Below are 52,138 nucleotides of genomic sequence, written 5' to 3'. Positions count from 1 at the left end.
ATTAGCCAGGGGTTTAAACCTCTGGCTGGCGGACTGGCTGGCTGGCGGACTCCCAGCACGAGCCTTTACACAAATGCTCCAAGTCCTAAAAGACCTGGTGAGGGTTTAAATCCCTGGCGGACTCCCAGCACGAGCCTTTAGCTATGAGGTGATTCCCATGCAAACTACAGAGCGCGACTTGCGTTTAGATATGTTAAATAGTCTGCTCACCACGCCTCACCGGGAGCTAGAGAAGGTGAGTGAAGTTCACAAGAAGATGGTGGAAAACGACCCCATCTTCTATGGACATTTAGCGGTATGGTATCAGCGCAATGGGGATGTCCGCGACCACAAAGAGGTATTTGTGGGGAATTTGCTTACTAGCAGCTTATGGGAACACCGCGATGCTGGTTTTGTCATGCTACAAGAGTTTCCGCCTTATCAAGTAGCGCGGATTGTAGACTTCTTGAAGCAACACCGGGGTAAGTTGCCGCGTTCTACCCGAACTGCGGTGCGGCGCTATCTTTATGAACGGGAGAAAAATCCTGTATTCTTCGATCGAGCAGCGCTGCGGGCACGCAGTGCGATGAAGCACCTGTATGCTAGCTTGCATATTAAACCGAGCGATCGCGCAGATGCAGTGTTATTCAAGGACAACCCGCCAGAAGATAGTTTAGCGTTTGCGCTAAAGCTGATGGCGATCGCATCTTCACCCTTAGAGCAAGCGCAACTGATTGTAGAACACAAAATTCCCTACACAGTGGCAGTGGGAGCCATCAAACAGATGACCCCCACCGTGCTAGTCGCGCTAATTAACTCCATGACACCCCAAGAGGTGATTAACAACCTCAAGTCACTGCAATCTCGCGGTGCAATGGCAAACCCCCAGGTAAAAGCCCTCATCGACGAGAAATTGGAGAAAGCGCAAACTGATGTGCGGGTAGCAGCTCTCAAGGCGCGTGTAGCGGCAGATGCGGCGGAACTAGATGCCGAAACAGCCGCCAAGTTAGAGCGCGTCATGGACGAGCAGGTGAAAAAGCGCGGCAAAATTAATCAGCCAACCGCCCTGCTAGTCGATAAGTCTAGCTCAATGGAAAGCGCCATCGAAGTCGGGAAGCGCATCGCCGCTCTAATTTCCGGCATGGCGGCGGCAGATTTATTCGTCTACGCCTTTGACACCATGCCTTATCCGATTAAGGCGTCTGGGAACCAGTTGAGCGACTGGGAACGGGCATTCCAGCACATCAAAGCCAACGGTGCCACTAGCATCGGTTGCGGCTTGGAAGCGATGCGCCTGAGAAAGCAACTGGTTGAGCAAATCATCCTAGTAACGGACGGAGGAGAAAATAAAGCGCCCTACTTTGTGGAAACTTTCGACGCCTACAAGCGCGATCTCAAAGTAGAGCCAAGCGTCCTCATTGTCAAAGTAGGTTATTCCTACGATTGGCTAGAGCGCAAGTTACAAGAAAAACAGGCGCAAGTAGATACTTTCACCTTTGCGGGTGACTACTATTCGTTGCCGAACTTGATGCCACTTTTGTCTCGTCCTTCGCGTCTAGAGTTGCTGATGGAAATTCTGGAGACACCTTTGCCAGTCCGGGATGACAAGTAGGGGTAGGTTTTAAAAAACCTGCTCTGACAAAACAAAGTAAGGTGGGCAGTGCCCGCCTTACTCTGGACTGCATAGGTTTCGTTATCGGTGAAATATATCAACGATCGATGTAGATTTGCCGCTAGTGCAAATCTTTGCCAAAAATATATTCATCCCAAAAGATGCCATGAGCGAAATACAGACAGCGTACAAAGTGGTAGCCCTTGCCGTATGGCAAATTGTTGGCGAACAGCATCCCGATGATTTAGCAATATTAAAACGAATTTTTCGCGTTAAAGCAAAGGGAAAAAGAATTCGGAGTTGTTTCAAATTTTAATAAGTTTGTCATGAGCATCTTTAAGGTAGAAATCGTCAAAATCAACAACGTCACTCCTCATCCCAATGCTGACAGATTAGACATTTGCACGTTTGAAGGGATGGCGTATCAAGTTATTACTGCTAAGGGTAATTTTAAAACTGAAGATTTGGCGTTCTACTTCCCGATTGAAAGTGTGATTCCCGAACAGTATCTCGATGAATTTGGGATTCGCCCTTACTACTCCAAGAAACTGCGTGCAGCAAAACTACGCGGTATCTTCTCTGAAGGTTTACTGATTCCTGTTAGTGAAAAATTTACGGTAAATGTGGGCGATGACTACACCGAATACTTTGGGGTGACAAAGTACGAATATCCTCTGCCGCCAAAAAGTATGAATGGGGATATGGAAGCCCCGATTGGACACTACAAATTCCCCAGCCCAGAAAATCTCAAGCGGTATCGAGATATCCTTCAGGATGGGGAAGAAGTGGTCGTGACGGAGAAGCTTCACGGCACGAATTTCACTGTCTTGGTAGATGCTGATGAAACCATTCACGTAGGTAGCCACAACTACTTCTGGAAAAATAACGAAACTAACAATAATTTAGTCTACATTCGGGCTTACAACGAAAATCCATTTCTGCATAAACTGCCACCAAACACTCAAGTTTTTGGGGAGATTTATGGTGTACAAGATATTAAGTATGGCTTGCAGAATGGTAAGATTGGAATGGCTCTGTTTGCTGTGCGTAGCGGCAACAGATTCCTCAATTACACTGAATTTGTAGGGTTTTGTGAAGAATTTTCCTTACCCAGAGTGCCTGTTCTCTATATCGGTGCTTACAGTTGGGAAGCGGTATATCAGTTTAACAATGCTGATAGCGTATTGGTTTCAGATTGCATGATGGAAGGCGTTGTCGTACAGCCGTTAGTTGAGAGAACGCATCCAGAAATTGGGCGAGTGGTGTTGAAGTTGATAAGCGATCGCTATCTCCTCCGCAAAGACGGTACTGAGTTGCATTAGCTAGAAATAGAATAGGAGCGCACAAGCCGTGCGCCCTTACAATTGGCAAAGCAAGATTTATCGGGAATCGGTCAATCCCAGGCTGTAGTACCTTATAATACAAATACTGTCATTGTGCGATTTCCCAGCCTGTCGCCTTTGTCAGCATTGCTAAAATGCCGATTTTTGTAAAAAGTCGCCGCACATCCCTGGATACTTTGCGTAAACGCTATGACGAAGCAACGATTCTCGACTTAACTTCTCGTGGTTCAGAACCCTGGTTTCGCTTTAGTCCATTTTATCCTCATGGTGGAATTCCCGTTCCATTTTCGCCGGGACACTTTAGCTACACCGTTGAAGGTATTTGGCAGGGATTAAAAGTTTTTGAGTCTGCGGATGTAGATCCGGGCAAACTAGCGATCGCTAATATGAAGGGGATCAAGCGCACGACACGAACTTCCGGCAAGGTTCTAGGGCATCGTGCAGGCTTAACCGGAGACAAATTATTGTCCTATGCAGAAGCACGTCATGCCATCTACCTACCATCGTATAAATGGGTACTAGAGAACTATCTTCAGAACCTACTCGCGGAACTAAAACAGCTAAGTGCAGACCAAACTGTGTTGTTATTAGATTATGAAACAAACTGCGATTTAAACGATTTATCGAGTCCTTTATCCCACGCAGGTTTGGTCAAGCGATATTTAGAGGATGACTGGTATTGTTAAATTAAAAAGAGCGATTCAATGAATAATTCTCGCTTAGTTAAAATTAGCAAATATCTCAGCAAGCATCTTCGGCATACTCCTGAAGCAATTGGTCTTCAACTTGCACCTGGTGGCTGGGTTGCTGTCGATAAACTTCTAAAAGCGTGTGCAGATCGCTCTTTTATTCTTACTCGTGCTGAACTCGATGAAGTTGTCGCTAAAAATGACAAAAAACGCTTTTCCTTTGACTCAACAGGCACCTTAATTCGTGCGAATCAAGGACATAGTACAGAAGTTGATTTGCAGCTAGAAGCCGTTGTTCCTCCAGATGTGTTATACCACGGTACAGGACACGGTACAGTCGAATCAATTTTGAGTACAGGACTGTGTAAAATGTCGCGTCACCACGTCCATCTATCGAAGGATATTTCCATCGCAAAAACTGTCGGCGCACGGCATGGTCGTCCGGTCGTTTTTGCTGTAGATGCGGCGGCAATGCACAAAGCAGGATATGAATTTTACTGTTCTGAAAATGGGGTTTGGCTAGTGGATTGCGTTCCATCCGAATACTTGCAAAAAATTTAAATGGCAGTTTGGAAAAATAACTGAGCGCATTACTTCCTCATCATTCCATCACAAAGCAAGAAGAACTGAAACTATGGGATCGGGATACTTCGGAAACGACGAAAGCAATCCAGGCAACAAAAACCCGCAAGCTAAAGGCTTATTGGGTGCAGGTTGGCGACCCTTAACCCGGCAGATTGACTGGGGATTTCTTGTGCATTTAGTATTTAACGACCCCAAAGAGCTAAGCCAGAAAGCTTTGGATTTAGCTAGCGATGTTGCTGATGCAATGGGTCGCAATGAATATACTTGGTGGGCAAATATTTTAAATGTATTTTCTGAAAGTACGCGATATGAAGTCGATGAATTTTGGAATTACATTACCCCAGACCCTCCAAGTCCAGATTATCGCTTCCAAGACGTTTTAAGTGTTGATTCGCCTGTCATTCAATTTGTCAGCCGTAACAGCATTCCCATTGAACACGTTCTCAATCGGCTACAGGAAATTACTATTTTCAAAGTTCTGGAATTATTGGGACGTCCGGACATGATTACCCAGTATTATCTAGATCGATATTTTTATTATCCTGTAGATCGATTTGTTAACTGGGAACGTCTCGATATCATTAACACGGTTTATGCCTATTGGCCTCAACAGCAAGCTTGGCTAGAAATTGAAAATTTAGATCGGGGACGGCGACGCTATACCCTGATGGCTAAGGAACTAGCGCCACTGGTCAATAAAGCAACTTTTAATCTTGCAGTGATGCTGAGTGGCTACCAGAGTCGTGTGGGAAAAATTCACGGCGAATTTCCAATTCGGTCGTTTCCCGCTGACATTCAAAGCTTTACCGATAGCGTACAGCAGGCAATTCTCGACCAAAGTCAGTTAGCGGTTCTCGTCCACGGAGATCCGGGTACGGGAAAAACTGCTTGGACGCAAGCTGTAGCAAAAGAAATTCTCGCGCCTCTCGGATATGTAATTTTTATTCTGGATCACGATGCGGTTGAGAATTTTGTACCGCCAAGTTACTTAGAGCGAATTTGTCTGATTATTAACGAAGCGGATAATTTAGCAAAAAATCGCGCTTCTGAAGCCGCTCAAAATAACAACAAAACAGAGCATATTTTGAGCTTACTAGATGGAACCCTCTATCAAAGTGTCATTGATGATTCGGGGATTCATACTAAGCAAAAGTTAGTGGTTTTGATGACTTGCAATACAACTGAAAGATTAGATCCAGCCGTTTTACGCAAGGGAAGAGTTGATTTCACCTATGAATTTGCTCACCGATTTGTCTAAGGTTAGGATAAATGAGGATGCAAGGTTGTTATTTAACCACAAAGACACAAAGAACACAAAGGAAGAGTAAGAAGAGAGATATAGCAATCTTAAATGATTCGTGAAGGCGAGATATCCGACAACTCTTACGAAGTCGGGTATCTGAAGGGATAGTTCACAACTAAAATAGGATTGCTATAGATGGAATAAAATGCGCTTCAGGCAATTCAGAAATACACAATGGCTCTTTTACTACAACAGTGCTAATTTAAACCCCAATTTTGTAGGCTGGGTTGAGGTAACGAAACCCAGCATCATCCTGGGAATGTTAGGTAACGCGATCGCTCAACCCAACCTACTAGCTTCATTCAACTTAGAAATACACAATGGCTCTTTTATTACAACAATGCTAATTTAAACCCCAATTTTGTAGGCTGGGTTGAGGTAACGAAACCCAGCATCATCCTGGGAATATTGGGTAACGCGATCGCTCAACCCAACCTAACAGTTGCCTGAAGTCAGTGCCATTGCTATTAACAAAAAAATTTAGCTAAGCCAAACATCGTAATCAAGGCAATATCATGGCAGATATTCGCAATCTCCTTAACCAAATTGCTGCACAAGAAGTGCAATTACGCGATACTCAATTTCTCGCACCGTGCGTGGGTGGGGGGAAAGTCCGCGCTTCTGTAGCTGGGATGGTTTACACATTTAAACCGCAGCCACAAGAATTTGAAGGATGGGGCATTTTTCAGCCGATGAACGAAAAAAAGGCTGAGATGCTGGAGGAAGCAAACTTGCCGCAGGTGGCGGAATATCTGCGACTGTTGAAGCCGTTGCGCCTGCGTCTGGCTTATGTGTTGCAAGGGCAAACGTGGCTGGCGTACCCTGTGAATGAATCTGATATGCAGCAGCGCTTGGGTGTTGCTAAGCCGGTGCCGGTGTATTTAGTTACTGAGGGGGCAGTATTTGAGCCAGCGATCGCGCGTTGGGATGGCGCTGCTTGGTGGTTTGATGAACTCGATCGACGTGCCGATCCGCTGGTGGCGGAACAACTCAAAGAACAACTCAGAAATGGGACGGAAGCGGAAAATCTTCGCTTTGCGGGGATGACGCCAGAGATGCGGACTGTCTATGACTTGGCGTTGCAGCAGACGGAAGAATATCAACTTAGAAGACAGCAACAACTTGAGGAAGAACGCTTACGCCAGATGCGGCGGGGTACAAGACGCCAGCAGCAGGTACGGCAAGATCCGGAGCGGCAGGCGTTTTCAGGCGATGAAAGCCGCGTGCGCGATGCCTTGCGGATGGGTGGTGGCGAACTCGAAGATGTGCGCGATCGCGGTGACTTTTGGCAAGTCGAGTGGACAACCCGCAGCGGTGAACGTCAGATATCTGCAATTGCCAAGCGCGATTTGACAGTTATCAGTTCTGGGATTTGTTTGAGTGGACGCGATCGCGATTTTGACTTGCAATCTCTCGTTGGCGTGATCGAAGCGCGAGATAACTGGGACTTTTGAATAGGTAATAGGTAATGGGTAATGGGTAATAGTTCATCGTTTATTGAATTTGCCATGAACGATGAACTATTAGCAACAGAACTTACGCAAAGCTTATACATATAGCGTTCTTGTCGGTTCAATCCCCCTGTGGTTGCCCTCAGATGTAGTGATGTTGCGTAAGTCCTGAACTATTAGCAATTAGCAATTAGCAATTAACAAAAATGTCGATATTCTTTCACGAACAACTGCACAGAACACCCGCACTAATGGCACAGATTAAGGAATTTTCGCTAACTGTGTGCGGTGCGGGGGCGCTGGGAGCGAATATTACCGAAAATCTGGCGCGTTCTGGCTTTGGTAAGCTGGTGGTTATCGATCGCGATCGCATTGAGGAACGCAACCTCTCCACCCAGCCTTATTACCGCTCAGACGTTGGCGCGTACAAAGCTAAAATTCTTACTAATACCATTTACCGCGCTTTGGGTGTCGCCGTTGATGGGCGTCCGAAAGAATTAACATCAGCAAACGCTGCCCAATTGCTCAGCGGTAGCCATGTTGTCATCGATACTTTTGATAACAGCACCAGCCGTCAAATTGTCAAAGATTATTGCGCCAATGCAAATATTCCTTGCCTGCACGTCGGCTTAGCTTCCGATTACGCTGAAATTATCTGGAATGAAATTTACCGAGTTCCTTCACCAGTAAACGATGACGTTTGCGACTACCCCCTGGCACGGAATTTAGTAATGTTGGCTGTTGCCGTTGCTTGTGAAGTTATGGTGAATTTTGTTGCTACTAGAAATCGGCAAAGTTTCACTGTGACACTGGGAGATTTTGCCGTTAAGCCAATAGTTGTTTAACGCTCTCGTTACGCAGAGTTTAAACTTACCTTTGCGTTAAAAATTTACTATCTAATTACAATTCGCCGGTACCGAGCTTCTACGAAATTATAAATACCATAAGCGACCAAACCAAGCGCCACAATTCCTAACAACCAAGGACCAAAAGGTTGTTGTGCTAGTGCTGCTAGCGCCCCACCTAGTCCCTGAACTTGGTTGGCGTCAGACAGACGCCCCGCTTGGAGCAAAAATAAGCCAATAATGGAAAAGACAACGCCACGGGCAGCAATCCCAAATCTGCCAGCAAAGATTGCCCATTTCTCCTCTTTTTCGCTCATCTCGCTGACTTTCCACTTTTTGCGGAATTTTGCTTTGTAGGCTCTGTAAAATTGATAGAAGCCCATGCCAACGATCCCGGCTCCCACAAGCCCAACTAGGAATTGACCGAAGGGCTGCGCTAACAAGCGTGCTGTCCAGTCTTGTGAGGAATTACTATCGCCGCCGCCTCCCGAACCCAGGATCAGCTTAATCGCACTCCAAGCTAAACCAGCATAGATTAAGCCGCTGCCAACGGCTCCCAGGCGCGATGCAAGACCTTTGGCATCGGTGCCTTTGTTGTCAGGATCGGCGATCGCTTCCACGAAACGCCACAGCACAAAGCCAAGCAAACCCAAAGCAACAATTGCCAGCAAGAATTTCCCAAAAGGCTGTGTCACAATCGTCACCAGCGCACCCTGCGTATCGGTGGTTCTGCCGCCTGCACCAAACGCCGCCTGCGCCGCCAGCACTCCCACCGTAGCGTAAACTACCCCTCTCGCCCCAAAGCCCAAACGTGCCAGTCTTTCCACCCATGTAGAGGCATCTTCTGGTGTCATCGGTTGGTCTGGTCTGGTCTGCATCTTTATGTCTTCTGCGTGGGAGCAGGTAAATTGTGGTTTGCTACCAATTTTTTAGCAATATTTACTCTTATCTACATCTACCCAAATGCTTAACTATTGCTAATGTTGTTCTCAAACTTGTAAGCTCATATTTCATTTTGATTTCATCAAGCTCTGTCAATCTAGTTAATTAGGAAGTGATTGATTGTTAAGGAGTATTTTGATGAAAAAACTGATTTATGCCGCTGCACTCACTTTACTGCTCACATCTACTATCCCAGCTGCTCAAGCCACTGGTGTACCGGGGGATGTCAAAGCCTCGCATATAGATCATACTGGAGCGCATCCATTCAACGCTCGCTCCCCCAATGCCACTCATCACTTTGAGCTACACGTCGAGGGGCCTTCTCTTTCTCAACTTTCAATTGATGTGCCAGAGGGCATTCGCATTGGTAGGAAAATTGAGATTACCGATCGAGCGCAAAAAAAAGTTGAGGCTACCGTTTCTATTCAAGACAGAAAAGCTAAGATTGTTTTTGCTAAACCTGTACCTTCAGGAACAACACTGTCAATTTCAATGAAAGGCATCAGGACTTCAAGCTACCTTGGTCGTACCTGGCTTTATCGAGTCTCAAGTCAAATGGTTGGTTTAATAGGTGATATCCCACTGGGTACAGCCCAGATTAGAACTTATGACTAAGGAACGTGGAGTCCATGAGGGTGTTGCTAGTTGAAGATGAGCCAGATTTAGGGGCGGCAATTAAGCGAACTCTAAGTCAGGAAGCGTATGTGGTTGACTGGGTTCTGAATGGCACGCAGGCATGGGAGTTTTTAGAAACCCAGTGGACGCAATATACGCTGGCTATTTTTGACTGGTTACTGCCAGGATTATCAGGAATCGAGTTATGTCAGCGACTGCGGGGGAAAAATAATCCTCTGCCAGTTTTGATGTTAACTGCTAAAGATCGCATGGAAGATAAGGTGGCTGGATTGGATGCTGGTGCAGATGACTATTTGGTGAAGCCATTTGGCATGGCGGAACTGCTGGCACGATTGCGGGCATTGCAAAGGCGATCGCCTCAGCTTCATTCCCAACAACTACAAGTGGGAAATCTCACTTTAGATTACGGCACTCATACGGTTTGGTATCAGAATACATTGGATGACAAACAAATCATTCCTTTGACTAGCAAGGAATTTCAGTTGCTGGAATATTTGATGAAGCATCCTAACCAAATTATCACTCGCGATCAGTTGCTAAATCAGCTTTGGGAATTTAGTGCAGAACCAATGAGTAATGTGGTAGCAGCGCAGATGCGATTGCTGCGGCGTAAGTTAGCGGCTTTTGGATGCGATCGCTTTATCGAAACTGTCTATGGTATAGGCTATCGTCTGAATAGTTATTAGTCATTATTTCGATTAAAAATGATTGTAGGGAATGGTTGAGGAACGAAACCCAACACCTACTTATGTTTAGTTGGGTTTCGTTCCTCAACCCAACCTACGCTAAATAATCAAATTTCCCAATTACCAATTAACGTGAATGAAAATAAACTTTTTCAGCTAACTCGTTGGCGACTGGCAGGTTGGTATGCAGGCGTCATGGGAGTGATTTTAAGCTTGTGTGGAGTTGCGGTTTCTGAAGCGATCGCTCGTGCGAATTGGGTTGCCCTCGACCGAGAATTGGAATCTGTCGCCGGTACGCTTCACGACAGTATGGAGCCGATTTTGCAGCAACCGGGACGCTTGGAACCCGATGTCCAGCAACTATTGCCGGATATTTGTTTGGTTGGGGAAAAATGCGTTAACCAGATAGAAAATCCCACTCGTCACACTTTGGGGGCAATTCACCAAGGTAACTACTACGTGCGGCTGCTAGATAGTTCGGGACACCCAGTTGCTTTGGCAGGACTTCAGCCAGTGGGATTGCCAGCGACAGATAAAGGCGATCGCGTTTCTACAGCACAATTGTGGCAAATCCTCCAGAATCGCCAAGGCACCCGTTTTCATCAAATTTCTCTATCGCTGCATACCGAAGACAATCGCCCTTGGGGATATCTTCAGGTGGGGCGAAGTCTCAAAGAATTGGACGATCATCTGACTGCCCTGAAATTTATTCTCTTGCTGGGGTTGCCGGTAGCAATGATCGTCGTTGCCGGTTCCAGTTGGTGGTTGGCGGGGCTAGCAATGCAACCAATTTACCAATCTTATGGGCAAATCCAACAATTCACAGCCGATGCCGCCCATGAGTTGCGGACACCCTTAGCGGCAATCCAAGCAACGGTTGAATCGACGTTGAGAATGAATCAACTGAGCGAACTAGAGGCGCGAGATACTCTAAAAACCATTGAACGGCAAAATTACCGGCTATCTGAATTGGTTCGGGATTTATTGCTACTCTCCCGCATGGATCGGCAGGTGTTGTCCATCAAATATCGTCCCGCCTGTCTCAACGATCTCGTTAGCGATGTTACAGAAGAATTGTCAGCACTAGCGATCGCTGCCGATTTGACGCTTTCCACAGATATTCGCACGCCGGAACCTTTGCATGTCAACGGCGACGAAGAACAGCTGTATCGCCTGATTTTTAACTTAGTAGTGAATGCAATTCAATACACGTCCGCCGGGGGTCAGGTGACGATTATTTTAGATAGTAATAATTCTCACGCACTAATTTATATAAAAGATACTGGCGTTGGGATTGCACTCCCAGAGCAGACGCGAATTTTTGACCGCTTTTATCGGGTAAATAGCGATCGCTCTCGACACACTGGCGGTTCTGGATTGGGTTTGTCAATCGCCAAAGCGATCGCAATTGCCCACAACGGCAGCATCGACATTCAGAGCGAATTGGGCAAAGGCAGCACCTTTACGATTCGACTGCCTTTGCATAATTAAATGAAAATGTCAAGCAGTTGCCATTGACATCTGGCGGCATGAATCGGCACAACGGCGACACATCTGAGCGCACTCTTTCATCTGAGGATCGTCACCCATCCGATCGCAATCTTGGGAGCAGCGATCGCAAATCTCAGCACAAACACCACAGGTACGGGCATGGAGATCGGAACCACGCAGCATAAAATTAGCACTTGTCTGGCAAATCTCCACACAGTCGAGCATCAGGCGAATGTGAGCTGCGTCTGCGTGCATTCCGCCTTTCTGTAAGCAGTACGATACAGTATTCAAGCAGGTGCTATGGCAATCCAAACAGTTTTGAATGCACTGCTGCATTTCTGGGCTAATTTGATGCAGATGATGTGACATTAGTTTTACCTCTTTTGCTTGAGTTAACTGTCATTGGAGGTACTTGTACCTCTTGGGGTTAACTTTAGAAAGTTGGATGCTTGACTGCGTCTATCTAATTAAATACGTTGGATTTCTTCCTAATGACATATTAGAATTTCATCCTAATTTCATTTTTTTATAAGACACTGAGAAATGCCTACTGCTTTCTTGACGTAACGTAGAGAGCAGAAGCGAGAATAGTCAAACAAATTGATGCCCATAAAGTCTATGCAACCTAATTTTTTAAAAAATGGTTTTTTTGCTGTCACCCTGGTAGCGATCGCCTCCATGACTGGCGGATTTCTGACAGCTTGTTCTAGTGGCTCCCAAAACCAAGCCCAAGCCCCAAACGCCTCTCCATCAGATGCTGGCGGCATGGAAAATATGGGACACGGAAGCGGCATGAATCATAGCATGGCAATGGATTTAGGAGCAGCCGATGCTAACTACGATCTGCGGTTTATCGACGCAATGACCGTGCATCATCAAGGTGCAGTGATGATGGCAAAAGAAGCCCAGCAAAAATCGAAGCGTCCTGAAATTAAACAGCTAGCAGACAATATTATCAAAGATCAAAACAAAGAAATTAATCAAATGACACAGTGGCGACGGGCATGGTATCCCCAAGCCAGCAAACAGCCTGTTGCTTACGGAGGTGCAGACAAATCTGTAGTCCCCATGTCAGAACAACAACGCCAAAGCATGATGATGTCTGGAGATATGGGCGCTGCTGATGCTGAATTCGATCTGCGTTTTATCAATGGGATGATTGCTCACCATGAAGGCGCTTTAACAATGGCTCAAGATGCACTCAGTAAGTCTAAGCGCTCCGAAATTAAACAATTGTCCCAACAAATTATCACTTCCCAAAAAGCAGAAATTGAGAAAATGAACCAGTGGCGACAAGCCTGGTACAAAAAGTAATTCAGAAAGTTAATTGAAAGCAGGAAGCGGCGATAAAACAGCACCGATAGGTGAGGCAAAAACTCACCTATAGCAGAATGGCACTGACTTAAGCCCTAAACTAAAGTTTGGGCTAAAAGCTCGCAACCCGTTTCAACGGGTTAAAAGCTTACCCAGTAAGCTTTAGCTTGACATAGCTGTGAGCCGGAAATTTATTTCCAGGCTCCTTGCGTCAGTGCCATTCACCTATAGCAGGATTTCTGCCTCCCCGTGAACCTACCGTGTACACACAAGTCGGCAGACCTCTCCCCAAACCCCTCTCCACCTCTCCCTAACCCTCCCCTACAAGGGGAGGGAAAAGGAATAAATTTTTTTGGCTGGAGAGGGGCTTTGAATATGGCGCCCCTTCCCTATGAGGGAAGGGGCGGGGGGTTGGGTCTGGGAGCGCTTTGAGCAACAAATAAGTCACTTGTGCGAACACCGTAGCCCCGCGAACGGGGAGGGGTGAGGTTCCGGATTTCATCCTAATTTCATTCTTTTGTGCAAACTTAAATCTTTAGATGGTGGTTTAACGCTGTTGCGGTCAGCATCGCTGATTATTTCGGCAGTAGGCAAGTGCCCTTGCTAGAGGGCTGAATTAACACCTCGGTATCCCATCCAAACGCAAGAAACCCCTAGTTATGCTTTTTTTTGCAAGCTTCAAGCCATCTAAGGCACGCGATCGCTTATTTGGGACACTTCTGAGCCTACTGCTACTGGCTGCACCAACCTCAGTTCTCGCCCATGCTGGACATGGGGACGAATTTCATGGGGAAACCGAAGCCAGTCAAGGAACTCCACAAGGAATTCAAGTGGATGCCCAAACAGCAAAACGGATGGGAATTGAGGTAAAACCAGTCGCTCAACAACGGCTGGATTTTGGCATTAAAACCACGGGTCAAATTGAAACTTTGCCTAGCCAAAAAGCAGAAGTGACATCACCGACTGCGGGGAAAATCGTTGAGCTTCTCGTGGAACCCGGTGCAGTAGTGCAAGCAGGCAAAGTCGTCGCCGTCATCGCCGCACCCGACTTAGTAGAACTGCGCGTAGGTTCCCTAGAAAAACGAGCCGAAGCCGAAGCGGATCTGCAACAGGCGCAAGCAGATTTAAAGCTAGCCCAAGAAAATTATCAGCGATACTCGCAGATAGCCGCCGCAGATATTCAGCAAGCTCGCACTGAACTAGCAGTCGCTCAAGAACAGTATGAACGCGATCGCGAGTTGGCGCGTGCCGGAGCGATGCCACGTCGCCAAATGCTGGAGTCTCTTGCTCACCTGGCAGAAGCCAAAACCCAATTGACCAAAGCAACCAGCCGTCGGGAAGTTCTGGAAGCCGAAGCGCAACTCAAACGCGCCCAATCGGCTGTAAAAGTCGCAAATTCCCGGATTCGCCTGAGTAACGCCGCTTATCAGACGCGGCTGCAACAACTGGGAACCCGCGCCAATGAGCAAGGACTGGTGACGGTAACGGCTCCCATTTCTGGCACCGTTGCCGACCGGGAAATTACCCTCGGTCAATCGGTGGAGGAGGCGGGGGCAAAGCTAATGACCATCCTGAATAATAATCGGGTGTGGGCTACGGCGAATATCTACGAAAAAGATTTAAATAAGGTGAAAATTGGGCAACGGGTGAGCGTGAAGGTCACTAGCTTGCCGAATCGCACCTTCAAGGGCAAGATTGCGGTGATTGGCTCGGTTGTAGAAGGGGAAACGCGGGTCGTGCCAGTCAAAGCCGAACTGGATAACCCTGGCGGACAGTTAAAGCCGGGGATGTTTGCAGAATTGGAAGTATTAACCGACCAAACTCCCGCGCCTATCTTAGTTATTCCCACTTCAGCAGTGGTAGAAACTAATGGCAGGCAGCTAGTTTACGTGCAAAATGGTACCGCTTTTGAGCCAGTTGAAGCCACCTTGGGGCGAACGATGGGAGACTTAGTTGAAGTCAAGGGAAGTTTGTTTGAGGGCGATCGCATTGTCACCCAAGGAGCCATTCAACTTTACGCCCAGTCCTTACGCGGAAGCAAGGGAGCAGGAGAGCAGAAAACTACTCCTCAGCCCTCAGTCCTTAGTCCTCAGCCCTCACTTCCTTGGTGGGTTTTGCCAGCCGGGGGAGCGATCGCATTCGTTGCCTTTTGGTTAGGACGCCGCACCAGTAGCAATCAGCCATCAGCGATTAGCTTAGTTGACTTCTCAACTTCCCAAACAAACAAAACTCAAGACTCTAATTCCCACCAACCAATACCAAAGTAACGTAAAAAGGGGCAATATTTGATTGCGCCTTTTTGCAGCATCAAAGCCCGCTCAAGCTAAGATCCAGTCATAAAGCTGCTCTTTGAGCCATTATGGTAAACTACAATCCGCTGCAAAATCTGCCCTCTAGTGACGAACTACCAGATTCTGACGACACTCCAGTGGATCATGAATTGCAAATCCTCATCCCCACCTTGCTGAGGATAATTTTAAATTGGCTGTGGGCTAGTCGTAACGACTGGTTTTTCGGCGTTAATATGGGCATTTACCATACAAGTGGGAGAAATCCTAGAATTGCCATAGTTCCCGATAGTTTCCTGAGTTTGGGAGTACCGCGCCTCAAAAATGGCAAGTTACGACCAAGTTACATCGTTTGGGAAGAAAATAACATTGTCCCAACTTGGGTCTTAGAAATCGTTTCCAAAACCTACGGGGGAGAATACGACGAGAAAATTACCGATTATGCCCGATTAGGGGTGTTGTACTATTGCGTTTACAACCCCGATTATTGGCGGCGCGACAAACATGACCCCTTAGAGGTTTATCGCTTGGTGGACGGGAAATATGTACGTCAACCGGGGGAACCTATCTGGATGCCGGAGATTGGCTTAGGAATTGGGCGCGAGATTGGCACACACGATCGCTGTCAGCGGGAATGGCTTTACTGGTATGACGAGGAGGGTAATCGATTCCCAACGCCAGATGAACGGGCACAGAAAGAGCAGCAACGAGGGGATCGGTTGCTAGAGTTACTACGGAAAAGGGGTATTGACCCGGAAACTCTGAGTTAGCGGATTTAATTTGTGTAAGTGACGAGCGAGAGAATTTTACAATCTACCTGTCTTTGTCAGAGAGAAGAAACACGTATGCTTGTCTCTTTTCCCACCAAAACCCAGTCACACCCCAACTCAACCCACCCAACCTGATAGCAACAGCAGGCAGATGTCCATCGAGAGCTGAGGAATTGAAGGTAAGGTCATCGACTTGTAGGCAGTTTTTATTCACGCGCCATCCTACGCGATCGCTAAAAGGTTCGTAAATTTGATCGCTAGCGTTGAGATTTCCTCCTACGCTTTTCCAAATTTGCTTTTGTACACTATATCCAAAGCGTCCATCAGAGGATTTTAACCAAAGTTGGTCGATAGCGCGAAGGTCTTCATAGGGGAATTTTTCGATGGATGCTACATCCAGCCAACCTTCTTTTTCTCGACCTGCCACTTGAAGCCGAATCCTGAGCGTTTCTTCGTCAGCTTCTTTCCATCTTCTAGATGCTAGAAGATCGGCTAGTTTTGAAGCTAACGTTGGCTTACTTTGTGGAGTTGCAGGCTTTGCGAAAAACTCATTGATAGATGGTTTCAAGTCGCGCATACCATCTTCAGTCTCACCAATCAAACTTCTCAGTGGCGGTGACTGGATGGTTGTTTCTTGATTCTTCGGCTGCGGCTGATTTAAGTTTTCCAGCTTTCTTGCTTCTTCTCGCTGAGCTAATCGCTGCTGATTTAAGTTTTCCAGCTTTCTTGCTTCTTCTCGCTGAGCTAATCGTTGATGTTTGTCTTGTTCGCGTCGTTGCTCCTCTTGTCGCTGGTGTTGCTTCCATGCAGCCCAGGCTAACACTCCCGCCGCTACTACTGCGACGATTACGAGCATCACCCCAATAATTGCTATCCTACGCACAACTCCTCTACTTCTTAGCTTGAATTTCATCCTGATTTCATTTTGCTGTGTCAACTATTAAAAAGGGATTCTCACGACAACAACTGACAAATGCTCAGTACCATCATTAAGTGGTCTATTAAACAACGCTGGCTAGTTGTCCTCGCCGCCATGCTGGTGACAGTTTGGATATTTCGCGTGGCGTCGCAAATGCCGGTGGATGTATTTCCCAGCTTTGCTCCACCCCAAGTCGAAATTCAAACTGAAGCCCCCGGATTAGCACCAGAAGAAGTAGAATCTCTGGTTACTTTACCGATTGAAAGTGCTATTAATGGGACTCCCGGCGTCACAACAGTACGCTCCGCTTCAGCGGTGGGACTTTCAGTTGTGAAAGTTATCTTCAACTGGGAAACTGATATTTATCAAGCCCGACAATTGGTGACAGAACGATTGCAGCAAGCGCAAGAAAAGCTGCCAGGAAGTGTTGATTCACCGCAAATTTCTCCGATTAGTTCTCCAATCGGCACTGTATTGCAATATGCTTTCACTGTTGATGAAGGCAACAGGCAACAAGCAAATTCACTCAGCACTGACTTGATGGAGGTCAGACGTATCGTAGATTGGCAGGTGACAAACCGCCTTTTAGCGGTTCCTGGCGTCTCGCAGGTAATCGCTTATGGGGGTGATATTCGCCAGTATCAAATATTAGTCGATTCCGCAAAGTTGAAAGCTTTTGATGTATCTTTGCAGGACGTGACTGAAGCCGCAGAGAAAGCCAATGTTAACGCTCCGGGTGGATTTTTGATCAACCCAGATCAAGAGTTATTAATTCGCGGTGTTGGACGGATTGAGTCGATTGAAGACTTGCGACAATCAGTGATTACCTCTCGGAATGGAACACCGATTAGATTAGGCGAGGTCGCTGAAGTCAAAATTGGTGCCGCACTCAAGCGTGGCGATGGCAGTTTTAATGGCAAAAAGGCAATTGTGGTCATGGTTAACAAACAGCCACAAGCCGATACTCCCACTGTCACTCGTGCCATTGAGGCGGCAATGAAAGAGGTGAAATCGAGTTTACCTCCGGATGTAAAAATGACGGTTACTTTCCGTCAAGAAGACTTTATTGACGCCTCGATTGAAAATGTCCGGGAAGCGCTATTTGAAGGCAGTATTATTGTTGCCTTTATTCTTATCCCGTTTTTGATGAATTGGCGCACTCTTGTTGTGAGTCTTACCGCACTTCCCTTGTCTTTGCTGTTAGGATTGTTGGCGTTAAATTGGCTGGGATACGGTCTGAATACGATGACTCTGGGAGGCTTAGCAGTTGCGATTGGCTCAGCCGTTGATGATGCCATTGTAGATGCCGAAAATGTCTACCGTAGCTTGCGAGAAAATAAGCTGGCAGAGAAACCAAAGTCACCATTAGAAGTTGTCTTTGAAGGTTGTCAGGAGGTGCGTGATTCTCTATTTGGTGCCACTTTAATTACCGTAGTCGTCTTCTCGCCAATTTTCGCCCTCGCGGGTGTGGAAGGTCGCATTTTTACACCGATGGGAGTGGCTTATTTAGTAGCAGTTCTGGCTTCTAGCGTTACCGCACTCACTATTACTCCAGCTTTATGTGCCATCTTACTGCCTCACGGTCGCTTACCAGAAAAAGAACCTTGGGTGGCGAGATTTTTTAAAGGACTTTATCGTCCGTTTTTAATGTTTTCTTTGCGGAATTCTCAGCTGATTTTGGGAGTTGCTGTGGCGAGTTTAGTGGCTGCAATTTTAATTGTCCCCTCGTTGGGACGGGTGTTTTTACCGGAGTTCCAAGAGCGATCGCTCGTCAACACCCTGACTCTCTATCCCGGTGTCTCCCTAGAAGCAACTAATCGCGCCGGTTTTGCCCTTCAGGATGCGCTCAAGGATGACCCCCGGTTTGATTTTATCCAGTTACGCTCAGGAAGGGCACCCGGAGATGCGGATGCGGCGGGTGTCAATTTAGCACACTTAGATGTAGAACTGAGCGAACAAGGGATAAAAGACCGGCAAGGAAGTATTGAAAAGCTAAGAGCAGAATTTGCCAAATTACCAGGAGTTGCGCCGAATATTGGCGGATTTATCTCTCACCGCATGGATGAGGTGCTGTCAGGGGTGAGGAGTGCGATCGCTGTCAAAATTTTTGGTCCGGATTTAGAACAACTCCGCACTCTTGGTAAACAAGTCGAAGAGATTATGAAAACTGTTGAGGGTGTCGTAGACTTGCAACTCGAACCCCAACTGCCAATTAGACAGGTACAAATCCAGTTTGATCGCCAACAAGCGGCTCGTTATGGATTATCGGTAGGAGAACTTTCCGAAACTATTGAAACTGCACTCAATGGACGTGTAGTTTCTCAAGTTTTGGAGGAACAACAAACTTTTGACCTCGTTGTATGGTTAAAAGAAGATGCGAGGCGCAATCTAGAAAGCATCCGCAATTTATTAGTGAGTACACCAACAAATCAAAAGATTCCCTTAGCTCAGGTAGCAAAAATTGGCTACGGTACTGGACCGAATACCATCAACCGGGAGAATGTTTCCCGCTTAATTGTCGTCTCCTCTAATGCTAGCGGTCGAGATTTGCGCTCTGTCGTTGATGAAATTAGAGCCAAAGTTAAACAACAAGTGCAATTACCTGCTGGTTACTTTATCCAATACGGCGGTCAATTTGAGTCGGAAGAACGCGCTACTCAAAATATCTTGATATTCAGCGCGATCGCGTTTGTGGTGATTACGGTATTAATCTACTTGTCTGTTAAGTCCATCCCCTCAACCGCGATGATTATGATTAATTTGCCCTTGGCATTGGTGGGAGGTGTAATTTCAGTAGCACTAACGGGTGGGATTATTTCCGTCGCCTCTCTAGTTGGCTTTATTACTTTATTTGGAGTTGCCACTCGCAATGGATTGTTATTAGTTGATAATTACAACGCTAAATTTGCCACGGGAATGCCTTTTTGGGAAGTAATCATTCAAGGTTCGATGGAACGGCTCAATGCCATTCTGATGACGGCTTTTACCTCCGCTTTAGGATTAGCACCTCTGGTAGTGGGAGGCGGCGCAGGAAAGGAAATCCTACAACCGTTGGCGGTAGTTGTGTTAGGAGGGTTGTTTACTTCTACGGCGTTGACGCTGTTAGTTCTACCCGCTTTGTATGCCAAGTTTGGCAAAGTTTTGCTGCCGAAACAGGTAAAGCTTGTGTCTGAATTATAAGTTGCAAGAAGAATTTAAACCACAAAGACGCAAAGGACGCGAAGAGAAAATGAAATTATTGAAGGCAAGTTTAATTGTTTTGAGTAGTGTCGGTTTAATGGTTTTGGGCGCTTGCACTGGCGAACAGCAGGCAGCGAAACCTGATAATAGTCCCACAGAGGCGAAAACGAGTCTTCCTGCTGTTTCTCCTTCAGAAACGGCAACCAAAGCCGATCATTCACAACCGTCCAAAGGGGGTAAAGTCGTCGAGGCGGGAAAATATCATTTAGAGTTTGTGCCTGAAAAAGAAGCTAATGGCACTCACTTAGATTTTTATCTTCAGAAAGGTGACACCCACGAAGCAGTTTCTAATGCTAAAGTGACGGCTCAAGTTCAGTTACCCAATGGGGGTCAAAAAACCCTAGATATGAAATACGATGTTCAGGGTAAACACTACGCTGTTTTGCTACCCGAACCAGCATCAGGGGAGTATAAAGTGGTTTTTCTCTCTGAAATTAATGGTGAAAAGGTGAATGGTCGTTTTACCTTTAATCGCTAGTAATTCTAGGGGTACAAAGCTAGTAGGTTGGGTTGAGGCAACGAAATCCAGCCTGCACTGCATAAGCATTTGTTGGGTTTCGTTCCTCAACCCAACCTACAACTGACAATCCCGTACCCTTAGAATGCTAAAGATTGGATTTAGTCGTTGCCTGTGACCTTTTGAATCAGGTCTTGCGCTTTTTCTATTAAGTTAGGCTCGTTATTTTCTTCTTTGGACTTGATTACAGTTTTTTCGTTTGCCTTCTCATTATAGTTAAAGGGTTCATTAGCGTTTCCTGAGTTTTGCTTATCCTCTTCGAGCAAACCTGTTGCTTCGCTATATTGGTAGGCGCGGTCAACCCTTTCGTCTGGTGTCAGCTTGTTTTTTGAATGTAACACTGCATAACTAGGCTGTGCGGCGATGAATAAACTTGCCACACTGATTAAAGTCATCAAACCTAAAACAAAAATATTCTTATGCAATCTTTGTTTTAAAGCCAATAAAATTCGTTGCATGGAAATTTCCTCTCAATTGCTTTTTGTGAGACTTGATGATGCGCGAGTAGATATGACTACTAACACAATTTACAAGTACGAAATGCATCGTACTTATCTAGTTACATCTGTGCCTTCTGCCGCAGGATACATTCGTTTATTTTTTCAACCATTCATGATGAATTTTTATTCCTCGGCTCTGCATAGTTTGTTCAAATAAATCAGTGGAAAGTGCCTGTTCTACGGGCCAGACGCCTGGTTTTTTTAGTTTTCCTGCCAACAATAACTCGGCAAGCGTGCCGGTGCCATAACCGGCTGCTACGGCTGTATTTTCATGCACTAAAGTTGAGCAATAACTTGCTGGCTGACCATCTTTATGACCGCTGACTTCAGACCGAATTGCTACACCGATGCCGGTGAAGCGATCGCTAAAATCTGTCATGCGGTGGCTGACGCGAGCTAAAAATTCGATGACTTTTGGGTTGTTGAGCCAGCTAGAGGGCCACCAGTGGGCAACGCTCCAAGTTAGATAATTGTAAAAATCGGGAACTGTACCAAATTTGGTGATGACAGTTTTAACGGGAAAGGTGTCGGGTAGCGTGAAGGCTTCTGGCATATCAAACCAGTAAACGCCGATGCGACCATAGGGAGGAGGAAATTCAATGGTTTCGCGATCGCTATACGGCTTGATTATCTGCCATTGACCATCTATCCAAGCTTTAAAAGGGCTTTGTAGCCCTAGAAATGTAGTTCGCATCACCGTAATGCCAGCACCCCCCGACCCCGATACTAGATAGCTCAGATGAATGCGTTCTGTCTCATCTAGTTGCTCGACGCCCTGGCGTACCATGCTATTAGAAATACCGGGGAAAATACCCGTGTTAATAATTGCCGTAACTCCAGCGGCGGCGGCTTCGTCTCGGTAATCCAAAACTTTGCGAGTAAAAGATGGGTGATCGCTGACATCCAGATAGTTGACACCCATTTCTATACAGGTTTTTAGCACTTGGACATCTCGGTAGTGAAACGGCCCCGCACAGTGGATTACTAGATCGCAAGAGGCGATCGCATCCCTCAACGCTTCTCGATCCGCTAAATCCAAAACTCGAAATTGCACTTGCGATCCCAGCTTTTCACTGACCAACGTTGGCAAGGTTGCAACACCGTGCGCTCCGATTGGGTTTCTGCCGGTAACGGTAATTTGCGCCTGTGTGTGAGCGACGATATCCGCCGCCACATTGCTACCAATCCGTCCGCTTCCTCCCAGAATTAAAACCCGTGTCATTAATCAAGTTGTTAACGTTATCTTCAGTTCATCAGGTTTGCCTGCTTCTCTCCATCGGTACCAAGGCAGACTTTTTCCTAACTAGAAAGGATGATAGACAAGTTTTATATAAAGCCGCGAAGATGAATTTGCCAAGCAGCTGACCTACATCAGATTCCTTTCACACCCAGCTCTAGTGAGTAGCATCTACCCGAAAACTTCACACTCTTACATTATACTTAAGGAAGATGTACATATAAATTTTCTATGTTATTCAAACAAATACCAATAAAGCTGGCGTCAGAAGTCTTTTGTCAAAAGGCTTCTGACTGCCGTCAATAGTTCATGAATGAAGGAAAATAAAATCTTTTGATCAATTGCTAAGAACTCCTTAATCTAAAGATAATTTCAGGCTGGCATCATTAGTTGCGAATGAAGGGAGTAATTAGCTGGATTCGGCATAACTTCTCAATGGAAGTGTCCAGCAGTGAAAAAGGAAATTTTCGAGCAGCAGATTGAGGCTACGCTACAACGCCTGAAAGAGTTTTGGCAACAAATTGAAGAATTTCCCACCCAGGACAAGCAACTGCTGGTGGAAAGTTTGGAAGCACACAACCAAACTCTACAAGAATTACAGATAGCCACAGAGGAACTGCACCAGCAAAATCAGGATCTAGCTGCCACCCGTCAAGTATTAGAAGCAGAGCGTCAGCGTTACCAGGAGTTGTTTGAAATGACTCCAGACGGATACCTGGTGACAGATCCAAATGGGGTAATTCTGGAGGCTAATCAGGTTGCAAGTAACTTACTGAAAGTTCCTCAGCAACACTTGGTAGGCAACTCATTGATTGTGTTTGTGTCTGGTGAGGCTCATCAAGAATTTTTAAGTCAGTTAAGTCAGTTACAAAGCGGTAACGAAACGAGGGGATGGAAAGTCTGGATTCAGCCTCGGCAGGGTATATCTTTTCCAGCCACTTTCAGGGTTGCTGCACTGCAGGACTCGCAGGGGCAGGTGGTGAGCCTGCGCTGGTTGCTACAAGAGATTACTCAGAGCAACCAGTACGAAGCTGAGCTTGTGGAAACCAACGAGCGACTCAAACAGGAGATCGCTAAGCGCCAGCGGGCTGAAAAAGCGCTGTGGCAACGGGCGGAAGGGGAATGGGCGATCCGGGTGATTACCGAACACATCCGCCAGTCACTCAATCTGGAGGAAATTCTCAACACGACGGTAGCAGAAATTCGACAAGTTCTAGAGAGCGATCGCGTACTCATTTACCGCATAGAGCCGAGTGGCGATGGCGTCGTGGTGGCTGAATCAGTGGATGCAGCTTGGCTCTCATTCTTAGGCACCACCGTACCCTCATCCCTGTTTAGAGAATGTATGCCCCTATATCGACAGGGGAACGCCAGAGTGATTGATGACATTCAACAAGCAGCATTTCCAGCAGATATCACTGAGTCTTTCCAGTCGTCGCAAGTCAAAGCCGCCTTAGGAGTGCCGATTATGCATGGCAATCGGTTTTGGGGGTTACTCGCGGCTCATCAATGTTCGGCACCGCGTCACTGGGAACCGTTGGAGATCGATCTGCTCAAGCAATTGGCAATCCAGCTATCTATTGGCATTCAGCAATCGGAACTGTATCGGCAAGTGCAGCAACTGAATACGAACCTGGAACGCCAGGTACGCGATCGCACTGCCCAATTGCAACAAGCGCTCGACTTTGAAGCGCTGCTCAAACGCATCACCGACGATGTCCGCGATCGCCTTGACGAAAACCAGATTTTGCAAATTGCCGTCTGGGAATTAGGCGTCGGGCTGAATATTGACGGCTGCGATACGGGTTTGTACGATGCCGACCATACCACGTCTACCATCAGGTACGAATACACCTTGGGAATCCCTTCCTCTCAAGGGCAGGTAGTGCAGATGGCAGACTTCCCAGAGGGTTATGCTCAGCTGCTGCAAGGTGAATATTTCCAATTTTGTCAACGGGTGTCCGATGGTCGAGGTGCGCTTACCAGATTCGCTTGCCCGATTGTTGACGATCAAGGGGTATTAGGAGATTTGTGGTTATTTAAGCCGCAGCAAGAAGCCTTCAGCGAGCTAGAAATTCGACTGGTGCAACAGGTAGCGAATCAGTGCGCGATCGCCCTTCGGCAAGCCCGACTTTATCAAGCAGCGCGATCGCAAGTCGAGGAACTGGAAAAACTCAATCGCCTCAAAGATGACTTTCTCCATACCGTTCCCCACGAGTTACGCACACCAGTATCTAACATGAAAATGGCGATTCAGATGTTGTCCATTAGCCTGAATCGAGACTATGCCTTATTTGCCGAACTGGGCAAGCCGAGAGAACAACAAAGCAAAGTCGCTCGCTACTTTCAGATTTTGCACAACGAGTGCGAACGAGAAATTCGCCTGATTGATGATCTCTTGGATTTGCAAAAACTTTATGCAGGCGCTCACCCTTTATTGCTAAGTGCGATTCAGCTACAGGAATGGCTGCCGCCTATTGTAGAACCTTTTCAAGAACGAGCCAAAAACCACCAGCAAACCTTGCTCCTTGACATCTCTTCCGACCTCCCTCGCTTCATCTGCGACCCCACGACGCTAGGGAGGATTGTGAGCGAGTTACTGGACAACGCCTGCAAGTACACCCCCGCATCAGAAAGAATCACGCTCAAAGTCCAGGGTAAGCCAGGGAGCGTTCAGTTTAGCGTCAGCAATTCCGGAGTGGAGATTCCGGAACGCGAACTCCCCCATATCTTTGACAAGTTCTACCGCATTCCCACTAATGACCCGTGGAAGCAAGGGGGAACGGGATTAGGGTTGACGATCGTGAAAAGATTAATCACTCATTTGAAAGGGACTCTTCGAGTTGAAAGTAAAGATCGTCAGACCTGTTTTACAGTTGAGTTGCCGAGCGATCGCTCAGCTCAAATTGTCTCCTAATCCTTCCAGTGGTAGTAACACGGCATTGCCGTGCTACTACATTTATCGCTAAAAGATTTTAAACACAGACTCAACCGTAGATTTAAGAGAATTTCCCGCATCCTTCAGCTTTTGGGCAATTGGCTGCTGAGTATGCAGGAACACACGAGCGCAGTTGCGTCCCGGCATCCCGGAAACAGAACCGCCTGGATGGGTACCCGCACCGCTGAGAAATAGCCCTTCAATCGGAGTTTTGTAGTTCGCCAATTCCGGCAATGGACGGAAAAAGACCATTTGGTCGAGAGTCATATCAACGTGGTAGTAGTTCCCTTTGTAAGCGCCCAAGCGATCGCCTAGTTCCGCTGGACTTTCAACAGCACGGGCGATAATAGAGTGCTTGAGATTTGGCGAATAATCGGCTAGCTTATCTAACACGCGGTCTGCGACTTTATTTTTCAGTTCATCCGTCCAACCAGTGCCATGCAAACCCGTACCCTCCGCACCAGCAATCTGATAAGGCGCGAAAAACTCAATCCAGAGCGTATGCTTGCCTTCCGGAGCCATCGACGGATCGAGCATCGTGGGTACGACCACATACATTGAGGGGTCGGCATCGGGAATATTGCCGATAGAAGCCTCGCTGTGAGCAATTTCCACATGGCGCACCGAGTCAGCAATCAGAACTGAGCCAATCAGATACTCATCCTGGTGGTTGTGGTGTTCAAAGCGCAAAGGCTCCGATAGGGCGCAATCAATCTTGAGAATCGTTTCGTTGTTGTTGACAATTCTGCGCTCTAAGCGCTCCCTTAAATTCGGGTCGGCTGAATCAACATCGCTCTGATCCATGTGGCGTAAGAACAAGCGCTTGGCATCAATGTTGGAGATCACGCCAGATTTAGCGCGGTATTCGGTGCCACCTGCCACCCGCACGCCCACCGCACGACCGTCATCGACTAATACTTTCTCAACCGTCTGGTCGCACAGGACGACACCGCCTATACTTTTCACCAATTTCAGCAAAGCTTCCACCAGTGCGCCGCTGCCACCTCTAGGTCGCGCCATACCTGGGTCGTGGCGCATCGCCATCATGATCGCACCCACTGAAATTGTTTTTTGGGACGGAGGTGCGCCGAGTTCTGAGGCAAGTCTAGCCAGGGGTGCTTTGAGAAACTCCGAATCAAACCACTCATTGAGGATATCTTCCGGGCTGGTGAGCATGGTGCGAATCAGATCCAACGTCTTATTTGGCCCACCCAAGACGGAGAATAAATCTTGAAGCTTTTTGAAGTCGTAGTTGCCAGCAATGTCAACAATAGATTTTGGCGGTGCATTGAACATCGGGATCATTGCACCAAGTAAGCGCTGCCAGTAGTTGGTGTACTCGGCATATTTTTCGGCATCTCTGGGGCTATAACGTGCAATCTCTGCACAAGTTTTTTCAACTGATTTGTGACCTAAAAAGTATTTGCCATCGGGATGAGGGCAAAAAACGACTGGGTCGCAATATAGATATTCCAAGCCATATTTAGTGAGTTCTAACTCTTCGACTACCGGCCCCAAGTGAATGAACTCGTGGTCAATCGAGCAGAGGTTGAACTTAAAACCCGGTGCCTCTTCAGGTAAGATTTCTTCTGTTGTTGCACCGCCGCCAGGAATGGAACGCTTTTCTAGTAACAGAACGCTATAGCCTGCTTTGAGGAGATATGCGGCACAGACAAGTCCGTTGTGACCGGCACCAATAATGACAACATCGTACTCTTGCATGGACAATACTCTCAGACCCGTGTATATACCCGATTTTAAGAAAGTTAAGAACTTTAAAGTGTCTATCACTCGAAGGATATCCTGCGTCCGCAGCAGCCAGCTCGATCGGGGAGGAAACGCCTCTAGGGCTGCTTGTGCAAGACGCAACGCCAGTAAGGTCAGGGCAAAGCATCCGCTCAGGGCATGGCGTCACCAGGAGGGGCGTAGGGCAAGCGGGCGGAATAGTGAGAGGTGGTGAGAGGCGCGATCGCTGATTTTCTTCATTAACAGCGGCTAAAGTCTAGCCCAAAGCAATTCTCGCAGTTATACTGGCTAGGTCTACATCGTCTTGGAACGGGTCAGCACTACAGAATATGAATCCTGTTGTCAAAATTGTTCAACCCTCTGGCATTTTAGACGGTATGAAGGCGACTCAGTTTCGTCAAGAAATTAGCGATATTGTTGAAAACGGAGGCAATATGGTGTTAATTGACTTTAAGGACGTTACCTTTATGGATAGTTCTGGGTTGGGGGCGCTAGTGCTTGCACTCAAAACTGTTCGCGCCGCCGGTGGTAAACTCTTTATTTGCTCGATTAATGAGCAAGTAAGAATGTTATTTGAACTTACCAGTATGGATCGCGTCTTTGAAATCTTTCCCAATCGAGAAGAATTTAATAACGCGATTAGTCAATAGCTAATGGCTAATCGCTAATGGCTAATCGTAATTCACAATTAGCACTTAGCAATTAGCACTTAGCGCTTGACTAATCAAAGTTGATTTGCAGCAACGACAAATCATCGTCAAAATAGTCTTTCGGGTTCATAACTTGAACAGAATTCACTATCTCGTCTAGATTGTTCTGAGTATTCCTCGGACACTCTGTAAGCAGATCGATGAACGCATCAAGACCCCAAATCGTGCCGTCCGGTTGGTTAATTTCATAGATTCCATCACTGAAAATGTAGAGAGTACTGGATTTTTCCACCTCGCAGCTACCATCCATAAATTCAGCATCAGGAAACATCCCAACCGGCAAACCTGGGGTTTTTAGACGTTTGACTTGGGTTACTAAATTCGAGGTTGCGGAGATTAATACTGCTGGTGGATGCCCAGCGCTGGCGTAAACTAGGGTGCGCTTAACTCGGTTATAGACCCCGTACCAGATGGTGAAATATTTATCATTTTTCTGAGTCATCTGGAACGTTTCATTCAACGCCTTGAGAACATCGCTAGGCTCATAGTAATTAATTTTGGGCAGGGCTTGGCTTTTGAGTAAGTTCATTACAGAAAGAGACGGTAAAGCAGCCCGCAATCCATGTCCAGCGACATCCAGCAGATAAATGGCTAAATGATCTGGATCTAGCCAGTAATAATCAAAGCCATCCCCTCCTAATTGGCGGGAAGGAACAAAGCGCGAATCGATGGTTACAGGAGGTGAGGTAAGCGGAGAAGGGAGGATGGAACACACATACTCGGCGGCTTCTGCTAATTCCGCCTCCAGCAGCAGTTTTTGGTGCTGCAAGTCGTGGCTGAGTTGATGCAACCTTAACCCTGCCCGCACTCGCGCCTTCATCTCATACATATCGATGGGCTTGCACAAAAAATCATCCGCCCCGGCATCCAGCCCTTTCACCCGATCTTCGACGGAACCCATCGATGTCAGCAAAATAAAGAAGGTCGTTGAAAGTTCTGGCGTTGCCTTGACCTGACGGCACACTTCCAGTCCGTTCATGCGCGGCATGATCCAATCGCAAATCACCAGTGCGGGTCGTAACTCTCGTGCTTGGGTCAAACCGGCTTCACCATCGCTGGCGACGGTTAACTCATAACCCTCGCTTTTTAGCGTTCTTTTCAGCAATAGCTGAATTGCAGGGTCATCATCAATAATCAGAACTTGAACCATGAGATAGAGGGACTACAGGTCGCTTAAGATGGAAGGCAGTTAAAACTAAAAGATGACACCTGAGGCAAGCGTGAAGATCGCTAAACTTCACCGAAAATATGAACAATCATAAACAAGTATAGTCATCGGTTGCTCGAAGTTCTCCAGACTTTCCACCCGTTACTGACTCGCATTATGATGATCAACATTGCTACTGCGATCAAAAATGCCCATGTAGATATTTTGAGATACGTCATCACCAAATCTAGCAAGTTCTACGCCCAAAGCCATCAATACTTCCAGTCTAGGCACTTCCGACTTCTGCACTCATGCCACGCATTCATGAGGCTAATGAGAAAGTGGCACGCCACCCAACTACAAGAAAATTCATGGCGATCGCAACGATTACCTATAGGCTAGACTGGATTCTCTCTGATTTGGGCTGGTGTTTAATACAAAGCTTCAGTGTCGTTGATTAAAAAGGCTTTGAACAGTTGAAACTCATCAAAAAAATCTCTGTACAAGTTTCCAGCGACCTCAAGGCGTTAGACGGTGTTTTGTCATGGTTTGAAGGTTTAAATCAACCTGATATTCCTAAAAAAGTTTGGCTACAGTGCCAATTAGCTCTGGCTGAAGGATTTACTAACGCGGTTCGTCATGCCCACAAAGGCAAAACTTCAGATGTTCCAATTGATATTGAAGTTAACTTGTTTTCGGAATGTTTAGAAATCCGAATTTGGGATCAAGGACCGCCCTTTGATTTAGAAGCCCGCCTCAAAAAACCAGAGGAGATCAGTAAGAATGCCACGGGGGGGCGGGGTATAGCCATTTTACAAAAAATTGCCGACTATTTGAGTTATACCCGCACTGACAATCGGAATTGTCTGTTAGTTGTGAAACATTATTCTAGTTTGTTAGCGTCAGATTGAATTTTTGAGAAAGATAAGTAGAAGTTTAATTTTTCATAAGATTTTAATCTTCAGAACTGGAGGAAGAAAAGAAATTTATAGACCTAGAAGGCTGTAGGATCGAGGGTTAAGAGGCTAGGAGTTGGCTGAAGCACGGACTTCTTAGCGTCTCAAGTCCAACGTCTTCAGGAAAACGGTTTTTGGGTTGATGAGCGCCTACCTGCTGAAATAACCATACAACACGAGCAATGAGATGGGTGCGAGTAGCGATCGCGCTTGGCTGGCGGATGCCGATCCTAGCACTGCTGACACGCCCTAGCCTACCCTACGGGAAGCCAACGCCATTTTACGTTTTTAGCTTCTCGCGCAGTTAATTTACAAGAGGAATCTGAGATTATGACCGCACCGACTCAAGAGGCGATGTTAGCGACGCCTGCTTTTGGCGATGGAATTCAATATTTTGGCGAGAATTTGCCAGGATTTGAGACGGCTGGAAAATCTCCTGCCATAGAAGAGGGTAAGCCAAGCATTGCATCTCCCACCGATCCGGCTGCTGTATTCCAAACTTTACTTTATGCCGACGCTTTGCGGTACCTTACCCTGCAAGTTACAGCCTCTAAAGCATCCGGACACCCCGGCGGTTTTGCTTCTCAAGCGGAAGCTTATGCCTCTTTGGTCATGCTCGGTTACAAGAATATCATTACCGAAGTCGGGCATCACGCTCCCGGATTTTATAGTGCCATGTTCTTGGATCGGTCGCTAGAGGACATGGGAATAACTACCGTGCAGCAATTGCGCGATCGCTACCGGGAAAAGCACGGACTCTTAGGACACCTCTCCGGCTACATTCCTGGCATTCTCGCACCCGCTGGTCCCTTGGGGCAAGGGCAACACTTCGCAATGGCAGCAGCACTCCTGCACCGCGACAAACTCTTCCCCTTCACCATCGGCGACGGAGGCTTAGGCGAACCCTACATTATGAGTGGGATGGGACACTTCCACACTGCCTATCCCGAAGTCACGAATTTCTTGCCGGTGCTGGTTTGGAACGGCTACAGCCAGGAACACCATAGCATGGTTTCCACCAAGTCCAACGAGCAGATGATTGGTTACTGGCGTGGCAATGGGTTTGAAGAAGTTATCTTAATTAACGCCAAAGACTTCGACGATCAAAACCAGCCAGGAGATTACGTTGATAGCACAGCCTTTTCCTTTGATAAGCGGCTGGAATTCACCAAAGCGGTGCTACTGGCAGCAGATAAAGCAGCCAAATCTGCACTCGGCGGCAAACTCACCGTACTGATTATTAAACAGCTCAAGGGTGCTGGTGTCCACGCCAAAGGTGCAAAATCCCACAACCTCTATCCCAAAGACACCCTGGATAGTCCCCACATCTCCAACGCCTTGAAAGCACGCGCCTTATCATCTGCGGCGTGGGAATTGGTGCGGACGAATTGCGAACGCGCCGGTGGTGGTCCTGCTTCTAAGACCGTTGTGACAGAATTTGAGTTACCGTTGCCAGACTTGGGTGAATTGCCCTTGGAAGAATATTCTGTGGGTGGCGAGGCAAAGGTGTCAACGACAGCGATGGGGCGTTTGGTAGGGAAAGTCGGAGAGAGCGATCGCGCCTTCATTGTAACTAACGCTGACGGCAACGAAGCCTCTGGGATTGCTAATATTAACCAAGTCCTAAAGATTATCCACCCCACAGTGGACGATCTCTACAATCAAACACCAAATGGACAAGTTTACGAACCCTTAAGCGAAGATGCTTGTGCAGGGTTAGCTGTTGGATTGGCGTTGATGGGTGCTAGAACTCTCTGGTGTTCCTACGAATCCTTTGCCATCAACGGCTTACCGATTTGGCAAACGGTAACGCAAGCGATGGCAGAATTGCGCCGTCCCACTCCCTCTACGATTACCTTATACACTGCTGGAGCATTGGAACAAGGGCGTAACGGTTGGACGCACCAACGTCCCGAAATCGAAGCTTATTTCGCCGCCATGATGCGGAATGGCAACGTTTTCCCCCTGTTCCCCCCCGATGCCAATAGTATCCAAGTTTGCTATGACTGGGCGCTGACAACGAAAAATAAGGGAATTGTCATTACTGCCAGCAAATCGCCGCTACCGATTCGCACCACTTTTGAGCAAACTCGCCAAGGGTTGCGCGACGGTGCCATCGTGCTGCATGAAATCCCCGGTGACAAGATGGTGGTGTTTGCCGTCATTGGAGATATGACGCTGATGCCAGTCTTTGAAGCCGCAACATACCTGGAAACTGAAGAGATTGGCGTGCGAATAGTTTCTGTTGTCAACCCACGTCGCTTGTACCGTCCTCACGATGTCTCCTGGGATACCTGTTCCGAATCTGACGGCGGCTTCTTGGACGATGCTGGCTTTGCCAAACTATTTAATGGTGATGCTTTAGTTGGTGTTACAGGTGGCGCTTCTGGGATGCTGGAACCCATCATGCTACGGAGTAACTGCAAGCGCGATACCTTCGCCTGGAAGCGTGGAGAAACCACAGCGAGTGCTGGTGAATTGATGGCATTTAATGGTTTGACTGCTGAGGCGTTGACGAAACGCGCGATTGAGTTAGTGCATTAAGCTGGAAGTGATGCCCCTGCCTATGTTTTACCAGTAGGCGGGGGTGCATATCAGTTTTCACAACCAGAACATAACGAGGTAAGAAAATGTCTTGTCTGTACAGGAAAAGATTCAGCTAAGTTTAGATGTGTCAACCGAACTTTATCAAACTTTGGAAACGCTGGCTCAAAAGATAAGTGGAAACAAAAAAGACAAAGCTGTAGCTAATGTACTTCTTAAGGCGATTACTTTAATGGAGATAGCAGTAAAGGCTGAGGAAGAGAGTAAGAGTATCTGGATTGCCGATAAAGATGAAAAGCTAGATACTAAGATTGTTGGTATTTCACCGCAATAAACTGCAACTACCAACCCACGCTAGCAACCTGAATTTGAGCGACAGCAGAAAGCGGAAACTAACAAACACAAGTTAGAAGAAGCTATAAAGATGCGTGAAGACAATGGATTGAAAAAGAGCGATCGCCTGTGATAAATTGAGAAAATATTTTTTCTAAAAACAACAATAAATAGAACTATGAAATTTCGAGTTATTTTTACATTCGATCCAGAATATCAAGGTTACGTTGCAGAGGTTCCTGAGCTTCTTGGATGTGTAAGCCAAGGTAAAACGTTGGACGAAGCAATTGAAAATATTAAAGATGCCATCAGAGGCTATCTTCACGTCCAAGCCAAGCATGGCAAGCCTTATGTAGCCAAGGAAACTCAATCCTTTATCGGAGAAGTTGTCGTATAAATGGGACGTTTATCAAATATCTCCGGTAGAGAAGCTGTCAAGATTTTTGAAAAATTTGGCTATGTATTAGATCATCAAACTGGAAGCCACATGATATTGTGGCACGAATTAAGACCAACTTTATCAGTCCCAAACCATCGGGAATTAGCACCAGGATTACTTAGAAGCTTGATTCGACAGGCAGGGATTACAGTCGATGAATTCTTTGCTAACAGATGAGAAGCTAAAAATAAGAAAATTTAGGAACTGTTTTGCTGTTTTTCATTGAGGCGATCGCTATCATCATTCACCTAGTTCAGATGCCCGAAAGAAAGGATCTGGGAAAGAGCGATCGCATTTTTTAGCGCTAGACTTATTGTATACAATTGCGACAATTACTTATGAAGTGGCAAGAAGTTTGCGAAAACAAGTATCTTCAAAATTTACCATTTAAAGTCGAATTAAATAAATGGGGACAAATTGTCATGAGTCCTGCTAAGCCTAAGCATAATATTTATCAGGGAATTATTCAAAATCTATTGAATTCATTGATTGAAACAGGACTAGCGTTTCCAGAACTAGCAATTCAAACAACTAATGGAGTTAAAGTTGCTGATGTAGTTTGGGCTTCAGATGCGAAACTAAGTATTATAGAAGATGAAGATGTTGCCTCTATTGCTCCTGAGATTTGTATAGAAGTCAAATCTGCTAGCAATACTATAGAAGAAATGCTAGAAAAAAAAGGTTTGTACTTTGGTGCAGGTGCCCAAGAAGTTTGGGTTTGCGATGCTAAAGGTAAAATGAGCTTTTATAATCAGCAAGGAGAATTAAGCAAATCTTTGCTAGTGCCAGATTTTCCAGGGGAGATTAAACGGAGGAATCAGCCTGCTAGTTAAGCCTGCTAGTTAAAATATTTATTTAAATTAAGCTAAGTTCGCTATCCGTAAATTTACCGCTATTTTAGGCGATCGCTTTCAGCAAAACCTCTCTTAAAGTATCATAATTAGACAGTTAGATATTACAGGAGCATCCAGCTGTGCAGCCAGATTTGCAGGGCTTGGAAATTACGAAGGGAGAATTGAAACATTTGAGTGGAGTGGATACAGATGAAGTATTCCGACCCTCAGTCTTACGATCAGAAACTAGATTTAGTTTTATACTTCAGGAAATATTACTATCTCTTGCTTTGACTCCAATTTTAGTGGGGTTTATTTATACGTTTATTATTCTTCCAACACTTGGTTACTCAATTCTTCTGCTGATATTATTGCTAATTTTAGTACCCCTTTGTGTGGGATTTGGGCGCTGGTTTTGGCGAACGAGAAACAAACTGGCTGCTTTAGGCGGTTTGCTGGATGATGTGGATAGATATAATGCGGTCATTCAAGCAATAAATATTAATCAGCAGCTAGAAGCAGCCAGGTCTAACAAGATAGATTTAACTGATAGAGAAAAATTAGTTGAAGCCCTAAAAATTGCTAGAGATGATTTGGTTCATGCTTTGAGGGTAGAAAGGATTATGCGGGAAAATCAGAAGATTATTGCCACAAATCCAGAACTTTTTGCCACCAATTTGCAGGCGTTGCAAGCGTTGCAAGTCAGTAGTCAAGCGAGTGAGTATGGGCGTCTCCTGAATGAAGCGTTGCAGATTGGCGTCAGCGTACAGGAAGAGATGAGAAAATTACAGAATCAACGTTAAAACCAATATACCTGGCGAATAGAATTCGCGGCTACACAAACAAAGTCCGCGGGCGCGGGCTAAACAAATTAGATTGAAAACCTGCTCCTACACTTTACTTAAGGGTAAACTATGGCAGGTTTAGTTTGTATAGCCGCCGCTTCTCGCCAGGGTTCGCTAGAGATTTAGCATGACAACCAAACCAAAAATTATTGTCCTTGATGATGACCCTACTGGTTCTCAGACGGTTCACGGCTGCCTGCTGCTGACGCGCTGGGATGTAGATACCTTGCGGTTGGGCTTAGCAGATGAATCACCGATTTTCTTTGTGCTGACGAATACCAGGGCGCTGACTCCAGAGGAAGCGGCAAAGGTTACTAGAGAAGCTTGTCATAACTTGAAGGAAGCCATTAGCCAATCAAACATCCATGATTTTCTAATTGTCAGTCGTTCTGACTCCACCCTGCGCGGACATTACCCAGTCGAAACCGATGTTATTGCAGAAGAATTGGGTTCCTTTGATGCCCATTTTCTGGTTCCTGCCTTCTTCGAGGGGGGACGAGTGACCCGCGATAGCGTACATTATCTGATAATTGACGGCGTTCCTACACCCGTTCATGAAACTGAGTTTGCCCGCGATTCTGTTTTTGGCTACAAGCATAGTTATTTGCCTGATTATGTGGAAGAGAAGACAAAAGGTAAAATTCCCGCTAACAAGGTAGAACGATTTTTACTGGCAGATATTCGCGCTGGGAGTTTGCAACGCCTGATGAATTTCACTGGCAATCAGTGCGGCGTCGTAGATGGGGAAATTCAGGCAGATTTAAACCGTTTTGCAGAGGATATTCTAGCAGCAGCAAGTCAGGGAAAACGCTTCCTATTTCGCAGTGCTGCCAGTATCTTAACTGCCTTAGCTGCTTTACCTCCGCAACCCGTAGCGGCAGACGATATGGCGCAATATGTGCGGGAAGGCAAACCCGGTGCAGTGATTGTCGGTTCTCATGTCAAAAAGACGACACAACAGCTAGAACAACTGCTAAAAGAACCGGGTACGGTTGGCATTGAAGTAGAGATTGAACGTTTACTCGATGATTCTGTGACTGCGTTAGAAAGTCTCCTGAATGAAACTCTAGAAAAGGTTCATGCAGCGCACAATTCGGGGAAAACGCCCGTAGTTTACACTAGCCGCAAAGAACTTACTTTTAAGGATGTGCAAACGCGGTTACTGTTTGGGGAAGATGTTTCTGCATTATTGATGGATATCGTACTGGGTTTACCTGCAAATATTGGGTTTCTCATCAGCAAAGGCGGCATTACTTCTAATGATGTGTTGAGTACAGGTTTGGCGTTAACCTCAGCGCGGTTATTAGGTCAAATTTTGCCCGGATGTTCGATGGTACGGACTCCAGACAATCATCCTCAGTTTCCAAATTTGCCTGTTGTTCTGTTTCCCGGCAATGTAGGAGATGCGGATGGGTTAGCCACAGTTTATCGGCGTCTAAGTTAGTAGCGTTGGGTTAGTAGCGTTGGAAAAAGTGCTGGTTGCAACCAATATTCGGTTAGCGCTGTAATCCTTGGAGATCCCCCTTAAAAGCTACCGTGTACACACAAGTTTCTTGAACTTGCCAGTCCCGTTTTGATCCCCCCTACCCCCCTTAAAAAGGGGGGAAATCAAGTCAAAGTCCCCCTTTTTAAGAGGGAAATCAAGTTAAAATCCCCCTTTTTAAGAGGGAAATCAAGTCAAAGTCCCCCAATTTATCGGGGGATGCAAGGGGGATCAATCAATGTTTTGCCACTTAACTAAAGATGTGTGTACGCGGTAGCCTTAAAAAGGGGATAAGAGCAAAAAAAGGTTTTAGCCTTGCAATTCATCGCGAGGTTAGGAGGATTTGAGGGATCTGTTGACTCCAGAATCTGGGCACTCCTTGTGGGTACCCCTACAAACTTCGATTGCCGCTTGCCTATATCATGGATAATTAGTCAATCCGCCCAGGTCAGGCTTTTCGTCCATGACTTCTGATTCGTCCGTTCCAATAGCTGTTTCAGTTGTTCCCGAAAATACAGGGGAAGTAAATTGCCACGAACAAGTCCGCATCAAAAGCGACCAGAGGTGGCTGACATTAATTTTGCCCCCAGAAGCGGAGACACCCGCCACGGCTAGCTGGTCTGACCTTTGGCAACAGCTGAAGCAGCGCCTGAATGCCGGTGAACGCTTCTGGCAGCCGAATACAGAGGTGCATTTGGTGGCAAAAGATCGCCTGTTAGATGGACGCCAGCTACAAGCGATCGCAGATGCCCTTGCCGAAGATCGGCTACAACTGGTGCGTGTCTACACCAGTCGCCGTCAAACCGCTGTTGCTGCCGCCGCTGCCGGTTACTCGGTGGAACAGGCACCCCCGGTTTCTCCCCTCAATCAAAAGCCTTCACCGCCAACGACTTTATTAGCAGAACCCCTATATCTGCAAACGACTGTGCGTTCGGGAGTGGAAATTCGTCATCCCGGTACTGTGATTATCCTGGGAGAAGTGAATCCGGGCGGCAGCATTATCGCATCGGGCGATATCTTAGTGTGGGGGCGTCTGCGCGGGATTGCTCATGCTGGTGCCGAGGGCAATCAAGAGTGTTTAATTATGGCGCTACAGATGGAACCAACCCAACTGCGAATCGCCGATTATCTGGCGAGGGCACCGGAAAATCCACCCGCTCAATTCTATCCGGAGGTTGCCTACGTAACGCCGGAAGGGATTCGGATCGCTAGAACGACTGATTTTTCTAAAACCCAGTCTTTATCGATGGGGGTTGGACGTTAAAGAGGCAATAAGCGGGGAGTGATAAGTTCTGTAGGGGTTGTAGGGATGGTATCTTCTCTGTGTTTGCCCTGAGTTTTGCGCTAGTTTTAAGTTAAGGAGTTATTATTTTTGAGGAGTAAGTATATACTGAACTCAAAACTCAAAAAATCAAAAATAATTGATTGACCTAATTTAAAATGCCAGAATCAAAACTCTCTCAAGGGCGAATTTACTAGGCATAGCTGTGGGAGAATAGACAATTCGATTAAACTCGCCCCTATACATTCACGCACTAAAACGAAGCTAAGAACTTTTCAACATGAGTCGCATTATTGTGATTTCCTCCGGCAAAGGAGGGGTGGGAAAAACCACCGTAACGGCAAATTTAGGCATGGCTTTAGCTAGGGCGGGGCGTCAAGTTGCTCTAGTCGATGCGGATTTTGGCTTGAGAAATTTGGATTTGCTGCTGGGGCTAGAAAATCGGATTGTCTACACGGCGGTTGAAGTCCTGGCAGGCGAATGTCGCTTAGATCAAGCGTTGGTGAAAGATAAGCGGCAGCCGGGACTGGTGTTATTACCCGCTGCCCAAACCCGAACCAAGGAGTCAATCACCCCAGATCAGATGAAACAGCTGGTTAATGAATTAGCTGCCAAGTACGAATACGTCTTGATTGACAGTCCAGCGGGGATTGAGACGGGCTTCAAGAATGCGATCGCTGCCGCCCAGGAAGCCTTGATTGTGACAACGCCAGAAATTGCCGCCGTGCGCGATGCTGACCGGGTTGTAGGCTTACTGGAAGCACAAAACATTAAGCGTGCCCACCTGATCGTCAACCGCATTCGACCGGCAATGGTGCAAGCCAATGACATGATGTCGGTAGAAGATGTGCAGGAACTTCTCGCCATTCCCTTAATTGGTGTGATTCCTGACGATGAGCGGGTGATTGTCTCCACCAACCGGGGCGAACCTCTGGTACTGGCTGAAAATCCCACCCTACCGGGAACGGCATTTTACAACATTGCTCGCCGCCTAGAAGGGGAGCCGATTGAGTTTCTTGATTTGGATGCTGGTAATGACAACTTCTTTTCTCGCATCCGAAAATTATTGTGGTCTAAGATTATCTAACCTTCACATCTGCCCGATCCATGATTAGCGAACTTTTAGAACGACTTTTTCCTCGCATTAGTGCTGACAACAGCCGCGCGGAAGTCAAGCGCCGCCTGCAATTGGTAATTGCCCACGATCGGGCTGACCTAACGCCAGAGATGGTAGAGTCAATGCGGAAGGAAATCCTGGAAGTCGTCTCTCGCTATGTCGAAATTGAGGTGGAGGGGTTGGAGTTTTCTTTAGAAAGTAACCAACGGGCAACGGCATTGATTGCCAATTTGCCCATCCGGCGGGTCAAAGCAGACGCGGAGGCTGCGGATACATAGTAGCGATCGCACCCATCCTATCAAAGCCATCACCAAATTTTTAATCCTATTTTTATTTCTTAAAACTAAAATAAATCGGGTTCTGCTCTCAGGCTTTTATGCTCTCCTGTCTCCTAAGAGCGAACTAAGTTTTCATGCAAACTTAGGGCGAATTGGTCTGATTTGCCGTGTTAATTAATCCTCTCTCTAAAGTTAAATTTAAACAGATTGGCTGTTTTTACTGCTGTGGGTGGATAGGAAATTTATCGATTGTCGTTAACAATAAAAAGAGAATCACTCCAGCATTTAAAACTCTTTTTTCACAAAAAAAAGAGCTTTTCAGAAGTCGATTGATTAGGGCATCGAGAAAACCCGTTGCAGCATTAAAATATCTACTCTTGAGGATGAGCCGGTTCAATGACTACCTCTTTGTGGAAATATCTATCAGCCGGTATCGCGACCACCTTTATCGCCTTGGGAACAGCCGCACCCTCTAGGGCAACCACTCTCTCCGGTTATGCAACTTCCGGAAACATGATGAGTGGGATGCAGATTACAGTTGGTTTCCTTGATGGAACCTCGCAAACGGCAACTTGGGGGGTCACAGATTCTATTTCGGGAGGAGCATTTGGGAGTGGCTGGTCGCTCACCCAAGCGGGTAATACATACGGTTACGATCCAGACTATGGTGCATACGGCTGGAGATTTAGCCACTCCGGCGTCAGCCCCATTGCCTCGCTGCTAATCAATGCGATTCCTGGAAATGCCGTTTTTGATACTTATCCTTATCTAAATGGTTCCCAAAATACGCCTGGGTCAGCTGAGGGTTGGGAATTCCAGGTACTATCAGGGCAATCTCCCACTGCCTATGCCTACTCAGTCCCGATTGACATTTCAAAAGGCGACTTATTTGGGGCGCTTTCGATGTCCTGGAACGGCGGATTTAACGGGACAATGCGATTTATCGCCGATACGGATAGCGGCACCACAGCCGACCCGGTGAAGCCGCTAGAACCACCACCGCCACCACCGCCACCGCCACCACCACCGCCGCCACCGCCACCGCCACCGCCACCACCACCACCAAACATCGCGCCGACTCTGAATTTCGACAATTACACGATTTATGAGGGTCAATCGGTATCGCCGATATTGTATGCCACCGATCCCGATCCCGACTCGATCGCCTTCTTGCTGAATGGCAATGTCGTTGGTACCGATCCCAATACTTTAGGAATCCGTGCATTGTCCGTGCCACTAGGGACTTATGCAGATGAGGGAAGCTTTACCTTAACGGCGCAAGCACAGGATAGTAGAGGTGAGAATAGTCCGCCCGTCACTCGAACGCTGACGGTTCTAAATGTTGCCCCCACCATCACTAACCTGACCCCAAATTTAACCATTAAAGAAGGCGATCGCTTTAATTTTAATGGCACCGCAACCGATCCGGGAATCTATGATGTTCTGACCTACAATTGGGACTTAGATAACAACAGTTTGTTTGATAACTTCACTGGCTCCAACGGGCAATCTTCCTTTGCCGATGAAGGTTTCCATCCCATCGGGCTGCAAGTCTCAGATGGCGATGGCGGGTATGCTTACGGTGCTTTTAACGTGACGGTTGAGAACGTTGCCCCCACAATTACTAGCATCACTTCGGCACTCACGGTTTTAGAAAACCAGAAGTTTGATTTTGCTGCTACCGCAACCGATCCGGGCATCCAGGATCTGCTCAGCTTTGATTGGGACATCAATAATGATGGCGTTTTTGACGACTTCACCGGCACGGCGGGGCAGTGGGCTTTTAGCGATCGCGGGACTTATACCGTTGGCTTGAGAGTCTCTGATGGCGATGGTGGGTTTGCTTTCAGTTCTTTTGATGTGACTGTTAAACACGTCCCCGAACCTTCGAGTGCGATCGCTCTATTGGCGTTTGGTGCTGTTGGTGCTGGTGCTATCCGCAAGCGCAAACAGCCGTAAAAAATTAGCTTCCTAGTTAGGCAGGTTGGCATAGCCCAACCTGCTGATTTCGCCTATCTAGATAAAAGTTTTGTCAAGAAGCGATCGCATTTGAACGGCTCCAACCCAATTCAGATAAAGCCCGCTTAACACCCCCAAATGCTTTGAGAGCAAGGGAAGGGGATGCAGGACGCCCCTAGATTGGGCTTTGTATTCCTCAATTAGCGATCGCTTCTACCCAGTTTATAAACAGGAAATGCCACATAAGTTTATGTAGGACTAAAAAGGGTGAAGATTCCGGTTATAAATCCTACAGTAACTTTTGAAATGGCTAGCTAGTAACCATGTTGGGAAGTCATATATTTGGTTCGACCCTTGTATAGTTTAAATCTATAAAACTACCTATCGATATTTCCAAGTCAAAAATCCCAAATCTAAAGTTCAAAATGGGATGACGTGGAATCCAGGGGTTTAGGAAGTGTTTGGAGAATCAGCTTTCCATTCAGTGTGTGGGTGATTAGTGCTAATAATTACACTGAAATGCTGAAGTGAAAATGGGAACAGAAAGCTAGGGATAAACATCCTTAACTAACTGCAAGGAAAAATTGGCAATTGCCGGATATTCCTTAGAAGGCATCGCAATTATTACCAGGGATGAGAGGTGTACTGGGCAATGCTATTCACTACTTAACCTTACATCTAACACGCGATCGCGGCATACGCGATGATTCGGCTGTTTCCCCTAGTATTCGGACAACGCGCCAACTACGCACTCAGCTCAGCTAAAACCAGATGCGATCGCCTCTAGACAGTGAAGTGGCTGGGCGATCGCGCTTAACGGCTGTAGAACTAGCATTTCCCACAATCAGCCTTTATTAAAAATTCATGAAGTCTTCGTATAATTTTTTACAAGTTAGCATTAACCGATCGATATAAATTCAGTCCAAGGGCTGATTTAGGCTTCCGATTCTTCTTAAATTAAGCTATTTAAATATATTGTTTCAATAAAGATTACCAAAAGGTACTGGTAATTGATTCAAAAAATATGCCACACTTTCCACAGAAATGACTACAACAAAATTTTGTTTTTTTAAAGTACACAAAGGCACTAAGGAGATTTGCAGATTTTATTGAAACAACAGTTGCATTCGCACGTCAGAGAATATACGGTTATCAACATTTAACTGAATGGGCACGGAATTGTAGAAAGTTATATCTAGAGCGGCTTTGACCAACGACTGACACAAAATCTTCAAAATTTATCTGTAGCGATTGATTCTATCTGCGATTAGCCGAAATCCTCATTAGTCATCTTTGCAAGTGCTTTGACTTGCGGCGGAACGGGCAACCCATACAGTCAATATTCACTTTTTTAGAAAAAAAGTTTTATGAGTGCCTTAAATCTTATGAAAAAGCTATCTATGACAGCCGCTGGAGTAGCCTGTATCTCCGTGGGAGGGATGTGCGCGAATGTACCCCCCCTCAAGGCGGCAATTCTGGCAGTGGATAATTCAGGATCGTGGGCAACCGGGTCAGATACGCTATCAAGGATGGGGTTCAAGATGGTTCAGGTAGCAAATAGTGCCGAACCAGAGTTTTCGATTCTTTCTACTCTCTCGTCGCCGTTGGGCAATTTGACCTTCAGCCCCCAGGTTCAGAAAATGAATATTAATTCCGGCTGGACAACGTGGAGTCATGGCTACACGGGCGAGGTATATTTTAGCGGCTGGAATGTTTTAACCACGACGATTACACTACCTGCCAGTATTACTGCGTTTGATTTATATGTGGAGCCAAACCTCTTTGGCATATTCGACATCGCAGTAACGGGTATAGATGGTACCTCGACAACCCTGTTGCAGAAAGTCAGTGGTTTGTCAGGTGCTAAGTATTTTGGGTTCTACGCCACTGAGGGAGATTTGCTTTCCACCATCAAAATCACTGACCGCTCGAACGGTGCTGCTCATGGGTTTGGCATGGCTGAGTTCCGTCTCGCATCCCGTACAGTTGCTGCTGTTCCTGAATCCTCTTTTGGGTTGGGTATATTAGTGTTTGGTGCGTTAGGTACTACTTCGTGGCTATTGCGGAAACGGCAACACAAAGTTTAACTTCTTCGCCGGAAGCCCCACACCATAGCGGTATCCTACTCAGGACTTACGCACTGAAAGCTTGAAACCTAGATCCCCCCTAACTCCCTGATAAATTGGGGGGATTGGAAAAGTCCCCCTTTTTAAGGGGGATTTAGGGGGATCTCTGCGTAAGTCCTACTACTCCTACAACTACGACAGTCTCTCCGACACCAACTCCTACTCCCAAACTGGCTTCTATTCCAACGCAAGTCTCGATAACTTCACTTTCGGACAAGCGGCTAAGTCAGTTCCCGAACCTACTTCAGTGCTTGCTTTGCTAGCAGTAGGTGCTTTAGGTGCAGGTTCGTCCAAGCGCAAACAGCAAGGCAAAGCTTAAGATAACAGCCGATTTGCCAAGTGCCAACTTAACTGCGTGAGTGCTATATCTTCCTTTAGAAGGCATGGCAGTTTTTTTGGGGAATGATTCAGGCGAGGTTTTCCCTAGGTCGCATCCTATAGAGGGATCAACTCAAGCTGCCAGACAGATTCGGCATCCTTTCAGTGGTACTCTGGAAAATGGCATTGCTAAATGTTAAGACTGTTTTCCCGTATCTATACACATAGATTCACAACATAGGCACAAGCATGGTAGCCACCACAGACAAGACAAACGTAGGGCGTATTACCCAAATCATCGGTCCCGTTATCGATGCGGAGTTTCCCAGCGGCAAGATGCCGCAGATTTACAATGCCTTAAAAATCGAAGGCACAAATGAAGCCGGACAGAACGTGTCCGTAACCTGCGAAGTGCAGCAACTTTTGGGTGACAACCAAGTGCGTGCTGTTGCCATGAGTGCCACCGATGGCTTGGTGCGCGGCATGGATGTAGTAGACACCGGCGCTGCCATTACCGTACCCGTTGGCCCTGCCACTCTGGGTCGGATTTTCAACGTTCTTGGCGAACCCGTAGACAATAAAGGGCCAGTCAATGCTGACGAAACCTTCCCCATTCACCGTCCGGCTCCCAAGTTCACCGACCTGGAAACCAAGCCATCAGTGTTTGAAACCGGGATTAAAGTTATCGACCTGCTGACACCCTATCGACGCGGCGGCAAAATCGGTTTATTCGGCGGTGCTGGTGTCGGTAAAACCGTGATCATGATGGAGCTTATCAACAACATTGCCACCAATCACGGCGGCGTGTCTGTGTTCGGCGGTGTGGGCGAACGCACCCGCGAGGGAAATGACCTCTACAATGAAATGATCGAGTCAGGGGTTATTAATAAAGACAATCTTGGCGAATCTAAAATCGCCCTAGTCTACGGTCAGATGAACGAGCCACCCGGAGCCAGAATGCGCGTCGGCTTAGCTGCTCTGACGATGGCTGAGTATTTCCGCGATGTCAGTAAACAAGACGTGCTGCTGTTTATCGACAACATCTTCCGGTTTGTGCAAGCCGGTTCAGAAGTGTCGGCGCTACTGGGACGGATGCCTTCTGCTGTGGGATATCAGCCGACTCTGGCAACGGATATGGGCGACTTGCAAGAGCGAATCACCTCAACCACCGAAGGTTCGATTACCTCTGTTCAAGCGGTGTACGTGCCAGCCGACGACTTGACCGACCCCGCACCAGCAACCACCTTTGCTCACTTGGACGGAACCACTGTGTTGTCTCGTGGTTTAGCCGCGAAGGGGATTTATCCCGCTGTTGACCCGCTAGATTCCACTTCCACCATGTTGCAACCCAGTGTTGTTGGTGAGGAACACTACGGGACTGCTCGTGAAGTTCAGTCAACGCTACAGCGCTACAAAGAGCTGCAAGACATTATCGCCATTCTGGGTTTGGATGAATTGTCTGAAGATGACCGCTTGATAGTGGCTCGTGCGCGTAAGGTTGAGCGTTTCTTGTCTCAGCCGTTCTTCGTGGCAGAAGTCTTCACCGGATCTCCGGGTAAATATGTGAAGCTGTCAGAAACTATCAACGGCTTCAAGAAGATTCTCTCTGGAGAGCTAGATTCTTTGCCAGAGCAGGCTTTCTACATGGTCGGCACTATTGAGGAAGCGATCGCTAAAGCTGAAAAAATCAAAAGCTAGTCCATAGGCATTCGCCATTAGTCATTAGTCTTTTTCACCTGACTAATGACTAATGACCAACTAACAACTGACAACTCACAAACTATGGCTTTAACTGTTCGTGTTGTTTCTCCCGACAAAACTGTCTGGGATTCTAGTGCTGAAGAAGTGATTCTACCTAGCACTACAGGTCAACTCGGTATCCTCAGCGGTCACGCTCCTTTATTGACAGCACTGGATATCGGTGTCATGCGTGTCCGTTCTGGCAAAGATTGGGTGCCAATCGCCCTCATGGGTGGCTTTGCAGAAGTGGATAATAATGAAGTAACCATTCTGGTTAACGGTGCCGAGCGCGGCGACAAAATCGATCGCGAACAAGCCCGTGCTGCTTACACCGAAGCTGAAGCGAGGCTTAATCAGGTTGATAGTGGTGGCTCCCGTCAGGAGCAAATTCAGGCAACTCAAGCCCTCAGACGCGCCCGCGCTCGTTTTCAAGCCGCTGGTGGGATGGTTCAAGTCTAAAGTCTCTCAAAACTCAAGTCTTCTGAAAAGCTTCTCCTGTAACTGAACGGGAGGAGTTTTTTGTTTGGGACTAGACGGGCGCGGTCAAGATGGATACGCCCTATTAAGTGTTGCACTCAGTGAAGCGATCGCTGCTTCAGGAATTTATACTATTTCCCGATTCATCTGCAACTAATGACAGGATAGCTAATGACAGGATTGCTAATCAATTAATGAACAATTAGCAATAAAAAATAATATTTCTAAACTTATATATTTGCTTTTGACAAAAAATGATTGATGACTAGCCTGCTTTGCCTAAAAAATTAGGTTGACTGCTGAATGCTCCCAGCATCAATCCTCCCACCTGTTGAAAGCTAAAAAATGCCAAGTTTCGGCGGATATCAAAAAGGCTTCGCTTGCAAAGACTTAAAACTTGCAGCCCCTAAAAAGTAAAGCGAAGATCGCCAGCTTTGTAAACTTTTTATCGAGCAAGATCGCCATCTTTATCAACTCTTTAAATTATTCAAGACCTAATTAATCATTCCTTTATCAAGGCTGTGATATTACGGAGTGACGCAGTAAAATTGCGGATTTTATAGTTGTCGCAAATTTTTCATCAGCCCTGAGGAAGAGATTGATGTCAGTATTTACTAGCAGAATCGGTGCCCTGTTAGCCATGTTATTGTTTGGGACTTCTGTAGGTGCCACAGCCACCTCTGCCCAGTCAATCATTGCGGCTCCCAATGACACGAATACTCTGGTTAACCAGAATGGAAACCAGATTGACATCAGTGGCGGCACCCTTTCTAGCAATGGCTCGAATCTCTTCCACAGCTTCAATCAGTTTGGTCTGAATCAAAACGAGATAGCCAACTTTCTGTCGAACCCATCCATTCAAAACATCCTGGGTCGCGTCAATGGGGGAAACGCCTCGGTAATTAACGGTCTCATCCAGGTGACGGGTGGGAATTCCCACCTTTTCTTGATGAACCCATCTGGCATTATCTTTGGTGCCGGAGCCAGCCTAAATGTACCTGCCTCCTTCACCGCCACCACCGCTAACGGCATTGGCTTTGGGGGCAATTGGTTCAGCGCCACGGGTGCCAATGACTATAAGGCTTTAGTCGGTACGCCAAACGCCTTCGGCTTCGCAATGAGTCAGCCGGGAGCGATCGCTAATGCCGGAAACTTGGCAGTGAAACCAGGACAAAGTTTAACCTTGCTCGGTGGCACCGTAGTCAGTACCGGGCAATTGTCAGCACCGGGGGGTAATATCACGGTGGCAGCGGTACCTGGTGAGAGCGTAGTACGCATTTCTCAGGCGGGAAGTTTACTGAGTAGACATCTCCGAAATAGTAATGTTTTGTGGTAAAAGAATAGAATAGGAGTTTTTTATACCAAACTTATGAGTTCCGTACTGGATTATATCGAAGCAAATCCTCAACAAGCCCAACGATTAATTGGTCTGGCCTACCCGGAGCTACAAAAATTACTTCAAAATGCCGAAAAATCACACCATAAAAATCAAGCTTTGTTAGAATCAAAGAAAATTAGAATTATCTCCGGTGGAGGTGGTCGTAAACCAAAATTATCTATAAAAGAACAAATAATTTTAACCTTGGTTTATCTCAGACATATGACCACATTTCAACTTCTTGGCATCCAGTTTGGAGTAAGTGAATCTACAGCAAACGATACATTTAATTATTGGTTGCCAGTACTGAGAGAGTTGTTGCCATCCAGTTTAATTGAACAAGTAAAAAAAAAGAATCTGACTATGAAGTAGTTAAAGAGATACTCGAGAGAGTATGAATTAATTGTAGATAGCTATGAACAGCTCAGAGAAAGACCTGGGGACAATCAAGAGCAAGAAAAATATTATTCAGGAAAGGAGAGTGATCATACATTTAAAAGTCAGATGATTATCTTACCAGATGGCAAAGATATCGTTGATGTTATAGCTGGTGAACCTGGACCGAAAAGTGATATAACTTTGTTCCGAGAAAATCGTGAGCGCTTTGACCCAAAACAAAAATTTAAGGGGGATTTAGCTGATCAAGGGGAAGAGCTAATTACCAATCCAATTAAAAAACTAAGAAATCGAGAATTAACCACAGAACAAAAAGAACAAAACAAGGAATTTTCTGCTAAGCGAATCTTTGTGGAACCTAGAATTCGTTCTGTCAAAATATTTCGAGTTGTTCAAGAAAGGTTTCGGTTAAAACCCAAAAAATATGAGCAAGTAATTTTGACAATTTGTGGGCTAGTAAGACTCCGAATTGGGGCACTTGTATTACCACCAGAAATCCCCGCGCTCCCATGAGCTAAAATTAACGCGCATCACCATATATTTTTGTCTTATTCTCAACAACAAATATCTCAAACCCTTATTTTTTCGTATAGACTAGCTGATTGGCAACGCTTGCATTTGCACCCTAATAGCTAGTCACATCAAGGCTTTGATAGTTATCGGAGGTGTCTAGTGTAGAAATTCAACCCCTAGCAGCAGCAGACAATCAGCCGAATGACTGGATGCTGCCAATTGCTTCCTTACCTCAGCTGTTGACGGGTGCTGGGGAAGTGGGAAACGCCACTAAAATGACCGTTAGTAGCGACGGCACGGTTCATTTAACAGGTTCCAACACTGCGATACCTACAGACACGGGTACTGTAATTGCCTCTGGTTCCCTAAATGCCTCAAGCACTGCCCCAAGTCAAACTGGAGGCACAGTCCAGATTGTTGGTGACAAAGTAGGGCTAATCGGTGCCAATATTAACGCTTCCGGTACCCTCGGCGGCGGCACAGTGCGAATTGGCGGCGACTATCAGGGTAAGGGTACACTGCCAAATGCATCTCGCACCTACGTCAGTAGCGACTCCTTCATTGCCGCAGATGCTCTCCTCAACGGCAACGGCGGTAAGGTGATTGTTTGGGCAGATGAGACAACCCGTTTCTACGGCAATATTACAGCTCGTGGCGGCGCTCAAGGTGGAAACGGTGGCTTTGTCGAGACATCAGGCAAACAAAACTTGGACTTTGACGGTTTGGTAGATGTGGGTGCAACCTGGGGAAAGGGCGGTCAGTTGCTATTAGACCCAAAAAGCGTTGTCATTGATACGGCAAACGATGACAAAAATCAGCTTGATGACAAGAAGATCCTGGCTGATGACGGCAGCAACAACGATACATTCAAGATTTCTGCTGACAAGGTGAAAACCATGCTCAACAGTGGCGATGTGTCAATCGCAGCCAAGGACAACATTGATGTAAAAAGTGCTATCGATGCCAGTGGCAATACCAATACCCACAATCTTAAGTTGGACGCTGCGACCGTCAACTTGAACGCTCCTATAACTCTCAAGGGCGGTCTGACAATTAATAGCACGCAGGAGCTGAAGATAGACGCTAGTGCCAGCCTAAACTTAGGTGGAGCCTTCAGCCAAACTGGGAGGGGGGCAGTCTCCACAGCAGGCGACATCACCACTAGCAACGACAAAATTAGCTTCAGCAGTCCCGTTACCCTGACGGGAAATGTCAAGCTAGATACTGGAACTGGCAACGGCGATATTGCTTTCACCGGAGCGATCGCAGGCAGTGGTAAAAACCTAGAACTGCTCGCAGGCACGGGTAAGGTGGACTTGGGTGGTGCAGTGGGTAGTAGTGGCACCCCAATTGGCAACTTGACCATTGGCGCTAACACCATCAATCTAGCTCCATCAATCAACGCTGCGGGTGTCACCCTGAAACCCGGTACGTCAGGCAAGACGATTGGTGTAGGAATTGGTGTCAAACCTGGACTGGATTTTATCCTCGATCAACTAAACAATATTACAGCCACTAATTTGACCATTGGGGATGCCACTAATACTGCCAGCATCCAGATCGGGACACTTCTCAACCCGCTTACCGAGAATCTCACCTTTATTAGTAAAGGGACTGTAGATGTCACTGCACCGCTATCGCTACCGCTACCGCTATCTGTAACCAAGAATTTGACGATTACCAACGGTGGCAAGCTGACGATTGCTCCTGCCGCAGACATAATTTTGGGGGGAGCCTTCGTGCAAAATGGCTCCGGATCGGTCGTTACCGCAAGCAACATCACCGCCGAAAACGGCATCAGCTTTAAAAGCGGACTTCCCCTCAGCGGAGCGAACATCGCCTTAGATAGCGAAAAGGGCGAATATAACGACCTAAAGACGATCGCAGGCACCGGCAACATCTTCTTTGGCAAAACGGTGGGTGCGGGAGAAGGTAAAGGATTGGGTGCAATCTTAATTGAGAATGCGACCAATGTAACTGCCCTTTCAACGATTGTTGCAGACAGTCTGACGCAGTTATCTGGTAACACTACGACTCTGGCGGGTGACATCACCACAACTAAGCTAGCCGGTGTAAATATTACTGCCACTAATATCCAAGTGGGAGGCAGTATCAACACCAATGGCGGTAAGGTAAATCTGATTGGGAACGGCGGAGTCACCGCTAGCAATATTACTTCTAAAGGCGGGGAAATTAGCCTCAATAGCACTCAAGGCGCGATCGCTACCAGCAATGGCACTCTAGATTCTTCTGGCGGTAATGTATTTCTCAGCGCTAATCAAAATATCGCTACCAACAATATCACCTCAAAAGGTGGAGCAATTACCCTCAATAGTGACACGGGAGCCATTAATACAGGAGCGTTGGACTCTTCTGCAACGGGTACTGGCGGCGCGATCGCTCTTACCAGCCAGCAAGGAGCCATTATTGCTGGCAATGTGACATCAAAAGGTGCCACTGGCGGTGGTGCAGTCACCGTTGCGGCTCCTGGTAGCATCACTACGGCAAATATTGACACATCTTCTACTAATAACATCGGCGGCGCGATCGCTCTTACCAGCCAAAAAGGAGCCGTACAGACTGGCAATTTGATCTCCCAAGGAGCAGCAGGCGGTGGGGACATTGAAGTTTCCGCTCAAGGCATCATCACCGCTGGAGTTATCGATAGTTCCAGCTTCGGGAAAGGAGGGAATGTCACCCTGGCGAACCCGCTGATCGAACTCAACAAAACTCCAACTGATGACATTCAAGTTGTCTCCATCAATGCCCAAAGTGGAGGTAGCGCCTTCGGAGGAGTTGTTAAAATTACAACCGATCGCTTCTTCCGCGCTACAGGCACTTTCACTGGTTCCAAAAACCCATTTGCGACCAGCATTTCCACGATTGGAGGCGCTGGGGACGGCGCGATTCTGATTTCCCACGGAGGCGGTTCCTCCTTTACTCCCTTTGTGATAGGAGATGCTACAGAAAACGGCACAGCGGGCGCTCTCACCACCGGAACTGGGTTCCTCAGTACGATTTTGCCATCTAAAGAATTTCCTGGCCCTTACCGCCAAGGCAATATTCAAATTATTCCCCGCCGTCCCGGAGACAACCTGCTTCCCTACTTCGGGGCAATACCCGTAAATACGCCTGCTAGCGTCTCTGACGTAACGATTGATACGACGAGCGACCTGGATAGCACTATCACCTCTAAATTTGACCAACATCTGGGGCAAACGGGCAATATCACCAATCCGAAAGAAGCCGCCAACCTACTGAGCCAAATCGAGAAGCAGACGAGTATCAAATCCGCTTTTATTTATGCAGTCTTTGCGCCCGATCAAGTCTCTAGTAGTCAGAAAATTCAAATTAAGAAAGACGATGAGCGACTAGAGCTAATTTTGGTAACAGGAGAGGGAAAAACGAAACGAGTGCGCGTAGCTGGTAGTAGGCGAGGAGCAATCCTAAAAGTCGCTGGAAGCTTGCGGAACGCCATTACCAATAAAAATAAACTGAATGACGACTATCGTGCCCCCTCCGAACAACTGTATCAGTGGCTAATTGCACCCATCAAGGACGAGTTAGAAGCCCAAGGCATCCAGAATCTAGTCTTCATTATGGATGCAGGCTTGCGATAGCGAAGCGCCGACCTGTCGGTTCGCTTCCTATCGCTGCCCTCCACGATGGTCAACAGTTTTTAGTGGAGAAATATAGCATCGGTCTAATGCCCAGCCTCAGCCTCACCGATACCCGCTACGCTAACATTAAGAACGCCAAAGTCTTGGCAATGGGTGCCGACCACTTTACCAACAAAACGCAAAATCCATTGCCTGCTGTGCCGGTAGAATTGTCGATGATTACTTCTAAACTGTGGCAAGGTAAATCCTTCCTCAACGAAGCTTTCACCCTCAAGAATTTAAAAGCACAACGCACTTCCACGCCCTACGAAATTATCCACCTCGCTACCCACGCAGAATTTAAGTCAGGGGCACTCGGCAACTCCTATATTCAGCTGTGGGACACCCAATTGAGATTGGATCAAGTGCGTCAATTGGGCTGGAATAAACCAGCGGTGGAATTATTAGCGGGACTTAAACAATGAATTAAAACCAAATGAGTTATGATCCATGCCAGATAAGAAGTTCACGTTGAAAAATACCCATGAAGGAAACTACACCCGACGCAATGCCTCCATGCTTTGAGAAATGGTGCAGTCGGTTTGATGATGTTTTCAGCCATCAAGCCCAAAAA

General features: G+C 46.7%; 48 protein-coding genes and 1 pseudogene. 42 read left to right on the top strand and 7 right to left on the bottom strand.

Translation table 11 applies throughout. From position 1 onward, the window contains the following. Window positions 1–157 precede the first annotated feature (157 nt). The 8 genes from AC2VDX_RS12430 (at window position 158) to AC2VDX_RS12395 (ending at window position 7,807) form a co-directional block, all read left to right on the top strand. Window positions 158–1,591 (top strand): hypothetical protein, encoded by a 1,434-nt coding sequence (locus AC2VDX_RS12430; protein WP_378180498.1) that lies wholly within the window; start codon window positions 158–160, stop codon window positions 1,589–1,591. A gap of 326 nt (window positions 1,592–1,917) precedes the next feature. Further along, window positions 1,918–2,913 (top strand): RNA ligase family protein, encoded by a 996-nt coding sequence (locus AC2VDX_RS12425; protein ID WP_378180495.1) that lies wholly within the window; start codon window positions 1,918–1,920, stop codon window positions 2,911–2,913. Between the two features lie 155 nt (window positions 2,914–3,068). Continuing rightward, window positions 3,069–3,620 carry a DUF6939 family protein gene (locus tag AC2VDX_RS12420; protein WP_378180492.1) on the top strand — a complete coding sequence of 184 codons (552 nt, stop codon included), beginning with the start codon at window positions 3,069–3,071 and terminating at the stop codon, window positions 3,618–3,620. 18 nt (window positions 3,621–3,638) lie between these two features. Further along, entirely contained in the window at window positions 3,639–4,184 is a 546-nt protein-coding gene (locus AC2VDX_RS12415) for an RNA 2'-phosphotransferase (protein ID WP_378180489.1), read from the top strand. Between the two features lie 73 nt (window positions 4,185–4,257). Beyond that, a complete protein-coding gene (locus AC2VDX_RS12410) occupies window positions 4,258–5,466 on the top strand; it encodes an AAA family ATPase (protein ID WP_378180487.1) in 1,209 nt (402 codons plus the stop codon). Between the two features lie 190 nt (window positions 5,467–5,656). Continuing rightward, a complete protein-coding gene (locus AC2VDX_RS12405; RefSeq protein WP_378180484.1) occupies window positions 5,657–5,863 on the top strand; it encodes a hypothetical protein in 207 nt (68 codons plus the stop codon). Between the two features lie 163 nt (window positions 5,864–6,026). After that, on the top strand, window positions 6,027–6,965 hold the full coding sequence (locus tag AC2VDX_RS12400; RefSeq protein WP_378180481.1) for a hypothetical protein: 939 nt from the start codon (window positions 6,027–6,029) through the stop codon (window positions 6,963–6,965). 203 nt (window positions 6,966–7,168) lie between these two features. Then, a complete protein-coding gene (locus AC2VDX_RS12395; protein ID WP_378180478.1) occupies window positions 7,169–7,807 on the top strand; it encodes a HesA/MoeB/ThiF family protein in 639 nt (212 codons plus the stop codon). 47 nt (window positions 7,808–7,854) lie between these two features. Here AC2VDX_RS12395 and AC2VDX_RS12390 read toward each other — a convergent pair whose 3' ends face one another. Next, window positions 7,855–8,685: a DUF1206 domain-containing protein gene (locus tag AC2VDX_RS12390; RefSeq protein ID WP_378180475.1), complete on the bottom strand. Its 831-nt coding sequence runs from the start codon at window positions 8,683–8,685 to the stop codon at window positions 7,855–7,857. Between the two features lie 202 nt (window positions 8,686–8,887). On the opposite strand from AC2VDX_RS12390, the gene AC2VDX_RS12385 reads away from it, so the two are divergent. From AC2VDX_RS12385 to rppB, 3 genes are all read left to right on the top strand, one after another. Further along, window positions 8,888–9,364, top strand: coding sequence for a DUF2808 domain-containing protein (locus AC2VDX_RS12385; protein ID WP_378180472.1), 477 nt, complete (start codon window positions 8,888–8,890; stop codon window positions 9,362–9,364). Between the two features lie 14 nt (window positions 9,365–9,378). Further along, window positions 9,379–10,071: a two-component system response regulator RppA gene (gene rppA / locus AC2VDX_RS12380; protein WP_378180469.1), complete on the top strand. Its 693-nt coding sequence runs from the start codon at window positions 9,379–9,381 to the stop codon at window positions 10,069–10,071. 132 nt (window positions 10,072–10,203) lie between these two features. After that, complete coding sequence (rppB, locus tag AC2VDX_RS12375; protein ID WP_378180466.1) at window positions 10,204–11,562, top strand: two-component system sensor histidine kinase RppB; 1,359 nt, start codon at window positions 10,204–10,206, stop codon at window positions 11,560–11,562. A 9-nt stretch (window positions 11,563–11,571) separates the two neighbouring features. Here the strand turns inward: rppB and AC2VDX_RS12370 are convergent, their stop codons facing one another. After that, a complete protein-coding gene (locus AC2VDX_RS12370) occupies window positions 11,572–11,931 on the bottom strand; it encodes a four-helix bundle copper-binding protein (RefSeq protein ID WP_378180463.1) in 360 nt (119 codons plus the stop codon). A 249-nt stretch (window positions 11,932–12,180) separates the two neighbouring features. Between AC2VDX_RS12370 and AC2VDX_RS12365 the strand changes: the two genes are divergently transcribed. The 3 genes from AC2VDX_RS12365 to AC2VDX_RS12355 all read left to right on the top strand — a co-directional run bounded on the left by AC2VDX_RS12365 (window position 12,181) and on the right by AC2VDX_RS12355 (window position 15,934). After that, on the top strand, window positions 12,181–12,876 hold the full coding sequence (locus AC2VDX_RS12365) for a DUF305 domain-containing protein (protein WP_378180460.1): 696 nt from the start codon (window positions 12,181–12,183) through the stop codon (window positions 12,874–12,876). Between the two features lie 659 nt (window positions 12,877–13,535). Further along, window positions 13,536–15,143 carry an efflux RND transporter periplasmic adaptor subunit gene (locus AC2VDX_RS12360; protein WP_378180457.1) on the top strand — a complete coding sequence of 536 codons (1,608 nt, stop codon included), beginning with the start codon at window positions 13,536–13,538 and terminating at the stop codon, window positions 15,141–15,143. Window positions 15,144–15,235: 92 nt separating this feature from the next. Continuing rightward, the gene (locus AC2VDX_RS12355; RefSeq protein WP_378180454.1) at window positions 15,236–15,934 is read left to right on the top strand and encodes a Uma2 family endonuclease; all 699 of its coding nucleotides are present in this window, start codon (window positions 15,236–15,238) and stop codon (window positions 15,932–15,934) included. 43 nt (window positions 15,935–15,977) lie between these two features. Here AC2VDX_RS12355 and AC2VDX_RS12350 read toward each other — a convergent pair whose 3' ends face one another. Next, window positions 15,978–16,817, bottom strand: a complete 840-nt coding sequence (locus AC2VDX_RS12350) for a GUN4 domain-containing protein (protein WP_378180453.1) — start codon at window positions 16,815–16,817, stop codon at window positions 15,978–15,980. 90 nt (window positions 16,818–16,907) lie between these two features. Between AC2VDX_RS12350 and AC2VDX_RS12345 the strand changes: the two genes are divergently transcribed. Further along, window positions 16,908–20,033 (top strand): efflux RND transporter permease subunit, encoded by a 3,126-nt coding sequence (locus AC2VDX_RS12345; protein ID WP_378180450.1) that lies wholly within the window; start codon window positions 16,908–16,910, stop codon window positions 20,031–20,033. 49 nt (window positions 20,034–20,082) lie between these two features. Beyond that, complete coding sequence (locus AC2VDX_RS12340) at window positions 20,083–20,571, top strand: hypothetical protein (protein WP_378180447.1); 489 nt, start codon at window positions 20,083–20,085, stop codon at window positions 20,569–20,571. 140 nt (window positions 20,572–20,711) lie between these two features. On the opposite strand, the gene AC2VDX_RS12335 is transcribed toward AC2VDX_RS12340, so the two are convergent. Continuing rightward, window positions 20,712–21,068: a hypothetical protein gene (locus AC2VDX_RS12335; RefSeq protein WP_378180444.1), complete on the bottom strand. Its 357-nt coding sequence runs from the start codon at window positions 21,066–21,068 to the stop codon at window positions 20,712–20,714. A gap of 136 nt (window positions 21,069–21,204) precedes the next feature. After that, window positions 21,205–22,332 (bottom strand): saccharopine dehydrogenase family protein, encoded by a 1,128-nt coding sequence (locus tag AC2VDX_RS12330; protein ID WP_378180441.1) that lies wholly within the window; start codon window positions 22,330–22,332, stop codon window positions 21,205–21,207. 466 nt (window positions 22,333–22,798) lie between these two features. Between AC2VDX_RS12330 and AC2VDX_RS12325 the strand changes: the two genes are divergently transcribed. Then, window positions 22,799–25,264 (top strand): sensor histidine kinase, encoded by a 2,466-nt coding sequence (locus AC2VDX_RS12325; RefSeq protein WP_378180438.1) that lies wholly within the window; start codon window positions 22,799–22,801, stop codon window positions 25,262–25,264. Between the two features lie 48 nt (window positions 25,265–25,312). On the opposite strand, the gene crtO is transcribed toward AC2VDX_RS12325, so the two are convergent. Then, a complete protein-coding gene (gene crtO, locus AC2VDX_RS12320; protein ID WP_378180435.1) occupies window positions 25,313–27,007 on the bottom strand; it encodes a beta-carotene ketolase CrtO in 1,695 nt (564 codons plus the stop codon). A gap of 353 nt (window positions 27,008–27,360) precedes the next feature. Between crtO and AC2VDX_RS12315 the strand changes: the two genes are divergently transcribed. Beyond that, window positions 27,361–27,681, top strand: coding sequence for an STAS domain-containing protein (locus tag AC2VDX_RS12315; RefSeq protein WP_190411640.1), 321 nt, complete (start codon window positions 27,361–27,363; stop codon window positions 27,679–27,681). A 70-nt stretch (window positions 27,682–27,751) separates the two neighbouring features. On the opposite strand, the gene AC2VDX_RS12310 is transcribed toward AC2VDX_RS12315, so the two are convergent. After that, a complete protein-coding gene (locus AC2VDX_RS12310) occupies window positions 27,752–28,891 on the bottom strand; it encodes a PP2C family protein-serine/threonine phosphatase (RefSeq protein ID WP_378180431.1) in 1,140 nt (379 codons plus the stop codon). A gap of 174 nt (window positions 28,892–29,065) precedes the next feature. Here AC2VDX_RS12310 and AC2VDX_RS12305 point away from each other — a divergent pair, with 174 nt between their 5' ends. The 24 genes and pseudogenes from AC2VDX_RS12305 to AC2VDX_RS12190 all read left to right on the top strand — a co-directional run bounded on the left by AC2VDX_RS12305 (window position 29,066) and on the right by AC2VDX_RS12190 (window position 51,989). Further along, window positions 29,066–29,290, top strand: coding sequence for a hypothetical protein (locus tag AC2VDX_RS12305; protein WP_486928167.1), 225 nt, complete (start codon window positions 29,066–29,068; stop codon window positions 29,288–29,290). 74 nt (window positions 29,291–29,364) lie between these two features. Beyond that, window positions 29,365–29,799, top strand: coding sequence for an ATP-binding protein (locus tag AC2VDX_RS12300; protein ID WP_378180428.1), 435 nt, complete (start codon window positions 29,365–29,367; stop codon window positions 29,797–29,799). 227 nt (window positions 29,800–30,026) lie between these two features. Then, a complete protein-coding gene (locus tag AC2VDX_RS12295) occupies window positions 30,027–30,152 on the top strand; it encodes a hypothetical protein (RefSeq protein WP_378180426.1) in 126 nt (41 codons plus the stop codon). A gap of 22 nt (window positions 30,153–30,174) precedes the next feature. Beyond that, window positions 30,175–32,388 (top strand): phosphoketolase family protein, encoded by a 2,214-nt coding sequence (locus AC2VDX_RS12290; protein WP_378180423.1) that lies wholly within the window; start codon window positions 30,175–30,177, stop codon window positions 32,386–32,388. A 91-nt stretch (window positions 32,389–32,479) separates the two neighbouring features. After that, complete coding sequence (locus AC2VDX_RS12285; RefSeq protein WP_378180419.1) at window positions 32,480–32,722, top strand: DNA-binding protein; 243 nt, start codon at window positions 32,480–32,482, stop codon at window positions 32,720–32,722. 177 nt (window positions 32,723–32,899) lie between these two features. Beyond that, entirely contained in the window at window positions 32,900–33,118 is a 219-nt protein-coding gene (locus AC2VDX_RS12280; protein ID WP_378180416.1) for a type II toxin-antitoxin system HicB family antitoxin, read from the top strand. Then, window positions 33,119–33,337, top strand: coding sequence for a type II toxin-antitoxin system HicA family toxin (locus AC2VDX_RS12275; protein ID WP_378180413.1), 219 nt, complete (start codon window positions 33,119–33,121; stop codon window positions 33,335–33,337). A gap of 161 nt (window positions 33,338–33,498) precedes the next feature. Continuing rightward, window positions 33,499–33,993, top strand: a complete 495-nt coding sequence (locus AC2VDX_RS12270; protein ID WP_378180411.1) for a Uma2 family endonuclease — start codon at window positions 33,499–33,501, stop codon at window positions 33,991–33,993. A gap of 290 nt (window positions 33,994–34,283) precedes the next feature. Further along, window positions 34,284–34,796 (top strand): hypothetical protein, encoded by a 513-nt coding sequence (locus AC2VDX_RS12265; RefSeq protein ID WP_486928166.1) that lies wholly within the window; start codon window positions 34,284–34,286, stop codon window positions 34,794–34,796. A gap of 169 nt (window positions 34,797–34,965) precedes the next feature. Beyond that, a complete protein-coding gene (locus AC2VDX_RS12260) occupies window positions 34,966–36,282 on the top strand; it encodes a four-carbon acid sugar kinase family protein (RefSeq protein WP_378180405.1) in 1,317 nt (438 codons plus the stop codon). 502 nt (window positions 36,283–36,784) lie between these two features. Continuing rightward, complete coding sequence (gene minC / locus AC2VDX_RS12255; protein WP_378180402.1) at window positions 36,785–37,585, top strand: septum site-determining protein MinC; 801 nt, start codon at window positions 36,785–36,787, stop codon at window positions 37,583–37,585. Between the two features lie 298 nt (window positions 37,586–37,883). After that, window positions 37,884–38,690, top strand: a complete 807-nt coding sequence (gene minD / locus AC2VDX_RS12250; protein WP_378180400.1) for a septum site-determining protein MinD — start codon at window positions 37,884–37,886, stop codon at window positions 38,688–38,690. Window positions 38,691–38,710: 20 nt separating this feature from the next. Next, window positions 38,711–38,998: a cell division topological specificity factor MinE gene (minE, locus tag AC2VDX_RS12245; protein WP_378180398.1), complete on the top strand. Its 288-nt coding sequence runs from the start codon at window positions 38,711–38,713 to the stop codon at window positions 38,996–38,998. A gap of 396 nt (window positions 38,999–39,394) precedes the next feature. Further along, the gene (locus AC2VDX_RS12240) at window positions 39,395–40,957 is read left to right on the top strand and encodes a PKD domain-containing protein (RefSeq protein WP_378180396.1); all 1,563 of its coding nucleotides are present in this window, start codon (window positions 39,395–39,397) and stop codon (window positions 40,955–40,957) included. Between the two features lie 633 nt (window positions 40,958–41,590). Then, complete coding sequence (locus AC2VDX_RS12235) at window positions 41,591–41,722, top strand: hypothetical protein (RefSeq protein WP_378180394.1); 132 nt, start codon at window positions 41,591–41,593, stop codon at window positions 41,720–41,722. 620 nt (window positions 41,723–42,342) lie between these two features. Beyond that, window positions 42,343–43,044 (top strand): PEP-CTERM sorting domain-containing protein, encoded by a 702-nt coding sequence (locus AC2VDX_RS12230; RefSeq protein ID WP_378180392.1) that lies wholly within the window; start codon window positions 42,343–42,345, stop codon window positions 43,042–43,044. A gap of 262 nt (window positions 43,045–43,306) precedes the next feature. Further along, window positions 43,307–43,402: pseudogene (locus AC2VDX_RS12225) on the top strand (PEP-CTERM sorting domain-containing protein); the annotation flags it as partial. Window positions 43,403–43,650: 248 nt separating this feature from the next. Beyond that, window positions 43,651–45,099, top strand: a complete 1,449-nt coding sequence (atpD, locus tag AC2VDX_RS12220) for a F0F1 ATP synthase subunit beta (protein WP_378180390.1) — start codon at window positions 43,651–43,653, stop codon at window positions 45,097–45,099. Window positions 45,100–45,183: 84 nt separating this feature from the next. Then, complete coding sequence (gene atpC / locus AC2VDX_RS12215) at window positions 45,184–45,600, top strand: ATP synthase F1 subunit epsilon (protein ID WP_378180388.1); 417 nt, start codon at window positions 45,184–45,186, stop codon at window positions 45,598–45,600. Window positions 45,601–46,219: 619 nt separating this feature from the next. Beyond that, window positions 46,220–46,954, top strand: coding sequence for a filamentous hemagglutinin N-terminal domain-containing protein (locus AC2VDX_RS12210; protein WP_378180386.1), 735 nt, complete (start codon window positions 46,220–46,222; stop codon window positions 46,952–46,954). Between the two features lie 33 nt (window positions 46,955–46,987). Further along, the gene (locus AC2VDX_RS12205; RefSeq protein WP_378180384.1) at window positions 46,988–47,368 is read left to right on the top strand and encodes a helix-turn-helix domain-containing protein; all 381 of its coding nucleotides are present in this window, start codon (window positions 46,988–46,990) and stop codon (window positions 47,366–47,368) included. 30 nt (window positions 47,369–47,398) lie between these two features. Next, the gene (locus tag AC2VDX_RS12200; protein WP_378180705.1) at window positions 47,399–47,905 is read left to right on the top strand and encodes an HARBI1 family protein; all 507 of its coding nucleotides are present in this window, start codon (window positions 47,399–47,401) and stop codon (window positions 47,903–47,905) included. A gap of 152 nt (window positions 47,906–48,057) precedes the next feature. Continuing rightward, complete coding sequence (locus AC2VDX_RS12195) at window positions 48,058–51,525, top strand: beta strand repeat-containing protein (RefSeq protein WP_378180382.1); 3,468 nt, start codon at window positions 48,058–48,060, stop codon at window positions 51,523–51,525. Then, window positions 51,441–51,989, top strand: a complete 549-nt coding sequence (locus tag AC2VDX_RS12190) for a CHAT domain-containing protein (RefSeq protein ID WP_378180380.1) — start codon at window positions 51,441–51,443, stop codon at window positions 51,987–51,989. The genes AC2VDX_RS12195 and AC2VDX_RS12190 overlap by 85 nt, the downstream gene beginning before the upstream one ends. Window positions 51,990–52,138 lie beyond the last annotated feature (149 nt).

This window comes from Coleofasciculus sp. H7-1 (genome assembly GCF_057473865.1).
This window is presented reverse-complemented; position numbering and strand designations above follow the sequence as displayed.

Coding starts and splice junctions, on each gene's coding strand:
- AC2VDX_RS12205 (WP_378180384.1), top strand. CDS start 46,988: ATGAGTTCCGTACTGGATTATATCGAAGCAAATCCTCAACAAGCCCAA.
- minE (WP_378180398.1), top strand. CDS start 38,711: ATGATTAGCGAACTTTTAGAACGACTTTTTCCTCGCATTAGTGCTGAC.
- atpD (WP_378180390.1), top strand. CDS start 43,651: ATGGTAGCCACCACAGACAAGACAAACGTAGGGCGTATTACCCAAATC.
- AC2VDX_RS12425 (WP_378180495.1), top strand. CDS start 1,918: ATGAGCATCTTTAAGGTAGAAATCGTCAAAATCAACAACGTCACTCCT.
- minC (WP_378180402.1), top strand. CDS start 36,785: ATGACTTCTGATTCGTCCGTTCCAATAGCTGTTTCAGTTGTTCCCGAA.
- AC2VDX_RS12270 (WP_378180411.1), top strand. CDS start 33,499: ATGAAGTGGCAAGAAGTTTGCGAAAACAAGTATCTTCAAAATTTACCA.
- AC2VDX_RS12415 (WP_378180489.1), top strand. CDS start 3,639: ATGAATAATTCTCGCTTAGTTAAAATTAGCAAATATCTCAGCAAGCAT.
- AC2VDX_RS12340 (WP_378180447.1), top strand. CDS start 20,083: ATGAAATTATTGAAGGCAAGTTTAATTGTTTTGAGTAGTGTCGGTTTA.
- AC2VDX_RS12390 (WP_378180475.1), bottom strand. CDS start 8,685: ATGCAGACCAGACCAGACCAACCGATGACACCAGAAGATGCCTCTACA.
- AC2VDX_RS12410 (WP_378180487.1), top strand. CDS start 4,258: ATGGGATCGGGATACTTCGGAAACGACGAAAGCAATCCAGGCAACAAA.
- AC2VDX_RS12235 (WP_378180394.1), top strand. CDS start 41,591: ATGAGAGGTGTACTGGGCAATGCTATTCACTACTTAACCTTACATCTA.
- AC2VDX_RS12400 (WP_378180481.1), top strand. CDS start 6,027: ATGGCAGATATTCGCAATCTCCTTAACCAAATTGCTGCACAAGAAGTG.
- AC2VDX_RS12360 (WP_378180457.1), top strand. CDS start 13,536: ATGCTTTTTTTTGCAAGCTTCAAGCCATCTAAGGCACGCGATCGCTTA.
- AC2VDX_RS12260 (WP_378180405.1), top strand. CDS start 34,966: ATGACAACCAAACCAAAAATTATTGTCCTTGATGATGACCCTACTGGT.
- atpC (WP_378180388.1), top strand. CDS start 45,184: ATGGCTTTAACTGTTCGTGTTGTTTCTCCCGACAAAACTGTCTGGGAT.
- AC2VDX_RS12230 (WP_378180392.1), top strand. CDS start 42,343: ATGAAAAAGCTATCTATGACAGCCGCTGGAGTAGCCTGTATCTCCGTG.
- minD (WP_378180400.1), top strand. CDS start 37,884: ATGAGTCGCATTATTGTGATTTCCTCCGGCAAAGGAGGGGTGGGAAAA.
- AC2VDX_RS12330 (WP_378180441.1), bottom strand. CDS start 22,332: ATGACACGGGTTTTAATTCTGGGAGGAAGCGGACGGATTGGTAGCAAT.
- AC2VDX_RS12385 (WP_378180472.1), top strand. CDS start 8,888: ATGAAAAAACTGATTTATGCCGCTGCACTCACTTTACTGCTCACATCT.
- AC2VDX_RS12345 (WP_378180450.1), top strand. CDS start 16,908: ATGCTCAGTACCATCATTAAGTGGTCTATTAAACAACGCTGGCTAGTT.
- AC2VDX_RS12295 (WP_378180426.1), top strand. CDS start 30,027: ATGAGATGGGTGCGAGTAGCGATCGCGCTTGGCTGGCGGATGCCGATC.
- AC2VDX_RS12335 (WP_378180444.1), bottom strand. CDS start 21,068: ATGCAACGAATTTTATTGGCTTTAAAACAAAGATTGCATAAGAATATT.
- AC2VDX_RS12315 (WP_190411640.1), top strand. CDS start 27,361: ATGAATCCTGTTGTCAAAATTGTTCAACCCTCTGGCATTTTAGACGGT.
- AC2VDX_RS12290 (WP_378180423.1), top strand. CDS start 30,175: ATGACCGCACCGACTCAAGAGGCGATGTTAGCGACGCCTGCTTTTGGC.
- crtO (WP_378180435.1), bottom strand. CDS start 27,007: ATGCAAGAGTACGATGTTGTCATTATTGGTGCCGGTCACAACGGACTT.
- AC2VDX_RS12275 (WP_378180413.1), top strand. CDS start 33,119: ATGGGACGTTTATCAAATATCTCCGGTAGAGAAGCTGTCAAGATTTTT.
- AC2VDX_RS12405 (WP_378180484.1), top strand. CDS start 5,657: ATGCGCTTCAGGCAATTCAGAAATACACAATGGCTCTTTTACTACAAC.
- AC2VDX_RS12310 (WP_378180431.1), bottom strand. CDS start 28,891: ATGGTTCAAGTTCTGATTATTGATGATGACCCTGCAATTCAGCTATTG.
- AC2VDX_RS12240 (WP_378180396.1), top strand. CDS start 39,395: ATGACTACCTCTTTGTGGAAATATCTATCAGCCGGTATCGCGACCACC.
- AC2VDX_RS12355 (WP_378180454.1), top strand. CDS start 15,236: ATGGTAAACTACAATCCGCTGCAAAATCTGCCCTCTAGTGACGAACTA.
- AC2VDX_RS12280 (WP_378180416.1), top strand. CDS start 32,900: ATGAAATTTCGAGTTATTTTTACATTCGATCCAGAATATCAAGGTTAC.
- AC2VDX_RS12370 (WP_378180463.1), bottom strand. CDS start 11,931: ATGTCACATCATCTGCATCAAATTAGCCCAGAAATGCAGCAGTGCATT.
- rppA (WP_378180469.1), top strand. CDS start 9,379: ATGAGGGTGTTGCTAGTTGAAGATGAGCCAGATTTAGGGGCGGCAATT.
- AC2VDX_RS12430 (WP_378180498.1), top strand. CDS start 158: ATGCAAACTACAGAGCGCGACTTGCGTTTAGATATGTTAAATAGTCTG.
- AC2VDX_RS12305 (WP_486928167.1), top strand. CDS start 29,066: ATGATGATCAACATTGCTACTGCGATCAAAAATGCCCATGTAGATATT.
- AC2VDX_RS12210 (WP_378180386.1), top strand. CDS start 46,220: ATGTCAGTATTTACTAGCAGAATCGGTGCCCTGTTAGCCATGTTATTG.
- AC2VDX_RS12420 (WP_378180492.1), top strand. CDS start 3,069: ATGCCGATTTTTGTAAAAAGTCGCCGCACATCCCTGGATACTTTGCGT.
- AC2VDX_RS12365 (WP_378180460.1), top strand. CDS start 12,181: ATGCAACCTAATTTTTTAAAAAATGGTTTTTTTGCTGTCACCCTGGTA.
- AC2VDX_RS12395 (WP_378180478.1), top strand. CDS start 7,169: ATGTCGATATTCTTTCACGAACAACTGCACAGAACACCCGCACTAATG.